Source organism: Paenibacillus sp. J22FR5, from assembly GCF_059691975.1.
This window is the reverse complement of record NZ_JCAUAN010000007.1, coordinates 114,174-171,844: the sequence shown is the minus strand read 5'-3', so window position 1 is coordinate 171,844 and position 57,671 is coordinate 114,174. Positions and strand designations below refer to the sequence as shown.

Genomic DNA, 57,671 nt, shown 5'->3' with positions numbered 1-57,671 from the left:
GTGATCCCTTTTGTATGGAGTCTAGTCACCTCAGTCCGACCAGATGAAGAGATTTTCATGCTGCCGATTCGATGGATTCCTTCCAGCTTGACGATATCGCATTATACGAAGGCTTTCGACTTGGTCCCGTTCGGGTTGTATTTCAAGAATTCGTTTTACTTAGCCTTTATGGGGGTCATGTTCAACTTGCTGTTAGGTTCACTAAGCGGGTATGCATTCGCGAAGCTGCGATTCAGAGGCCGAGATACGATGTTCAAAATATTGCTCGCCGCCATGATGATTCCTGGTGTCGTAACCCTGATTCCGCAGTTTTTCGTGCTGAAGCACATCCCCTTCGTGGGTGGGAATGATTGGCTGGGCGGTGGCGGGAATGGTCTGTTGAATACGTTCTGGGCGGTTATTTTGCCAGGAGCTTCGGGGTCATTTGCGGTGTTTTTCATGAGACAGTTTTTCGTCTCCCTACCTAGTGATTTGCAAGAGGTGTCACGCATTGAAGGGAGCGGTGAGCTCCGCATTTATTGGAACATTTATATGCCGCTAGCGAAGCCGGCTTTAGCTACTCTAGGCATTTTCACCTTTCAAGCAGGCTGGAACAGTTTTCTCGGACCGCTCATTATGTTGAATGATCCCGCTAAGAAAACGATTCAGCTAGGGTTAGCCGCATTTACGTATAACAAACAGGTCGATTTCGGACCGTTGATGGCTGGAGCTTTAATCGCAGTCGTTCCCATTCTGATCCTGTTCCTGCTATTACAGAAGTATTTCGTGCAGGGGATTGCTTTTACGGGGACCAAGGGATAGATCGCACGTCGGACAATAAGGTGAACAGGTTGAACAAACGTTGGAGAATGCGAATAGCCCTAGCGGCTGTCGGGATAGGAATATACATAGTGGCTACCTGGGGAGTGATGAACATGGGGAACGAGCACAAAGCAATAACGGATGCACAAGTAAGTGTGTCTAAGACGGAAACCTGGGCGAAGAGAGCCGATCTCGCACAAGCAGGATTGATGAAGCAGTATTGGAACAGCAAGCGGAACTTATTTGATAATTTATCGCCGTGTAACGATTTATGCAATGAGAAATTTCATTATTGGTGGCAGGCCCATGGCGTAGATACGTTGGTGGATGCTTATGTAAGAACGGGAGATAGCGAAGTAAAAGGCTATTTGGCGAATATGTATCAAGGTATGTTGGATCGCAACGGCGGTGCTTGGCCCAATGATTTCTATGATGATATGGAATGGTTAGCGATAGCGTGGCTTCGAGCTTATGAGGCAACGAAGGAAGAGATGTATAAGCAGGCTGCACTGCTTCTTTGGGCAGATATCAAGACAGGCTGGAACGAGGAGCAGGGCGGAGGTATTGCCTGGCGCAAGCCGCAGCTTGATTACAAGAATACACCGGCGAATGCGCCTGCGGTCATACTGGCAGCGAGATTGTATCAGCAGTTTGGCGATGCAGAAGACTTGACGTGGGCGAAGAAGATCTACGATTGGCAGAAGGCCAACCTTGTAGATCCAGAGACAGGCTTCGTGTGGGATGGGAAAAACCGCGAGGGTGATGGCAAGATTGATAAGAGTTGGGAGTTCTCCTACTGTCAGGGCGTTTATATCGGTGCAGGCGTTGAGTTATACCGGGCAACGGGGGAACGAAGCTATTTGGCTGACGCAGCGCAGACTGCTCACGCTTCGAAGACTAGGCTGACCAGCCCGATCACGGGCATGCTGCCTAGCGAAAGCAATGGGGATGGCGGCTTATTCAAAGGCATCTTTGTCCGCTATTTGGCAGAACTCGTGCTCGTAGACCCGAGTCAGAAGGAGTCCCTAGCGTTATTGGTAACGAATGCGAATAGCCTCTGGTCTTACGGGAGAGATGAGCAGCGCCAGATGTTCAGTAAATCATGGGCAACCTCGCCTGAACCGGCGGAGGATTTGAGCGTTAATTTAAGCGGCGTCATGTTGTTGGAGAGACTAGCTGTATTAGAGAAACAAGGCTTGCTAGTTGTGGAATAGGAGGTGGGGGCAGGAGATTCTGCCCCTGCTTTTTTTCAAAGAAGGAGCTGAGGAATGGATGGATGCGGCAGCGTTTGCGGATCATGTTCAAGCAGCGTTATGGAAGCTGTATTGGGATCCAAGGAGAGGCACGATGCATCAGTGGGATGACAGCAGAACGGTCAACAGACCCGGTGAAAACTACTATTACTGGTGGCAGGCCCACGCGGTGGATGTCTGTATCGATGGCTTAATAAGATCAGGTAAGAAGGAGTATGCGGAGTACTTAGAGCAGTTGTTCCACGGTATTCTCAATTCCAATGGAGGGACGTTTCGCCATGAGTACTACGACGATATGGCATGGATGGCATTAGCTTGGCTTCGGGCTTACGACATAACAGGCGATCGGAAATATCACGAAGCTGTTGCTGATTTGTGGGAGGACATTCAAGGCGGATGGAATGAGCAGATGGGCGGCGGTATTGCTTGGCGAAAGAGTCAGATCGACTACAAAAACACGCCAGCCAATGCGCCAGCGGCTATTCTGGGTGCTCGCTTATTTCAGCGATTTGGCGATAAGACTAACTTGGCCATGGCCCAAAGCATCTATGCTTGGAACAAAGCGACGTTGATGGATCCGAGCGATGGTTTCATCTGGGATGGGATCAATCGTTTGGGTGATGGACAGATCGATAAGGATTGGCAGTTTACGTACTGCCAAGGGGTATTCATGGGCGCAGGCTTAGAATTATATAGCTGCACAGGCGAACCTGCCTATCTAGCGGATGCACGTAGAACAACAGATGCCGTTTTTATACGACTATGCGACACGGTAACAGGGACTCTACCTGATGAAGGGATCGACGATACTGGCTTATTCAAAGGGATATTAATCCGCTACCTCATGCAAATGGCAAAGACTTACCCTGATTTCGACTTGCCGGCTAGGCTTATTATCAACAATGCTTACATGCTAATGAAGCATGGTTTAGACAACAACGGGCGCGTTGGAACGGACTGGCGAAAAGTGCCGCCGGAAGGACCCATTCAGCTGAGCGTGATGCTAAGCGGCGTTATGTTATTGGAGGCGTATGCGGCACTGCTATCTAAAGGAGATAAGTAGATAACCCATAGAAGCTGAAAGGAGGTGAATTCAAGCATTCATGTAAGCGCGTTCAATTCATGCGGGAATAACTTTTATGAGAAAAGGAGTTGTTGGACATGAGTCTAGTCAAAAAAACGACATCCAAATGGGTAAGTATGGGTATGGTGATGGTTCTTTTCCTTACGGTATGGGGGGGCGCCAATCGCGCTTCCGCTTTCACGTCGTCAAATGCGGATACAGCGATGAGCTCGTTCGTGAATACCTTTTATGATGCTTCAGCCAAATACTTCTACACAAACAGTGACCATACGATCCAATCCGCACATGCTTATGGCCCCAATGGCGGACTTTACACGGATTTCTGGTGGGAGGCTCAGCTGTGGGAGACCGTTATGGATGCGTATCAACGCACGGGGAGCAGCACATATCGAACCATGATCGATGATATTTACACAGGCTTCAATGCCAAATACACGAACATGATTGATAATCAATTCAATGATGATCTTGGCTGGTGGGCGCTTGCCTGTCTGCGTGCCTATGAGATTACAGGGACACAAGAATATTTAAACCGCGGCTCTTTTCTCTTCGATCACGTCTATGCTAGCTGGGATACCTCCTATTATGGCGGCGGCATTTGGTGGAGAGCGGATGCGCAGAATCCGGCAACTAGCTCCAATGCTCAGAAAAATATGGCCACCAATGCGCCTATGGTCATGACCGCCATTAAGCTAAAGAATGCCTACAATAACGCAAGCTACTTAACGAAAGCGCAGCAAATCTACAGCTGGATCCAAACGAAGCTAGTCAATGGCAGCAAAGTGAATGATCACATGGAGGGCACTGGAGCCGGGATCGTGAAGGATTGGGATTTTACGTATAATTACGGCACCTACCTTGGTGCAGCTACAGCGTTATACATGGCTACGGGTACAGCTAGTTATTTAACAGATGCGAATAATGCAGCCAATTACGTCATCAACAATATGACATCGGCTACTTCTCTGATGTACGAAGGAGAGAATGATGCTCCAGGTTTCAAAATGGTTTTTGCCCGCAGTCTGAATCAACTCCGCGTACAAGCCAGTCAGTCTCAATATCTCAACTTTCTACAGCAAAACGCCACACAAGCGTGGAACCATAGACGAACATCGGATGGCATTATCGGCAGTGATTGGACGGCACCAACGGGTTCATCCTATGTTCAAAGCTTGGCGGCCGCCGCCGGAGCGTCCATTTTACAATTGACACCAGCGGATAACTACACAGGAAACATCGCTGGCAACGGCGTATACGAAGCTGAAAATGCAAGGCGTACCTTAGTAAGCGGAAGCGGGATGATGAATGAAAGCACGCAGACTGGCTTTAACGGCCGTGGCTATGTGGCAAGTTGGAACACGAGTGGTACGTCCATCGATTTCTATGTGAATCAGAATACCGCCGGCACCAAAACCATTACATTCCGCTATGCGGCAGGAGCTGGGAATGCAAGCCGTTATGTTAACGTCAATGGCGTCGATGTCACAACCAATTTGACCTTTAGCGGCACATCCAATTGGAGTACCTGGAACACTGTTTCCGTGACCGTTTCTTTACTTGCGGGTTCCAACACGATCCGACTTGGGTTTGCCAGTTCGAAAGGGAATGCGAACTATCTGAATGTGGACCGATTGTATGGCTTATAAGAAAAACTCTTGAACATGGAGGTAATTATGAAAAAAGAAACGCGAAATCGAACACATTTTGTACTGCAGGCCTTGCAGGTGTTTCTTATTACGTTGCCATTGATCATGTCAGGAGTTATTTTTCCACAGAAAGCGGCAGCATTAAACAACGGCCTTTCGCTGACCCCTCCAATGGGTTGGAATAGCTGGAACATCTACGGATGTAATGTGGATGAAGATAAAATAAAGCAAGCAGCCGATGCTGCAGTTAGCAGCGGCATGAAAGCGGCAGGCTACACCTACATTGTGATCGATGATTGTTGGCAAACAAGTAGGGCTGCTGATGGCACGATCATTGCGGACCCGGTCAAATTCCCAAGCGGAATTGCCTCACTTGCTAGTTATGTTCACAGCAAAGGCTTGAAATTTGGGATCTATACGGATGCTGGCTACACTACGTGTGCAGGAAGGCCAGGCATGTATGGTCATGAGGTTCAAGACGCTGCTACATTTGCCTCATGGGGTGTGGACTATACCAAGATAGATTGGTGTGATCATGGTACCTTGGATCCACAAACTCGGTATAGCATCATCCGAGATGCCTTAGCTAATTCTGGAAGGCCTATGTTGTTCAGCATTTGTAATTGGGGAGTGAATAAACCTTGGGTATGGGGATCTTCTACAGGTAACATGTGGCGAACGACGGATGATATATTCGATTTCTGGGATAGAGTCACATGGATTATTGACCAGAATGCTCCTCTAGCTAACTTCGCTGGCCCAACTTTAGGCTGGAACGATGCAGATATGCTAATGGTAGGCAACTACGGAACGGGCGCTGTGTTTGGAGGCGGGATGACAGACACCGAATACCGTTCGCATATGTCCATGTGGGCCATCATGGCATCACCGCTCATTGCTGGCAATAACTTAGCATCCATGAATCAAGCTACGCAAGATACGTTGATGAATGCAGAAGTGATTGCCGTGGATCAAGATGCGTTGGGCAAACAGGGCGTATTGGTCAGTGATGTTGGAGGGCTTCAGATTTATTCCAAGTTATTGCAGACTTCGGGGACCAGAGCCCTTGTCTTGTTAAATCGTACGAATGCAGCTTCGAATATGTCAGTGAATTTTGCAAGCCTTGGATTGAGCTCCACAGTAGCAATTAGAGATTTGTGGGCCAAAACGAATGTGGGATTTTTTACAACTAGTTATACGACAAACGTGCCCTCACACGGATCGGTTATGTTGAAGCTCACGGGTTCGGAGGCAGCAACGGGGGCGATTGTTTCGGGAAAAACCTTCCGAATATCCCCGAAATCAGACGGCTTGTCGTTAGCTGTTGATGGCGCCTCGACTTCGAACGGAGCGAATATTCTTCAATGGGATAAGGGGATTGTGCAGAATGACAAATGGGTAATTACTGCTACAGATAGCGGATACTATAAAATTATGAATGTAAAAAGCGGGAAGGCGCTATCTGTCGAAAATGCATCTCTAAGCGATGGTGCGAAGGTTATTCAATGGGATTATGGCACGACTGGCAACGATCAATGGCAAATTCAAGGGCTTGCTCAAGGCTATTATAAAATCACGAACAGACTTTCCGGCAAATCGCTAAATGTCGCCAATAACTCGTTGATTAGCGGAGGTACATTTATTCAATGGCCATATGCTGCAGCAGATAACATGGCCTTCCAGCTTATCGAAACGGATATCACCTATGAAGCAGAAGCGGCTTCCCTTCATTCCCTTTCTACGGAATCTACGAATGGCGGATTCACTGGAAATGGCTATGTGGCAGGCTGGAATTCGAGCGGCCAATGGGTAGACTTTAACGTAGTGGCGAATGCAGCTGGCAATTACAACTTGACCTTCCGTTATGCTGGTGGGGCAGGAACGGCAGGGCGTTATCTCTATGTAAACGGCGTAGGAGTCGTCAACAATGTGTCGTTTGGCGGTACGGGGAGTTGGACTTCTTATAATTCCGTTATGGTCCCGAATGTCCACTTGAATAGCGGCAGCAATACGATTTCTCTGATTTTCGATGCTACGAAGGGCAGCACCAATTATTTGAATCTGGACAACATGAAGGTACAGTAATGATATAAGGTGAACGGCAACAAGCCCGGGGGAACCTGTCCTCGGGCTTGTTCTTTCAATCCATCGAGATTACCCCAATTCAGATGTTGGCGGAATGAATCCGAAAATGATGACTGCGCTAGATGAAAGTTGTCATTTCCGAGTGAACGGCTGCCTGAAGACACGGAGACGACATGTCAAAAAACAACTAAAAATAATGTCGTGATTTGTCGATAATGATCTTAAAGTCCTAGGAGGATGGGGATTTTTTTTCATGATTTACTTAAGGGGGATACAAAGTGGGGGTAAAGTATTTTTGGAAATCGGGATTGTATACGCTGCTTCTTACATTCGGTTTCACCTGTTCCACCGTATGGGCGGATGAGCTTAACACCGTTGGCCTACAGGTTGATGGGATGAATCTGCAGTCTGAAGTGCCGCCGCAAATTAAAGACGGAAGGACGCTGCTGCCGATTAGAGCGATGTCAGAAACGCAGGGCGCACAAGTTGCTTGGGACAGTGATACTCAAACCGTCTTTGTCACGTTGGATGGCCATGTCGTAAAGCTGAAGTTGGGGAATCCTAAAGCGGTTATCGACGGCAAAGAGGTCGAATTGGATGTACCGGCTCAAATAATAGACGGCAGCACGATGGTTCCGCTTCGTTTCGTCAGTGAAGCGCTCGGCTCCAAGGTGACATGGAACAATGAAGAGAAGAAGGCTGAGGTAGTTTCTGCTTCCCGGCTCGTGCAGCTAACCGATGTCAACGGAAAGGTCGAGGTTTTTGAAAAAGGGAATTGGCGAGCTGCAGAGCAGCAGGAACTGCTTGAAAGAGGGGCGCAGATCCGCACCAGCGACAATGGGCAAGTTACCTTGCTTACACCGGAAGGTTCTGCAATAAAGCTTGAATCCAATTCAGAAACGAAAATTTCCCAATTGGATAAAGATAAGCTAACTGGCGAGCGTAAAGTCACTTTTGATATCCTAAAGGGAACAGCTTTTACACAGGTAGCCAACCAGAAAGCGGGTTCGGAATTTAAAATCGTCAGCCAAGGAACGCAATTTATTGCACCGGATAGTACATTTCGAATTCAATCGAATGGAAGTACCGCCGAACTTTCTGTACTTGCAGGTACAGTTGTTATGCAGAATGCTTCACATCCAAAACCGATAGCTGTACCAACCAATACATACGTACTGGGAATTCAACCAAATCAAGCTCCTCCATCTCCAGTGTTTATACCAGACGATAAGGTGAAGGAATTCAACAATCAGAAGGATTGGATGAATGAGCAGGTTAAAAGGGTTCAAAACGAGCTTTTGAAAAAACAGGAAAACCTAATCAATTTTGCTGCTGAAGTTCCTGAATCACAAGTTGAAGCTCAGCAGTCCATTTTGAACCAACTCAGCAGTTTGCAGGATTATGGAACTAGTCAGCAGGAGCTGCTGAGGCAGTTGAAACCACGTATGAATTTTGAACTTCCTCAAGAGATGAACGACAAAATTATCCAATCGCAGGGAGCTATCAATCAATTTCTACAAAATCGGCCGGATAATTTCAAAGAGCTTACCGATCAACAGAAAAAAGAGTTTGCGACCAAGCAAGTTTTGTTCGTGGATCAATTTATTAATAATGCGAAATTTGCTGATAATATCAACGACAATTTATTGAAGCAGGCTCAAAAGCTGCAAGGCGATTTCATTCAAAATAATCAGATTGGTCATGACGAAATTAAAAAAGCTGGACCTCAGCAAATACAGGGAGTAGAGTACAGATCGATCGATCTGCCTGCTAATGTGCAGCTCCCTCCGGGATTTGTGCTGCCGCAGGGCATTCAGATGAGAATCGATATGAACCTGCCGGATCACGTAGTGTTGCCTCCGGGCACCATAGTTCCTGAAAATATGAAGCTCCCTCAAGGCACCTCGCTGCCGCATGATGTTAAGTTGCCGGATCATTTTGAGTTGCCCAATAACGTCATCTTGAATCCTGGCTTTGAGTTGAATATTAAATATAAACTACCGACCGGGATTCAACTGCCCGTAGGTTTTGAACTTCCTGATGGTATGGAGTTGCCTAAGGATGTTAAATTGCCTCCGGCTATGCAGATTCCTCCCGGTACGAAGCTGCCCGAGGGAATCCAGCTTTCGCCTGGAATTAATCTTCCTCAAGGAATTGAAATTCCAAAGGGCGCCTTCATTCCAGACGGATTAAATCTTCCGAAGGACGTTAAGTTAGGCGAAGGGATTAAGTTAGGTGAATTTGTGCATTTTCCAAAAGACTTTAAGCTCGATACCAATCTTATTCCGTCGAATATGGAATTGAAGGATGGCGTGATCGTGCCGAAGGACTTTAAGGGGAAGATAGAACATGATGATCAGGGGCATGTCATAGTAATCGATAAAGACGGAAACAAAAAAAATATTAACGATATTGGCCTGCCGCCATTGCCTCCGGGTGTTAACAGACAGTTTGATCAGAATCACCCTCCGATGAAATGTGCAGAACCTAGCAAATGTCAAGACCAAGGAAAGAATTTTCCAGAGAAAGGGGATCAGTTGCAGCTAGATCCTCAACTAGGCCCGCAAACAGGCCGACCAACTGGACCACCAACTGGACCGCCAACCGTACCACCAACTGGACCGCCAACCGGACCACCAACTGGACCACCAACCGTACCGCCAACTGGACCGCCAACCGTACCGCCAACTGGACCGCCAACTGGACCGCCAACCGGACCACCAACTGGCCCGCCAACCGGACCACCAACTGGCCCGCCAACCGGACCACCAACTGGCCCGCCAACCGTATCACCAACTGGCCCGCAACCGGGACAACAACCAGGTCCAGGCTCCAAATAAATATGTTGTATAGGTAACATTATTAAAAATTACTCATGTTTTTTTACTAATGTCCTTAAACACATATAAAACACACCAGGTGCCTCCGCGGCGTGAAAGTTGCGGGGGCATTTTATGGTTGATAAAGAGAAGTGATTAGGGCTGCCTTGCTGGAAAGTAATTCCTAGTTTTGAGTGTGTGAGTAGTGCCAAAAAATACGCTAGCCAAATAATGTCAGATGCTTTAAGCTTGACTCATTGATGAGATGAGGAGGGCAATTAAGGATGGACATTAAATTAATTAAAGCGTTGTGGGGCATGGAAGGTTCGCTAGAGTCCCAGTTCGAGCGAATTGCAGCGGCAGGCTATGAGGGAATCGAAGCGCCCATGCCGCACTCATCTGATGAGGAGCTGTTCCGCAAGCTATTGGAATTGTATAAACTGGACTATATTGCTATGGTGTTTACGAATGGGCCAGATCATCTTGTGTCATTTCGCGAACAAGTGGCGCGTGCGGTTTCATTTCGTCCCATCAGCATTACTTCACACAGCGGCAAGGATTCTATGCCTTTCGAGCAACAGGTGGCCTTCTTTCGTGAAGCAGTAAATATTGAGAAGCAATGGGGAATTCCTATTGGTCATGAGACACATCGCGGCCGTACCTTATTTAATCCTTGGGATGCAGGACGGATACTAGATGCCGTGCCAGAGATCAACTTAACAGTTGATTACAGCCACTGGTGCTGCGTATGCGAGTCTACGTTAGAGGATCAAGAGGATAATTTGTTCAAAACCTACTCACGTGTACAGCATATTCACGGCCGCGTGGGTTACGCAGAGGGACCGCAGGTACCAGATCCAAGAGCGCCAGAGTACGCGCATGAATTACAGCGGCATCTGGGCTGGTGGGATAGCATTATCCAAGCGCAGAAAGAACTAGGCCAAACAACGATCACCTTTACGCCAGAGTTTGGACCTCCTGGTTATTTGCACACCTTGCCGTACACGAATCAACCTGTTGCAGATTTATGGGAAGTCTGCCTTTGGATGGGAGAACATTTCAAAGGACAATATAAGAGTATCTAATTCTATTACTCTCTATTGAAGGTAAACATCATGCTAAGGAAAATACAGAAAATGCCTGCCTCAAGACTCATTGTTGTCGCTTATATAATCGGCATGCTTCTCATTGCCGTCCTTCTTAAACTACCTATCAGCCTAAAGCCGGGCGCCACGATCTCATTCGTGGACGCCCTCTTTACATCGGTCAGTGCTGTCAGCGTGACAGGCCTGACGACTGTTGGCATCAAAGATACGCTAAGCGGCTTCGGAATTGGTGTGCTAATCATTGCTTTTCAATTCGGTGGCATCGGGGTAATGACGCTGGGGAGCTTTTATTGGCTATTGTTTGGGCAGGAAATCGGGCTGCTGCAGCGTAAGATGATTATGATTGACCAGAATCGCAACAATCTATCTGGATTGGTACAGTTAATGAAGCTAGTGCTGGGCTTTACGCTGATCTTAGAGGCGATTAGTACAGCAGCGTTTGGCTTGTATTTCTATTTTACCGGCGAGTACGGGTCGATTTGGCGCGCTCTGTATTATGGGATGTTTCATACCATTTCGGCATTTACGAATGCTGGTTTTGATCTGTTCGGCAATTCATTGCTCGATTATTCGGAGGACTATTTCGTACAGGCACCTACCATGTTCTTGATTGTATTAGGCGGGATCGGATTTCCAGTACTGGCTGAGTTGCGAGAGTATTTGCGGGGCGGACATAAGAATTTCCGATTCTCCCTGTATACCAAGCTGACACTCGTGACAACATCGGTGTTGCTGCTGTTCGGCGCGATCGGCTTCTGGTTGACGGAGCGGACACATGCGCTAACAGGGATGAGCTGGCATGGGAAAATACTCAGCGCACTCTTCACGTCCGTCACTTCTCGCAGCGCTGGGCTTACAACCATTGATATGTCCACAATCACAGAGGCAAGCTTACTGCTCGTATCCATACTGATGTTTATTGGGGCAAGCCCATCCAGTATGGGAGGCGGTGTCCGAACAACGACCATAGCCGTTATCGTGCTGTCCCTAGTTTCTTATGCTCGCGGGGAGAAGGAGCCGAAGGTCTTTGGCCGGATGATTAGCCAAGAGGACTCGCTCAAAAGCTTTGTGTTTTTCCTCACTGGCATTGCACTGCTCCTCGCAGGGATTTTCATGCTGCTGCTGGCAGAGCCGAACCGCCGGGGAGTGTCCGCCATCCTGTTCGAGGTCGCCTCGGCCTTCGGAACGTGCGGTTTATCCACGGGCATCACCGCTGAGCTAGGTAGTGTTAGCAAAATCGCACTCATCGTACTCATGTTTATTGGACGCATCGGACTGTTTCTGTTCTATACCCTATTTACCAATGGGAAGAAAAAACCTCTCATCCGGTATCCGGAGGAGAAGCTCATCATTGGGTGAGCAGCCATACATATGAATTTTGAGAGAAGGACTAACATGCTAGGAGATGGTCCGCATCATGAAGGCTTGTTTGGCGCAGCTGTGCGAGCTTGTTACGAAGCAGGCAAAGCTTCAGGGCTTAGATCACATCACTTCCTTGTACTCGTCAGAAGGCTGTGTCAGAAACATCGCGATGGAAAATTTTTGAATACCATAAGTTGTAAAATGATATAATAAACACAAAATGCAACCTAGGATCATCCTATGGTTGTTTTTCTTTTGAGATCTGGGGGATTTTGACTGTTGAAGTCGAATTCACAAAACATTTACCCAGGAAAGTGAAACGTGATTGATTTTCATGCGTATCAGATAAGGGAGTTCACTAAAACAGGTAAGCGAAGGGAGGTGACCTCGTTGACAGTTAGTTTGGTCAAAGGTCAAAAAATCGATTTAACAAAAGGTAACGCAGGTCTTTCTAAAGTTGTGGTTGGGTTAGGTTGGGATCCTGCTGTTGTAGAGAAGAAGGGTTTCTTCGGTTCGAAGAAAACGGCAGTTGAAATTGATTGTGACGCGTCCGTTATCTTATTGGATGAAAAGGGAAGAATAACTAATCAGAAACATGTGGTTTATTTTGCTAATCTACAAAGCCCTGATGGCTCGGTCGTTCACTCTGGTGATAACCGTACGGGGGATGGCGATGGCGACGATGAAACGGTTTCCGTTAATTTAGGACAAGTTCCCGCTGATGTGAGCAAAATTGTGTTCGTCGTAAATATTTATGACTGTGTGAATAGAAAGCAAGATTTCGGGCTTATTCAATCGGCTTATATTCGTGTATTGAATGGTGCTAATCAACAGGAGTTGGTGAAGTTTAATCTAACCGACAACTATTCAGGCAAATCCTCCCTCATTGTTGGTGAAATTTACCGACACAGCGGCGAGTGGAAATTTAGCGCGATTGGTGAAGGCAGCACAGATACAACCATTGGACAATTGGTTAAAAGATATCAGTAATGGCACAGCCAAATCCTATATAAAGAGAGGTATTTCTTATGTCAATTTCATTATCTAAAGGTCAGAAAGTTGATTTGACGAAAACAAATCCAGGCTTAACGAAAGTTATCGTTGGCTTGGGTTGGGACACGAACAAATACGATGGCGGCAAGGATTTCGATTTGGATGCCTCCATTTTTGCAGCGAATGCGGCTGGTAAAGTCGGCAATGAATCGGATTTCATTTTCTACAACAATCGTCAAAATGCGAACGGTTCGATCGTACACAAAGGTGACAATCGTACAGGTGCTGGCGATGGCGACGATGAAGTCATCTCCATTGATCTTAGTGCGGTACCGGCTGAAACGGAGAAAATTGCTTTCTGTATTACAATTCATGAGGCGGAAGCAAGATCGCAAAATTTCGGACAAGTTTCCAACGCATACGTACGTGTCCTGAACGAGGGCTCTGGCTCTGAGATCATTCGTTTCGATCTTGGCGAAGATTTCTCCATTGAAACAGGCGTTGTGATCGGTGAGCTTTACCGTCATAGCGGCGAATGGAAATTTAGCGCAATTGGCAGCGGATATAAAGACGGTTTAGCTGGTTTGGCACGCGACTACGGTTTGCAAACTTCCTAAGATTGAAGTCTTACTAAATAGGGTGGTGTATTGGAGCATCTAATGCATCACCCTCCCTACTCTTTGAATCGATTCGACCTGAGAAATGGTGTTCACACGACAATATTTGTTGCGTTTTGAATTGGAAATCAATGAACCGAGTAGATGTTCGTACTAATCGGTGAATGAGATAGATGGGGCAGCTTAAGGTATTATGAAGAGTCATACTAACAGGGGGTCCACCTTAATGTCAGATTTTTTTCAAAGTTTTATTGATAATTTTCTTAACTTTTTTAGCTGGGACGTGCTTTCCGCTACCCTTACTGATCCAGTAAACTGGGGAATTATCGGTACACTCGTCCTCCTAGAGGGATTGCTTTCCGCAGATAATGCGTTAGTACTTGCAGTGATGGTAAAGCATTTACCGAAGGAACAGCAGAAGAAAGCTTTATTTTACGGTTTGCTGGGTGCTTACATATTTAGGTTTATCGCGATCGGTGTAGGTACATTCCTAGTACAGATTACCTGGATTAAAGTTCTTGGCGGTGCGTATCTTCTCTGGATCGCTTACAGCAATCTCTTCATGAAGAAGCATGGGGAAGATGGCGAAGTTCAAAACAAAGGTCTTTCTTTCTGGCGCACGGTTATTGCGGTAGAAATCATGGATATCGCGTTCAGTGTCGATAGCGTCCTTGCGGCATTCGGTGTGAGTGATAAGGTTTGGGTATTGTTCATGGGTGGTATCTTAGGTGTTCTAATGATGAGAGGCGTGGCGCAAGTCTTCTTAAAGCTCATTGACAAGATACCGGAATTGGAGAAAACAGCGTTTATCTTAATCATTGTCATCGGTCTTAAAATGATTGCTGGCGCATTCGGTTTCCACATCTCTCACGTAGTCTTCTTCTCCGTCATTATTGCCTTGTTCGGAGGAACCATTATTCTTAGCATGTTTCGCAAAAAGGACAAGTCTACATCTGTGAAAGAATCATAATGTTGATCTAAGAACAATCCCTCCGCCTAGGAGGGATTGTTCTTTCAAGTAAAAAGGGAGGAATCGGCATGCGATATTTCAATTATTTAACAGCGGATGAAGAGAAAGCTTTATTTTACTTACCGCCGAATTCCTTCCATAATCATTCGCACAAAGACATTTTAGCTCATTCTATTGGTGCTGCCCTGTATATGCCAGCGACTCGTCGCACATTTGCAGAAGACATTGCTTTTGGTAAAATCGAGGGTTTAGTATCAGTTGTCCTTGATCTGGAGGATGCTGTTGGTGATAACGAAGTGCATGCTTCGGAGGAATCACTCCTTGGTCAATTGAACCAGATCGCCCATTGGATAGATGTCGGTATTTTGAACACAGATAATTTGCCGCTTATCTTCGTTCGCGTGAGAAGCGTGAATCAGTTGAATTATTTGCTGGAGAGGTTGGAAGATAACATAACCCTGCTGACTGGCATTGTGTTTCCCAAATTCACAGCGGATAATGGTGAGGCCTACTTTCAAATTTTAGAAAATTATAATGATGAGAAGATGGATACTGCACCAACTTTGTACGGAATGCCGATTTTGGAGTCAGGTTCGATTATTTATAAGGAAAGCCGCACTTCTACCTTGCTTGCCATTAACGACATCATAACGAAGTTTAAGTCTTTGGTATTGAATATTCGAATCGGCGCCACGGACTTCTCAAGCTTATTTGGGCTCCGACGAAGTCCTGATAGAACCATTTATGACATTGCTCCCATTCGGGATTGTGTCGCTGATATTATTAATATTTTTGGGCGTATGGAGGCATCCAACGTGATTTCTGGACCTGTGTGGGAATATTTCGGGGCGAAAGGGCTCATTCACGAAGTGATGCTGGATAAGGAAAATGGCATGATCGGCAAAACCATTATACATCCTACTCACATTAAGCCGGTTCAATCGATCTATGCGGTCACACATGAAGAATATACGGATGCTACGAGTATTCTGACCAACAATCATGGGGACCTCGGCGTAATGAAGAGTGCCTATGGCAACAAAATGAATGAAATCAAACCCCATTACAATTGGGCGAAGCGTATTATTTTACGATCACAAATTTACGGGGTGCTGCATGAACAACAATCATTTGATGGATTATTCCTCCGACCTGACCGAGCGTACGTATAAAATCGCAGGCGATTTAGAACTGCAGGTCAATGTGACCTCCAATCCCTATAACATCTCGCTCGATGCACTGTTCACAATGGCGGCGAGAATTAATAAGAAGCGTTCCTTTTTGTTCGTGAGCAAGGTGCTCGGTAAACATATCCCGGTGAATCCGTACACTTCGTTGCTAAGTGGAACAGCCTTGGCGCTACTTCTGCAGCAAGCGTTGCAGGGAACGAAGTTGGATGAAAAGGTGCAACTCGCAGTTGAGGGACTTGTGCATCCTGAGAAAGCGGAAGCCGCTTATCGGGCTGTTATGTCCGAGCGGTTAGAACTGCAACAACCGATCGCTTTCATCGGTTTTGCTGAGACAGCAACGGCGATTGGCCATGCGGTGTATGAAGCTTTTGGACAAGGTAGTCGGTATTTGCACACAACACGTGAAGTGATTGAAGAATCACCGATCATCCTTCAGTTCGAAGAGGAGCATTCGCATGCCGTGGCGCACTTTGGCTACTCAGATGACCCTGCTCTACTGGCAGAGCCAGAGATCCTCGTGCTCGTGGATGATGAAATAACGACAGGCAAAACGTCGCTCAATATTATTCGTGACCTACAAGGAAAATACCCGAAGAAAATTTACTATGTCTTGGCTCTACTCGACTGGCGTACAGAAGAAAATCGTGCACAATTTACTCAGCTTGAGCAGGAGTTGAACGTCACGATTCACGTCATTTCCCTTATTCAAGGGGAGACGAAGGTAGTAGGCTCTAGCGAGAGCTTGACCCCGCAAGCAACTAACTCCACGAAAATGGAGCCTAATGGACGCCTGCAGATCTCCTATGTTGACGGTCTCTTCTCCCATGCAGCTCATGCAGCTGGTCGACCTTATTTGCTCCATAGCGGTAGATTTGGTCTTACACCAGTCAGCAGTGAACACTTGGATCATTCGATCACGCAAACGGCATCTAGGCTAAAGGGCATGCGTAGGGGAGCGAATACCCTTTGCGTAGGCACAGGAGAGTTTATGTATATCCCGATGCGCATAGCGGCGGAGATGGGAGCGGGTGTGTCGTATCAATCGACGACGCGTAGTCCGATTCATGTCATCGACCGTGAAGGTTATGCGGTCCAATCTGGCGATGCCTATCCCTCACCAGAGGATGAGCAAGTTATTCATTTCTTCTACAATATCCCGTACGGTAAGTACCAGGAGATTTTTCTCTTTCTGGAAAGAGAAGCATTGCCTGAAGCGATGGAGCCAATCCTTCAAATTCTGCAAACGAGGGGGCTGGATACTCTTCATATCGTCTTCTTCTCACCTCAAACGGTCGATTGGAAGGAGGGGATGGTATGGAAGCTTGGCGAACGAAAGCCAAAGCAATAAATGAGCCCCAACCGATGGGGAGCTATCCACCGAGCGATGTGACATTCCTGTTGAAAGATATCAGCGAGGTCCAGCTGGAAATCGCTTTGGATGCCAGAGAACGAGCCATCCAGTCAGGCACGCACTATTCGGAAATGCTGCCACAAGAACATCTGCCTTCATCGGCTTATTTGAACCTATATCAAGAATCGCTAGAGCTGTCTGCGGAGAAGGTTGCGCTATCGGTCGGTGCGGTTGCTGAGCTCATTCGAGCCAAGAAAGGACCGAAAACCCTTCTCGTCTCCTTAGCTAGAGCGGGAACGCCAGTTGGTATTTTGATTAAACGTTATCTTCAGGCTATCCATCACCTTGATTTCCCGCATTATAGTATCTCAATTATTCGGGGTAAGGGGATTGATGAGAACGCTCTTCTATATATGCTGCAGAAGCATCCCGGCGTGAGATTGCAATTCATTGATGGATGGACAGGTAAAGGAGCCATCCGGAAGGTGCTGACCCAAGCTTGTCTCTTAATGGAAAAGCAATATGGGATCATCCTGGACGATGATCTAGCCGTGCTCGCCGACCCGGGTCATTGTACGAACATGTTCGGCACTCGTGAGGACTTTCTCATTCCGAGCGCATGCTTGAACTCGACGGTTTCTGGTTTAATGAGCCGAACAGTGCTGCGCGATGATTTGATTGGACCTCATGATTTCCACGGCTCCAAATATTACAGGGAATGGCTTGATCAGGATCAATCTAACCATTTCATCGATACGATCGTGCCCTACTTCAGTGAGGTTGCCAATGGAGCACAGGCGGTTGCCGAGGACATCCTGTTGCATCCTCCTGAGATTTCCTGGCATGGCTTGCGAGATATTCAAGCGATTCAAACAACGTACCAGATTGCCGATATCAATTTGATTAAGCCTGGGGTCGGAGAAACGACCCGCGTTCTGCTTAGGCGAGTGCCGTGGCGGATCTTGGTAGACCGCATGGATAATCCCCATATCCGGCATATCTTGCTTTTAGCTGAGGCACGCGGTGTACCTGTTGAGGTGTATCCCGGTCTCACCTATTCATGTTGTGGTCTCATACAATCCGTGAAAGGGGATGCCGAATGATTTATGCCAGTGATTTAGATCAGACCTTGATCTATTCCCAACCTGCTGAGCGTGCGGAGCATTGGGGAGATCGTATTCTGATCGCCGAGCTTATTGACGGTAAGATAAGATCGTATATGTCCGCGAGCACGTATCAACGCCTGCAAGAGCTGATGAATGAGCTCATTTTCATTCCGGTTACGACACGAACAATTGCACAATACGAGCGGATTCACTTGATTAGTCAAATTTTGAAGCCTAAATATGCCGTGACAAGCAATGGGGGAAATATGCTGATCGATGGCAAGGTGGATACGGAATGGCGAGATCTGATCAGGGCCCGCGTTAGTGAGACAAGTTCCCCTGTAGAGGACGTTCTCCCTGTGATGAACGCTGTACTTCGTCAAGACTGGGTGCTCAGCTCAAGCTGGTGCGATGAACTATTCTACTCCCATATCGTCGAACGCGACCGGATGCCCCTGCAGGAGATAGCTGATCTGACTGCTCAGCTACATAGCATGGGCTGGCGCACATCTGTGCAGGGAAGAAAGGTGTACATCGTCCCGCAAGCCGTGAGTAAGGGCGGAGCAGTTGCCCATTTGAAGGAGGTCATTGGCGGACGAAAGGTCATCGCTTCCGGGGATTCGCTGCTGGATCAAAGCTTGTTAGACATCGCTGATTATGCCATCGCTCCAGGTCACGGAGAGTTATTCCGCCAAGAACAGATGGGGCAGTCTGGGAACTACAGATTTACCGAAGAATCTGGGATTTTCGCTGCGGATGACATTACATCTTTCGTTCAGTCCACTCACACAGAGCACAAGAAGCTGCTCATAAAGGAGCCTTCATGAAAAAAGTATGGTTTAACCGCTGGTTTTCTGTCGCTTATCATTACATGAACAGCATCCGTCATAATGAGGATGGGGCTCAGTTTAAGATGTATGCTACACATCCGGATCGAACTCACATGGCGCTGCAAGCGGCGGATTTTGCGGATACCGAGCCTGTTCTCGGCGACGATGATTATATGGAGTTCGCTTTGAACTTTTGCAAACAGCACGGCATCGATGTCTTTATCCCTAGATTGCATATGTACGCCATAGCCAAGCATATCGATGAGTTTGAGAAAATAGGTACACGTGTCACCGTTTGTCGTGATCTCGAGCTTCTAGAAAATCTCATGGAAAAGCAAAAGTTCTATGAATCCATTCGGCCCAAGGGGATCGTCGCCATTCCCGACTATCATGTAGTGAATACAGCAGCGGAATTTATCCAAGCGCATGACGCGTTGACAGCTGCTGGCCATGGCGTTTGTATGAAGCCTACGAATGGTGAAGGTGGAACTGGTTTTCGGATCATCAGCGATAAGCGGAATGTGTTGAGTGACATGTTCGGAACCGTGACACCGTATCTCAGCAAAGATCAGGTGGTTCAGAATTTATCGACGGTCGAGCGTTTTGAGGATCTCATGGTCATGGAATTACTAAATGGCTATGAATACAGCATCGATTGTTTGGCTTCCGCAGCCGGCGAGCTGCTTGCCGCAGTCCCACGCCGTAAGGCGGATGGTCGCTTGAGGCTGTTAGAGGAAGTACCTGAGCTGATTGAGCTTGCTAATCAAGTAGCGGCCATGTATCGCATTCCTTTTAATTATAATATTCAGGTCAAATACAATCAGGGTGTTCCGAAGCTGCTGGAGATTAATCCGCGAATGTCAGGTGGTTTACATGTGACCTGTTTATCGGGCATTAACTTCCCTTATCTAGCCGTGAAATCGCTCCTGGGTGAAAAGTTTGACGTCCAGAAACCGACCTTCGGCTTATTGGCGAGTCATATCGAGCAATACGTAATTATGAATCTCGGTGAATAATAAGTAGCGCGCATCATATCTTTGATAATAGATGATCATTCGTATCAAACAGTCAAAGAGGGTGCGCTGCATGATCGTAGGCGGGATTATCTTGTTCGGAATTATCGTAACGTTAATTGTGATAGCGAGCGCAGAGAAAGCAGAATATGTGTCCAATTTTATCGATAAATAGACATCTTTGAAGCCTGAAAAGGTTTCTTTTTTTTGCTTTGATTTGGTAGAATAGGAGATAGGTAGTTTCACAAGTGAAGGAGATTTAACATGCTGCAATTAAGTGATAGTCAACTTGCAACAATGTGGAGTCAAGGAGATGCGAAAGCGTTTAATCGACTTCTGGAGCTGTATAAGGACAAAATTTATCGATTAGCTTTTCGCATGCTTCGTAATAAATCGGATTCCGAAGACGTTGTTCAGGAGACTTTTTTGCGGGCACATTTGAATTCACATCGATTTGACGCTACCAAAAACTTCTCCAGCTGGATCTTTAGCATTGGCAAAAATGTGACCATTGATTTGATGCGGAAGAAGAAAAAAGAGCTCTCGATGGATACGAATTCGTTTCCTTCTCAGGACGAACGTCCCCTGTATGAGAAGCTGGTTAGTCATGAGAAAACGCCTGAGCTTCAGCTCATCGAGCAGGAAACGTATATTCAGGTTGAGCAAATGATTCAGGATTTACCTGATAAATACAAAGAACTCATTGTGTATAAATATTATTTGGATATGTCGTTAGAAGACATCAGCAGGGAAGTTAATTTACCTGTTTCCACCATCAAAACGAGGCTTTTTCGTGGCCGGAATTTTATCAAAAGAAAATGGGGATCCTTATTCTTCATGCTGCATAGCTTAACATCTGTTATCATTTTTTAGCGGTAAGCCGATAAGGCTTATTTTTTTGCCTATGACCCTATAATAAAGGAGCTTCACATGAGTAATCCTAAATTAGATGCACCCAAAATGCCCAAAGAATTGCCCATCATTTCCTTGCAAGAGAGGGAACTTGAGCCTGAAGATAGCTTCCATACTGGCCTTATTAGTGACTGTGTGATCGATAATCAATCCGCCTATAAGGTCGCGTTTGATAAAGTCATTTTCCGCAATGTCACCTTTACCCGCATCTCGATGAAAGAAATTGAGCTGACGGATGTTATTTTTGACAGATGCGACTTATCGAACGTCGACTTTACAGAAGCAACAATTCATCGAACCGAATTTCGGAATTGTAAAATTATTGGCATGGATCTTTCGGGGGCGACGCTGCGTAATATCCTCTTTCAAGATTGCCTAGGAGATTTTGCAACGTTTCGGATGGCTAATCTCAAACAGATCTCGTTCCATACCTGTTCCTTGTCTAGCTCTGATTTCTATGAAGCGACTTTACAAAAGGTTGAATACGATAAGTGCCAGTTGGACCAAGCACAATTTACAGGTACCAAGTTGGAGGGGATCGACCTAAGTACATGTGAATTTACCACCTTAGGCGTAAGCATTGAGGATTTGCGAGGATGTATCATTTCTAGAGGGCAAGCCTCGGTATTTGTTAGTCATTTTGGGATAAAATTAAAAGAATAAAGGCTGGGTGAATGGAGGGTTAGACAGTGAAGCTAGGATTTGATATTGATGATACCCTCATTAATCTGAGAGAGCATGCGTTTCACATTTACAATCAGAAGCTGCAGCAGAATATTGGGCTAGAGGTATTCCAAGCTCTGCCTACGATGGAAATTCACAGTGCATTTGGATTATCCAAAGAGGAAGGAGGGAAGCTCTGGCACAGCCTGCGTGATGAGATTTATTATTCCGACTGTGCGACATTCCCCCATGCGCGTGAGGTTTTGAACCAGCTGGTGGAGCAAGGCCATGAGGTATATTACATTACCGCGAGAGCGAAGGAACACACAGAGCGCACGCGGCAATGGCTGCTGGACAACGGATTCCCCGTGGCAGACGGACATTTCTACTGCGGGATGAGTGATTCCGAGAAAGTACATATTATCGAAGCACTAAAGCTAGATTATTATTTCGATGATAAACCGAAAGTTCTAGAAACGCTGTTTCACTTACCAGTCCGCATTTGTGTGAAAGACAGATCATATAATCGACATCTGGATCTTCCGCGGATTACGTCTTGGGATGAGCTTGGCGAGCTTATGAAGGGTTAAAAAAGAGGAAAAGGCGCTCTCCTCGTTAGAGAACGATGTGAGCACCTGGCTGGAGGGAGAGAAGATTTTCCTCTCCCTCGGCTTCAAGCTGTTGGCATAGCTGATCGGTATCGCGTTTCGGAGCATGAACGAGCAGAGTGAAGTTGCTTTGCATAGATCGGGCCATCCGGCGTACATCCGGAAGTCCTTGATGAATTTTGTAGCGGATGGCGCGTATGCGGCATCCGCTTTCTGCATCCTGCAGGGCCAGTAGTTGTTGCGCAATGGTTCCTTTTCAACATGCCCCGTGATCAAGATGCCATTGTTCGGTCTGCGACGGAGCATTTCGTAATACCACAGTGCTTTCGGCGATTGCATCATGCCATCCGTCGTGAACCAAATGGCCGCGCGCGAACACGCGATGTCCTCCTGGAGGAGACTTATACGCTCATTATCGCTATGGATGATTTCAAAGCGTTGACTGGCCAAGGCTTTGGCTAATCGGGCTGCCATGCCGCTCTTGAGCCAGCTCGGATGCTGAAGCATGAGTTTCATCGCTTCGATGAGCTCGTGCTCAACCCGTATTGACGTTTCGGGGTAGCGCTGCTCCATCATAAGTAGAAGTTCTTGCCCTCGGCCGCAAACAGGAACTGGTAGCAGCAGCAGGCCATTTGCAGTTAGAATGTCATCTGCTTCCGCGAAGAGGTTCTTTAACTTTGCTTCCTGTTCTTCTGTATCTGTACTGTAGGCAGCATCCACTATGGCGCCATCCAAAGCCAGCTCGTGGTTGATAAGCTGCGGCGAATCTGTCCCTAACAGAATCGAGTCCTCGCTGTAATCTCCCGAGTAGAAAATCCGCTTTCCTTCCAGCTCCAGCATGACCCAGATCGATCTCAGCATATGTCCGCTTCGTCCCCAACAGGCTTTCAAAGTTGGGGAAATCACGAACCAATGCTTCGGGGCGGTGCAGCTTCTTCAATGAAAGCGTACCTGACGGAAGCAAGATGGGATTCCTCGTAAGGCAACTCTCCTCCTTGTTGACTGACATATCGAGGTATGGCCTATTCTTAATACAGCGGGTACTGGGACAGAATACATAGTGGAAGCGTCCTTCAAAACAGATAGTCAATCAACAGCATCTTTCAAACATGATGAATTAATTACGTATCTACAGAGTAAAGGTTGATTTTTGGCACAAGATTCTTTAAAGACGCAACTGATTATGGATCGTTATTAATATCAAAAACGGATGTGAGGAGATGTTATTCAGATGTTCCGAATTAATAAAGTGTCTAAATTAATCCTAGCTTCAATAGCAGCAGCGGTGCTGCTAACAGGTGGAGTTCTCTCACCAAAACAAGCTTTTGCTGCTAACGATACGCCTAACTATGAGGTTAAATTTAACTTAGATCCTAGTATCGTGGTGGATTCTAGCCACAACCTTATTAGTAGTGTGCGTAGTCAATTTTCTACAGGTTCCTCGTACAAAAGCTATCGCGTTCAATACATGGATACACCAACGAAAACAATGGATGCGCAAAGCTGGAGTGATCGTATTCGTAAAAAAAGTAGTGACAGCACCCATCAGCTGCAATTCAAAAAAAGATACCCCATCACAAATGGCGATATTAATAGTGCATTAACAACAGCTGCGAACGATGGCTTGAATAGCTCAGCATCATGGTTTAAATTCCAGGTGGATTGGACCTTCAGTAAACAAACATTAAGTGTACAGTATGAAAAAGATGTGACCGTTTCTGGTTATAGTGGTAGTGGATTAAACGTACCTAGCCTGGCAACTTCCCAATCTGTCTCCATTTCCAATGCTCCTAGCCAGTTTAAAAACTGGACCAGCTCAGGCTGGGGTACCACCCAATTAAACAATTCTGTTATTTATGGCCCTATCGATTTCAAAAGATATGAAGGCACGATCGACGATTTGGAATTAGATATCGAAGTGTGGACCATTCTGAATGCAGCAAAAACAGGAACAGAGGACATCGTTGAAGCCTCATTTAAGGCGGATACACGAAGTGAAGCAACAAGTGCACGAACGGATTTGATGAATATACTTAATACCAAGGGCTGGTTAGTGCAGTCTGATGTGCTAAAAACAAGCTTAATCATGGAGCGATATGCACCAACTGCACCAATAGCGGACACCACAGCACCTTCCGTTCCTACCTTAAATATGACCTGGAAGTAACAAATGGAGGCCTTTCTACATCTACTTACTCTCGCAAGGTCCAGACGGCAGCTCAGACAGCTTCAACGTCGCAGTTGATTCAGGTAGCAACTATCAAGTAACAACAGGCAGCGCAGGTAACTGGGCATGGAAAAAGCCGAGCAGCTCGATCTCACTTTCAACAGGCACACATAACCAAAACAAGCAGTACGCCAAGCGGACTGGGAGGAACAGCACTCGTTCCTTCTACACACTAATAAAGACAAAGATTCAAGTACAAAAACTTTCAAAACCATCCCAGCGATGGCGATGAAAGTTTTTTCTATTCGTGTCGCGGTCCTATCGTGGGAGTGACCAAACGGCACAGATCCAAATGCTACAGCCTAGTCGTCATAGCGCCAATCGCCAGAGATCCAAGCGCTACAACCCCAATCGTCATAGCCGCAAACGTTATAGTTCCAAACGCCACAGCACCAAACGCTAGTGCCTCCAAGCGCATAGCTCCAATCCATATAGTAGCCCAAATCTACATAACCACTTACGCCACATTCACTAAGCATAACAACCCTATATCTTTAGCGCCGCATCTATACCCACTATCCCCTTAGCTCAGAAAAGTGAAAGCAGTTTGTTCTATTGAAATTGAACTTGAGCTATATTGACTCAACTTTACTTAAATTGAATTGAATAGAGGTGAAGTGAAGTGAAGTGATGGAAGTAAAGTAAGTGTCTAAAAGTTATGTGTGAAGGGGATAGGCAGATTTAAGTAATTGAGCTTAGGATCTTAGACGGATGGAAGTATAGCACTAACGGCTGCTTTTCATATAGCAATGAGTGTCCATTGTAGAAGAATATAGGCAAAGTTTAATCAAATGATCGAAAACGGGAATGTTGGACGCAGTGAGATTAATTCGATAGCAGAATTCGTCTAAATAGCTTTGAAGATGATGGGCGCCGATACCATGAAAGGTTGAATTAATCCATGTACTCGCTTGTTTAGCAACTTCGAGTAGGGGGCGTTGTCGTTTCGATGTGTAAAAGCCAGTAACCATGTGAATTTTATCCACGGGCAGGTCCGATATGTTGCTGCTGAAAGGTTGACGTGTCGAATTTCGTGATGTGTTTGCTCTTAGGGTGTGAGGGGACAACATGCTTAATTTTGAAATAAGTTGGATCACCTGAATCATCATTGAGCGAGGAGCCTACGAGTAGGAGATGTTCTTGAGGATGTTTGTGGACAGACGGATTGAAAGGTTTTCCATAAATAGCCGAGTTAATTTGAACGGTTCCTGTCAAGGGACATAGGCTATCTGCTTGATGGATGGAAGTACGGATTTTATGTAAAATTAGCCAAGCTGTTTTGTAAGTAACATTAATAAGTCGTGAAAGCTCCACTGCGGTTGTGCCAATATGAGTACGCGAAATCAGAAAAATTGCAAGTAACCATTTGCGAATTTCAGTTCGGGAGCCTTCCATAATCGTCCCTGAAAGTAATGACACTTGATGACGACAATGGGAACATTCATACAAGGGTAAACGTCGAGTTGTTGTTATATAGGCATGGCGATGCTCACATCGTGGACAACGGAAGCCTTCAGGCCATTTGGTTTGGAACATAAAGTCGATGCAAATATTTTCTGAGGAAAAATACGTTTGAAATTGCTCAAATGACAAGCTAGTAGTATCCATGTAAAATCTCCTCGAGTAAAGTTATTTGGAAACATTTGTTCCTATTTCATTATACCAAACATATGATCTGTTTTCAATTAATTGGGAGAACAATTAAGGGGTATTGTTGGTTTTTTTATCTGAGCGAAGGGGATAGTGCTGATAGTGAGGGGTGTTAAGGGGATAGTGTGGTGGGAGATGGTCAGGTAGTCATGTAGTCAGGTAGTGAAAATGGTAACGTAGGTGAAAGTTCGCAGGTGATCCAAGTAGGCAGGAAGTGAATGAAGTGACGGGAAGGAATCCATCGTCTTTTTCATATCATGTCCGCATAAGGTAGTACTAATGAATTGTGGTACATAAGCTGGACTTGGGCAGGGAGAAAGGGGGAAGAGAATGCTACAGAGGCGACGATGGAGGAGCAGGCCAACTGTGAAAACAAGCCGTAAAAAGGTACTTTGGATTGGTCTGCTCATCTTTGTCTTGTTTTGCATACAATTTTTCATTTTTGTGGAAAGAAATCTTAGACCGCCTTTAATGAATTTGGCCAAGGTAAGAGTGAAACAAATTGCAACGCAGGCGATTAATAGTGCAATTGCCGATCATGTTGCTGGAGGAACGAATGCAGAGCAATTAATTGATTGGAAGATGGATAATAACAATAAGATAACGGGGTTCATGTTAAATTATAATGAACATATGAGGATTACTTCGGAAGCAATTAAAACCGTGCAGGGTGAATTAAATAATTTGCAAAGTATTTCGGATCATATCCCCATCGGGCAAGCGATGAATAGTGCTATTTTAGCTTCTTTTGGGCCGGATATACCAATAAGATTGCTTCCTGTTGGAAGTGTTAAGGTAGATTTGAATACACGTACTCAAAATGTCGGAATAAATATGGTTATGTTCGAAGTATATGTACATATCATTGCGGAAGTTTCTGTTATTATCCCATTTGATACGGATACGGAAATCGTTGAAACGGAAATTCCCATTTCCTATTCACTTGTCGTGGGGGATGTACCTACTTACTACTATGATAATAAGGGCAATCCTGTAGGGAGTTCGAAGGATGCTAGTCCGCCTAGTATTACATTACCAACTGTACCGAACGCAGGTGTTAAGAATGATACTTCTAAACAAGGCGTTTCTAAACAATAAGCGCTCAGAAATAAAACCCACCCAGAAGGGTGGGTTATTTCTTCGTATTCTTTTTATTCTGATCTTCACGTTCCCATCTACGCAAAGAAGGATAGGGATCGTAACTCCACTCCGTAGAACCATTATCTCGGTAAAGTCCAAAATGGAGATGAGGCGGGAATTTACCAGATGTACCTGGCTTCCCGTAGCCTGAGCTACCTACCCAACCAAGGGTTTGTCCGGGTTTAACAATGTCGTTTATTTTGACGCTTTTTTGAAACCCTGATAGGTGCGCGTAATAGTGATAAATGTTGTTTAAATCTCGAATACCAATTCGCCAGCCACCGTAGGGATTCCATCCTTTAATCTCAACAATGCCATAGCAAGTACTTCTAACGGGAACGCCGTAGCTAGCGAACAGGTCAGTTCCTTCATGGGTTCTGTGCCCACCCCAGCCGCGACTGTCTCCCCAGGTGCTGCGATAGGAGTAATCGGCTGTAATAGGGAGCGGGAATGCATGGTCATTGGCTTCTAATGTACCTAAAGACTCATAGATAGCAGCGAATTGTCGAATACGGTCTACGCTTCGAGCATTTTGATAATAATTCCAAAGGTTGATTTGTAAATTTTCTACTTTAGTTCCGTTCTTGCTTAAGACTGCGGCCATTGCAGCTAGTACATCCAAATCATTAGATCGATCTGCGACCCCATCTCCTGATCCATCGCGGCCTAAACCGCGAAAAAAGGCGATACTTTTCAGATTTGAGTCTTGTGGATCTGGGTTAAGTATTCCCGCCCACAATAGCTCTGGGATATAAATATTCGTAATGTCTTGCTGAACCGTTCTTTTTTTGACGGTGTTCATGGTTTTCTCATATTGATCTACAGCAGCGAGGTACGTCCAGGGAATCCCTGAGAGTAAGCCTACTTTTTCAAAAAGCTCCTTTCGCTCCGCTGGTGTATGCTTCTTGACTGAAGGACCTTGTGATGGAGTAGTTTGGTCATTTGCCATAGCATGTGATACATCAAGATGTGAAAAAGGCGCTGGAGTGACTGTTGATAGGAGGAGGCTAAGGACGAGAACCTTTGACCAAAATGCTCTGCTTTGCATCTCTATCATCCTTCCTGAAATGTTAGTTCTTAGGATGTACGTATCTTTGCTTGTTTATCCTTCCATCTTTCGTTGTGGGGTGATTTTTGCTATGATGCCAGTAAGAGGTGGAAAATGTGGCTTTTAACCATAGGGAAGAGCATGTAGATGATCATATGTTGCTAGTTCAAGCCAATTTGGATGATATGAATCCCGAGTGGATTACGTATATCATGGATAAGCTTTTTGATGCGGGTGCAAACGACGTATATGTGGTACCCATTATTATGAAGCGAGGACGCCCAGGTATGATGCTGAATGTGCTTGTGGATGAGGAGCGATTATCTCAGATCGAGGAGATTATTTTTAGTGAATCAACCACACTGGGCATTCGCTATTTGCATGCTTCTTGTCATCGACTGGCAAGAGAATTTGAGTGCGTGGAGACGTCTTGGGGACCTTTGACTGTAAAAGTTGGTTATCATGCGGGGAAATTAGTGCAATACGCACCTGAGTTTAAGGAATGTGAGCAAGTGGCAAGAACGCATGAAGTGCCTTTGAAGATGGTCTACGAGGAAGTTAGATTATTATTTCTGCAGCAGATTAGACAAAAAAACGCTCTTCCTGAATGATGGAAGGGCGTTTTTATTGGTTAAAGACTATTGAGGTGTGCCAGGATTGGCATCTTCATGATGCGTGTGAGTATGCGAATGACCTTGATGATGGTCGTGATCGTGGCTGTGCGAATGATCATGATGGTGGTGATGGTCATCGTGTGTATGCGTATGCTCATGAGTGTGTTCATGCGCCAAATGTTCATGAGTTATTTGCCATTTCCCGATAAAGGGATCGATTTTACCAACCACAACACGTAGTACATTAGGTTGCTTCGGTAGGTCTCTTGTGCCTGCACCATACCCAATGCTGTCCACGACCATCGGTGGGAAGCTTTTAGAGAATTCATCTACAATCCCAGAAATAATCCCTGCACCAGTAGGCGTAGTCATTTCCAAGCTATAGTGAGTTGAAGCGATAGGTAAGCCCCGCATCATTTCAAGTGTAGCTGGAGCCGGTACCGGGTATATTCCATGATCGATATGGATGGTTCCAGAACCTAATGGGACAGGTGATGAGAAAATACGCTCGATTTGTAGAGAGTCGATGGCTAAAGCGGCACCTACGATGTCAACGATGGAATCAATCGCACCGACTTCATGGAAATGTACTTTTTCAATAGGGATACCATGAATTTTGGCTTCTGCAATCGCTATTTTTTCGAAAATAGCTAAGCTTAGTGCAGTTACCCGATCATTAAATTCGGCTTTCTGGATGACTTGGACAATTTCTGAGTAATGTCTGTGGTGCTTAGGAGGATGCTCTGGGTCGAGTATGACATCCAGCTTTAGAGCGGATATACCGCGTTTCACAACGCGTTTCCATTCTAAGCTGTAAGGCTCTAGCTTGATTTTGGAAAGCTCGTCCTCGATATAAGCTCGATCTGCTCCCGCATCCACCAGAGCGCCTAAAGTCATATCACCGCTTATGCCAGAAAAGCAGTCCAAATATAAAATGCGCATGGTCGTATTTCACGCTCTTTTCGACATATTTTTGTTGATGAGTCCAGCATAGTAACCTGCGCCAAAGCCATTATCAATGTTGACGACGGAAATGCCGGGGGAACAGCTGTTTAGCATGGACAGCAGTGGTGCAATACCTGCAAGATTTGCACCATAACCGATACTCGTCGGCACAGCCACGATCGGTTTAGACACGAGCCCGCCGACTACGCTGGCGAGTGCACCCTCCATGCCGGCAACGACCACAATCGCGTTCGCACCGCGAATGAGCTCAAGCCGGCGGAAGAGCCGATGAATGCCAGCGACACCCACGTCGAACACGCGTTCAACGTGGCTGCCTAGGCATTCTGCGGTAAGGGCCGCCTCCTCCGCCACGGGGAGGTCGGAGGTGCCTGCGCACACGACGGCGATGTAGCCGTCGTGGACTTTGAGCAGCGGGCGCTTAAACCAAGTGAGCGCCCGTGCGGTTTCGTGGTAGGTGACACCTGCCACGTTGGCAATGACATGAGCGGCTTTGGCCGCGTCGACTCGCGTGGCTAGCACGCGGTCGGTGTGCTCCATCAGCCGCCGGAATATCGCCTCGATCTGCTCGGGCGTCTTACCTTCCCCGAAAATGACCTCGGGGAAGCCCGTACGCTTCTCGCGATCGATGTCGAGCTGCGCAAATCCAAGATCAAGGTTGGCGGGACCTGCGCCGCCATCCTTGATGATTTGCTTCTTGGCTTCTTCGACGTCCAAGTCGCCCGCTTGGACGAGTTTTAGGATCTTCTCTAAGTCCATCATAAGGAAGCTTCTTTCACCTTATCTTTCGTCTCTTGCGACAGAACTTCATTCATACTGCCAGTCCGGTAGCCTTGTAAGTCTAACGTGACATACGTAAAGCCAAGCTTGCTGAATTTCTCATAAATCGCATCACGGTGTTCAACGACCTTGTGAATTTCATCCGGCATGACTTCAATTCGAGCAATCTTCTCGTGGTGACGAACACGAACTTGATATAAACCAAGCTGGGACAAGAAGTATTCGCCTTCGTCCAATTGGTCGATTTTCCACTTCTCAATTTGAGTCCCGTACGGAATACGTGAAGACAAACATGCGAAAGAAGGTTTGTTCCATGTGCTCAGATCCAATTCTTTGGAAAGCGCTCGGATCTCATCTTTGGTTAAGCCGGCTTCTTGCAAAGTACTGCGGACGCCTTGTTCATTTTTCGCCTGAAGACCTGGTCTATAATCACCTAGATCATCCACATTGGAACCGTCTAAGATATACGGATAGCCTAGCTCTTTGGCGATATCCTGCAAATGTGAGTAAAGTCCGGTCTTGCAGTGGTAACAACGGTCAGGATTATTGGCAACGAAATTCGCGTTCTCTAATTCCTTTACCTCTGTTTTGTGCAAGCGGACGCCGAATTGTTCAGCTAGTTGTGCTGCGGCATCGAACTCCCTCGTGGGAAACGTTTCAGATGCTGCGGTTACGGCAAGCACTTGGTCACCAAGCTCTTGCTGTGCACGTTTGAGGACGAATGTACTGTCAACGCCTCCGGAGAAGGCTACGATTACACGGCCCATATTTCTTAAAATTTCGCCAAGCTTGCGATCTTTCTCGCGTGTCACTTCAGTTATGCTCATGTTTCAATCCTCCCATACAGCCTTTATGTAGTAAGCTGAGCTGTTTTGGTCCATCTGGATAAGTGTATCACAACTGACCCCCAAAGTGGATTGTTTTGTCAGTCATTCATGTTATAATAACATCATTGAGAAACCAAATAAAAAGGCGGGAAAGACAGTGCCTAAAAAAGTATTAGAGAGAAAACCAGACTGGTTAAAGATTAATCTTAAAACCGATGAGAATTTTAAAGAAATAAAATCCATGATGCGCTCCAAAACCTTGCATACGGTTTGTGAAGAGGCCAAATGTCCGAATATCCATGAATGTTGGGCAAATCGGACAGCGACTTTTATGATATTAGGCGATATTTGTACGCGTGCTTGCCGTTTTTGTGCGGTCAAAACAGGTCTTCCAACGGAGCTTGATCTGGAAGAGCCAGAACGTGTTGCTGACGCGGCCTTGCAAATGGGACTTCGCCACTGCGTTGTTACATCCGTAGCACGTGATGATCTGACGGATGGCGGTGCCATGATCTTCGCGGAGACGATCAAAGCGATCCGACGCAAGCTGCCGATGTGCACAGTTGAGGTGCTTATTCCTGACTTCTTGGGTCGAGAAGAGTCACTAGCTACTGTCCTTGCAGCGAAGCCTGATATTCTCAATCACAATATGGAAACGGTTGAGCGGATGTCAGATCGTGTCCGTTCCAAAGCGAAATACCGTCGTTCGCTGGAGTTGCTTCAACGTTCGAAACGAATCGCTCCGAGCATTCCTACGAAATCCAGTGTCATGATAGGTGTAGGGGAAGAATGGGACGAGTTGCTCCAAACGATGGAGGACTTGCGTGAGGTAGACTGTGATATTATGACGATCGGTCAATATTTACAGCCATCGACAACGCATTTATCTGTATCCAAGTATTATACGCCTGAGCAGTTTGCTGAATTGAAGGCCGAAGGCATGAAGCGCGGCTTCAAGCACGTGGAATCAGGGCCTTTGGTGCGCAGCTCTTACCATGCCCACGAACAGGTGCAAGCGGCGTCTAACGTTTAGAATAAGGAACGGATCATAGAAAGGAGAGCTTCCTACTACCATGATTCATATTGCAAATAAAACATACGAGCTCGTTACCGATCATAAAAATGGTTGGAATTTTGAAGTGTTCAAAGAACGCTTTAGTGAAGTGCTGGAGCGGTACGATTATATTGTAGGCGATTGGGGATACAGTCAATTAAGACTGAGAGGGTTTTTCAAAGAAATCCACCCAAAGGCGACCAAAGAATCTTCTATCGCGGCTCTTCAAGATTACTTGAATGAGTATTGTAACTTTGGTTGTGCGTATTTCATTATTGAGAAAGTAAATGCGCCGAAACAGCAGTCTCCAGCAGACGTAATCAGTTCAACTACTGTCTAATCGCTATAACACAAAAACGCCATCTGAACTCCAAATTAGTGGAGAGCGGATGGCGTTTTGTCATGCAGGCACAGTCAGTTTGTTTAGTAGTCTATTTAACTTCAAGCCCAACGAATGCTTCACGAACACGATTCCAAAAAGGGAATGGGCGAAACCGGGCAAATTTCACTTTCACATTGGACGCTACACGACAGCGAATGGATACGACATCTTCACGCTGCATATATAAGTGATCCAACGACAGCAGCATATTCTGCTGTGCTTTCGGATAAATGTCACAGTGGTGATGCTTCGGCAAAATCATCGATGAACCAAGCGTACGGTAGACGCGATTGTTAATCGACGCGATCTCCGCAATTTGAATGGCTTCTAGCGATGGATGGACCATGGCGCCGCCTAAGCTCTTGTTGTAAGCAGTACTGCCTGCGGGGGACGAGATGCAAATGCCGTCACCTCGGAACATTTCGAACATTTCATCGTTGACGTGAAGTCTTGCGACTAGTGAAACTTCGATGCCTCGAATCGTAAACTCGTTAAGTGCGAGATGCGTTTCAACACCCTTGTCCGTCGTAATTTCGATCTCGACAACAGGGTATCGTACGATTTGCAGCTCCTCAGGTGTTGCCACACTGAACATAAGAGATGCTAGATGATCCAGCTCATAAGGCTTCCAATCGGCAAAAAAGCCAAGATGCCCCGTGTGGATCCCTACGAATGCGATGTGATCTAACTGATCGACATATTTATGGAAAGCCTGAAGCATTGTACCGTCTCCGCCAATCGACAACACGATATCGGGTTGTTCTTCATCCCGTGGCATTCCTTGCTTAGCGGCGAGAGTGTGGAACCGTTCGGTCAGCTCCTTGGAGATGTCATCGCCTCGTTCAATGACGTTATATTTCAATCTTGTACCTCCTAAGAGTTTTCGTAGAAAACGTGTGCTGAGTTTGGTCAGGAATCGTCTTCTTTTAATAATTAGAGCAGTACGAATCAATTTCTTGAAGAATGGAGTCGGGCGTGTGCCGAAATTCTGCTGCAATCCGATAGCTATCATTGCTAAAATGCGTAACCCTTATAATTTCACCATAAACAGTAATCGGTTGAGAGAAATTTGGAAGTATGAAGCTGAATTCCAGAATCAATGGATAGAAGAGTCGGTTTGATGTGACAAATGACAGACCGCCAGCACTGATATCAAGGAGCTGTCCGGTAAAAGCGACACCCTTTTGTGCAGTTAAGCTTCGTATGCCAGCGACACGGAGTGTAATGGGTGTACGCAGCGTAAGCTTAGCGCGAGGATATCGTCGGTTTTGATGCTGAAACACGTCTTCTGGAAGGGATAATGTCAGGTAACAGATCGTCTTTTTGAGTTCAAGCCCAATCAAATCGACATAAGCGTAATATAAAACAGCGCCATCTTTAAACGAAAATTCAATGAATGAAACATGCTCGAGTTTGTCGAAAGGAAATAAGCCTAACTGTTCGAGACAAACCGTCATCGAATCTTCGCTTATTTTGTCGATAGCAAAGTTATCTTCAAAGCAGAAAGGTTGGCCATCTTTACATTCACCTACAATGATTATATGACAATCCCGATTAGGCGATAAGCTTGCCAATTCTAGTACCTTATTCCAATCCATAGCATCACCAAGTAGTTAGATTTACATTCACATCTGCCTGTACATCCTGTAAATTCTCTTTCTCATTCTAATTTATCTATGTCAATAAGAAAAGCCCCAAACGGGGCTTTATCTCAGGTTATACGTTTTTATTGTTAAGACAATGTACTCGTGACTAACGAAAGTTCAAAGGAATGAGCAAAGTTGGTTGAGATCGGCCGAACACGAATCGAGAAGTGGGGGCCATGGATGAGATGCGATGGAATCGTAGCTTGGAAGTGCTGCGATTGCTCAATAAGTTCCCCGACCGGAGCCATCAGGATGATTTTCTGCTCCCATGTTTCGCCATTTTCTGCATAATAAATGACTTCTACTGCCGTATCTTGCGGCCAAATCGGTCCGAAGTGGATTAGCGCCGTAATTCCTTTAGTTGAGGGGGGAATCTCATCTAAAGGAACGTCGGAAGTTGATTTATCCGAGTGGTCATCTATGCTCATGATTTTGACTTGATGCCAGTTGTTACGAATGAATTGTTTGTAATCGGCAACTTTGGTAGCTACATCGTAGTTGTCGGCTACAAATAGGCGGGCACGTTTGGCCGTTGGTAAATACGTAAGATTCGTATAGTCCTGCACCATCCGGTGTGTATTGTACACCGGGGTGAGCGATTGGACGGAACGCTTCATGCGCACAATCCATTGATGAGGTAGATCACCTTGATTGTAGTAGAGGGGAATAATCTCATTCTCCAAAAGGTGATAAATCGCTTTCGTATTTTCTTTTTCCTGTGCGGCCCAGTCTGCTGCTCCAGTGGATCCGATCGCCCAACCATTCGTGCCATTGTAACCTTCCTCCCACCAACCGTCGAGCACACTGAAGTTGAGCACGCCATTCATGGCCGCCTTCTGGCCGCTGGTTCCGCTAGCCTCAAGGGGTCTGCGGGGATTGTTTAACCACACGTCAACGCCTTGAACGAGATAGCGTGCCATGTTGATATCATAATTCTCGAGAATAACGATTTTACCGAGAAATTCTTTCAACTGTGATATTCGGTAAATTTCTCGAATGAGATCTTGACCCGGGTAATCAGCCGGGTGGGCTTTACCTGCAAATATAAATTGCACGGGTCTTTCAGGATCATTGATTAATTTCTTGAGCCGATATAAATCATTGAAAATAAGATTGGCCCGTTTGTAGGTGGCAAAGCGTCTTGCGAAACCGATGGTTAAGGCCTTGGGATTCAAATAGTTTCGTACTTCTTCGATCCGTTCCTCGGATTCTCCATTGCGTTTACGCTGCTCCATGAGGCTTGTGCGAGCATAATGTACCAAATCCTCTTTCAAATGCTGATGCACCTTCCAAATCGATTCATCGGGAATAACCTCGATTTGTGCCCATTGATGCTGGTTAGATTGGTCTTCTCGCCAAGTACCCGGAAGGAATCGATCGAAAAGCTCCTTCCACGCTTGCGCGGTCCATGTATCCAAATGAACCCCATTCGTAATGGATCCGATAGGCACCTCACTCGCGTCGATATGGCCGTGAAACTCTTTGAACATTTCGCGTGAAACCTGACCATGTAATTTGCTGACTCCATTACGAAGCCCTGCTGTATTCATCGCTAAATGTGTCATATTGAATTGACCGGACTTATGATCAAGTCCTAACGAAATAATGCTTTGTTTATGGTTAGGCAGCTCGCTAAACAGGTGTCCGAGATAGTGTTCCACCATCCCGACAGAGAAGGTATCATGACCCGCGGGAACAGGTGTATGGGTCGTAAATACAGTGGCAGAGCGGACGGTCTCAACCGCAACGTGAAAAGAAAGGCCCAAGTGAAGCAGTTCCTTCAAACGCTCTAACGTAAGGAAAGCCGCGTGACCTTCATTGATATGGTACACATTTGGGTAAATGCCAAGTGCTCGGAGTGTTTTGATGCCACCAATCCCTAGCACCATCTCCTGGGCGATACGCATATCTTGATTGCCCCCGTACAGCTGTGCGGTTAGCGCTTTATCTGCCTCATTGTTTGCTTCATGATCGGTATCCAGTAGAAAGACCAGGTTTCGTCCTACTCGCACAGCCCAAACTAACAGGGTAATGTTACGACCGGATATGTCCAAGGAGACCGTAAGTTGTTGATCATTTTGCAACACAGGACGAATCGGTAATTGATTAAAATCATAGGGGAACAATTCACTTTGCTGACTGCCGCTAGCATCAATTTTTTGCGTAAAATAGCCTTTTTTATAGAGGAGTCCAACGCCTGCAAGAGGTATGCCGAGGTCACTGGACGACTTGATATGATCACCAGCTAGGATGCCGAGCCCGCCCGAATAAATTGGGAGCGATTCATGAAATCCAAATTCTGCGGAGAAATAAGCAATCTGCACATAACCTTCGTCTGCATGATTATTTTGGTACCACGCAGGCTCATTCATATACGTATCGAATCTCGTCATGACTTGGAGATAGCGCTCTACAAATTCACTGTTCTGACTTAGTGCTTTCAGTTGTGTTGCGTCTAGCTCATGAAGCAGGCGAACGGGATTATAACCGAGAGATTTCCATAGATCAGGGCTCATGCTTTCAAAAAGCTGCAGGGCATCATGGTTCCAGCTGAACCATAAATTGAATGCCAGTTCGTTTAAACGTTCTATCGTTGGAGGTAGACCTTTCGCCTCTAGGGGGACGGCTGCTATCATATCTGAATATTCTCTCCCTTTATAAACATGATCGTAGTTACCCATATTATCTTGTTCCACCAACCTTTTCATACACCAGTTTAAGTAAGGAATATGCGAGGAATAGACTCATGATGACAGCAAAAGAACCAACAAAGACCATCGCACTTATCGGGAAAATAAGCTTTAGATAGCTCATAACGGGTGATGTTACCTCATAGTGAGGCATGAATACAGCCTGAGGGCTCCGAAATTGCTGCATAGGCTCCCAAATCAGGAGAACAATAGCAGCAGAGAGAAATCCATGAAGAAGGCGGGAAAAGAGAAAAGGGAGGTAGCGCATATTCGTGTGGCTTAACAAGCTGACAATTTGAGCATGAACGGACATACCGCCCCAAGAGAGGATGAAGGCGCCAATGGCGACTTTACTGGAGAGAGCAAGATCAGCGGGAGCACCTCCAGCAGCTTTAGCGCCAAGTGTTACTTCGAAGAGCCCATTCATAACGGCTTGCGATAGCTCATGCGGTAATCCTGTGATGCTTAAAAGGGAAGTGATCAGAATATAGAACACATTCATCACGTGGGCAGATGTTAGAACCTCGAGAACGACGGAGAAGAAGACAACAAGTCCACCTACGACGAAAATTAATCGTATGGATTGCAAAATGGACTGGCTTAACAACGTTCCTAGAGGCCTGCCATCACGAATTCTAGCCTGATGCATCGTTTCAAAGGCTTGCTTCCATACGAGGCCCTTGTCCTTAAGCGGCTGAGGCGTAGGCACACTCTTCCTGCCGTGAAACCGCATAAGCAGACCAATCAGGAACGAACCTCCATAATGGGCAATGGCTAGGATCATGGCTAATGAAGCGTCATGAAAAAAGCCGATGGAAACGGCTCCGATCAGAAATATCGGGTCCGAACTTGTTGTGAAGGCAACAAGCCGTTCGCCTTCTTCACGATTAACCAGCTTCTGGTCCCATAGCTGTGCAGTTAGTTTGGCGGCAACGGGATAGCCGGCAGCGAAGCCCATGGCCATAACGAATCCACCGATACCTGGAATTCGGAAGACCGGACGCATCATGGGGTCAAGCAGTCTTCCGAAGAAGTGAACAATCCCAAAGCCGAGCAAAATTTCGGATATAACGAAGAAAGGAAATAAGGCCGGGAAGAGCACGTCCCACCAAATGGAAACGCCGCGAATAGCTGATTGAAACCCGACATGCGGGAACAGAACTAAGCATACAATAATGGCAATAATTACGAACGACATAAGAAACGTAGGGGTGAAGTTTGGTTTGGGCATTGACGATAGATACCTCCTCATACTCAACTATATGAATCTGCTTGGACATACATGCCGTCCCGAATTTCTTAAAATAGTAGGTTGTATATGTTTCACATATTACATTTGCTATATTTCTAGATAAACGCCCACGTCCAAGTAGGACTGGTAGCCGTTTATTTTGGTCCTTAGTACTGTTCAGTCCCTGTTTTTATGGTAAAATAGAACTAGTAATACTTAAATCCTATACTCGGGAGTGATTCAAATGACAGGTGTCATTGCCGGATTAGTTGTCTGTATGTTCGTGTTTGTCATTCGAGAAACGCTCATGCACGCAGGGGATGAGGATTTAGAGAACTATTGAATACGAATTGCGAGGTTTAATGGCATGGCAGGAAACGAGAACAGAACGTTATACGAATTAATGGGAGGAGCGGAAACGCTTAGCCGTTTGGTAGAAGTATTCTATTCGAAAGTGCAGCAAGAACCATTACTTTCGCCGCTTTTTCCCGCTAATATAGGTCCGGTTATAGAGAAACAAAAGCTGTTTTTAACTCAATTTTTCGGTGGACCAACCTTATACTCTGATAGCCATGGGCATCCCATGATGCGAGCTCGGCATTTACCTTTCCCAATTACGAAGGAGCGAGCGGATGCATGGTTGGGTTGTATGACTGAAGCTATGCTAGAAGTTGGCTTGCCTGAGGATTTGAAGGCATTTCTAATAGATCGACTGCGGGGCTCTGCCTATCATTTCGTGAACACACCTGAGGAAGAATAGTCCGTTCTTCCTGTTATATAATTCTGGGAAAAGGCGGGATATCAAGTGGTCGAACCTTTATATGAGATTTCAGTGACTTGCTCCTTCTGTACGAATTCCTTCAAAACGATGAAGGTTCGACCAAGCTTCAAAAAAGCGAGTAAGTCAGATACGGACTTCTGCCTTCATTACAAGGATATTAATCCTGACTTCTATGTCGTTCGGATTTGTCCATTTTGCGGATATGCACATTCTGAAAATTTTTCGGATAAATGGACTTCTGCACAGAGGGAAGTTTTTTATGAAAAGGTATCCCAGAACTGGTCCATGCGTGATTTTTGCCGGGAAAGAACATGGGATGATGCGCTTCAAAGCTATAAGCTGGCACTTCTGAGTGCTCAGATCAAAAATGAGAAGTCACGCGTTGTTGCAGGTCTGCTGCATCACTTGGCTTGGCTGTATCGAATCAAAGGGAATTGGGAGCAGGAAGAACGCTTCCTTACATTCGCCTTAGATGCCTATGTGAACGTCTTTGAAACCGAAGGTATGGATTTGAATAACGCGAGGCTGATGTATTTATTGGGAGAACTGAACCGGAGATTAAAACGATTCCCTGATGCCGTTAAATGGTTTTCACGTATCATCAACGATCGTAAGATTATGGATGCGGGGATGATTAGAGCAAGTCGTGAGCAATGGATTACAACGCGAGAAGATATGCTGGCTATGCGCTTAGAGCTGCCAGATGAAATGAAACAAGCTACCTAAATGACGATATGGAACAAATTTAAAATGAACGCTTACCATCATGCGGTGTACAACCGAGAATGGTTAAGCGTTCATTTTTTGTTGACTTACCAGTGGATGTGTATAAAGGGTAGAACGGTTTTTACCCGTATGCTTGGATTGATAAAGTGCTTGATCGGCCTCTGAAATAAGCGTTCTAAGATCAGTATGCGAGTTTGCGGCAATTGAAATCCCAATTGAAATAGAGATTGGAGCCGCTTCTAAACCGTTCTTCTTATAAAGAAATAGATCCGCAATCGTTGTACATAAAGTTTGGCCGTAACTAAGAATTCGGTCAGGGTCAGTCTCTGAACAGAGTAGTATAAACTCTTCTCCCCCATATCTGGCTAGGTAATCTTGCTCATCAATAAAGTGACGTAGAACGGAGCTTACTTCCTGAAGCAGTTGATCGCCTTCCAAATGTCCAAATCGGTCGTTGAATAGCTTGAAATTATCGAGATCAATCATCATGATGGATACTTTGCGCTTATGAAGTGCGCCCTGGGCGATTGGCATAAAGCTTCTTAAATTAGGCAGTTTCGTCAAACCATCTTGGTTCGCTTGCAGTTCAAGTTTGCGTTGTAAGCGCCAATTGTTGTTCTCGTCATTTACCATGATGATGATCATGAAGAGCGTAGCAAATGTGATCGCAAACATAAACAATTGATCCAGCGTATACGACCAAGAAAAGCTGCTTGTTAGGAAGCTATGTGTTACAAGACGTAGAATGAATACGAAAATACATATTTGGAGGGCATGTCGAATAGGAATGTCCATGAAGCCGTTCCGATACTCATTGTTATGGAAAAAGGAACTAATGAAGGCCGGGGCAATGAGGTCTTGTGCGATGGTGAACCAGGCTTGACTTTCAAGTGAAACGAGACTAGAACCTGCAGGCAGCAGCGTGGAGAAGAGCGCAACAGGCAATCCGTATCGTAATCCGGCCATGAAGATAGGCAACGAGCGAAGATCAATTAATCCGAAAGTCTCCGGTAGTGGAACCAGCATCATGATGATGCTGGCCAGACCTGTTAGCAATGATGCGAAAACGTGTTCGTGCGAATCGATCAACATCTTGCTATGAACTTTCAACGCCAAGTAATTTAAGGTCACTAAGGTACATGCGCTTGTCAAAGGAATGAGGTACTCATTCATAAAGGTTCGTTTGCTCCTTGCAATGAACTACGAATTATATTTGTTTCGTACCGCGGTGTCCGCTAATAAATAATCCCGATCTGTATCCACAAGCGTCAGCTTATTATGACAACAAGGGAAGACGAGCAGTTTCTTTTTACCTTCATGTATGGAGGTGAGTTCTTGAATTTTGAGCGGCAGCAAGACATTAGCGCTCAGACAGAATGGACATTGGGCCACATAAACGTCCTTCATAATGATGTCGTAAGGCCATGTGTTAGCAAAAGGAATCAAAGTCTACTTCGTTTCCGGTTCGCTGTTTTCCGAAGTGGAATTTTTAGCGAGCTCTGCTAATTTCTGAAGTAAAATATGTTGTGGCATATGCATGAGATGTTCTAAAGGTACTTTAAGCTGCTCGGCTAACTTGACAGCCGTTTCAGGAGATATTTGTAACGGTTTCATAGTTGAAAAATCACCCATTCTGTTCCAATTTAGTCCGAAGGAACTATACATAATTGAATCACACTTTTTAACTAGAAGCAATGAGGAAGATGTGATAGTTGGCGATTGGCTTACGGATATGATTTAATAAAAAGTGGAAAGGAAAGGTGATCGCATTGTTAACATTACCTCTTAATCAAACATGGAATCTTGAATCTTTTTTCCCTGGAGGAAGTGATTCTCCTGCATTCGCTGCATACCTGAAGAAGCTTCAGGAATCGATTGCATCTTTTCAAGAGCAAGTACGTCATACGGCTTCGCCACAACGTGTAGAGGATACCGCAGCACTAGCCGAGCTGATTGAATTGCTACAGCACAATGTGATGCATATTCATGAGGCAGATTCTTTCGTAGGTTGTTTGCAAGCGGATAACCAGAAGGATAAGAAAGCACCTGTGCTTAGTGGACAAGTCAAAAGCTTATATGCCGAGCATCTATCCTCACTCACACATTTTGATCAAATTTTGACCGGGATTCCGGATGAGGTTTGGGCAGCTTTGCTCTTGCAAGAGCCTTTTGGGGCTATTGCCTTTTCACTGGATGAACGACGCTCATTAGCCAAGGAAAAGTTACCGCCAGAGCAAGAAGCTTTAATTAATGATTTGGCTGTAGACGGCTATCATGGGTGGAGCGACTTGTATAATTCGACCGTAGGTCAATTTAGTATGTCGGTTGAAGTCGATGGCAAGCAGGTCGATTTATCAGCAGGTCAGGCGTTTAACAAGCTGCATACGGAAAATCGGGAAGAACGATTAGAACTTTTTGACAAATGGGAACAAGCATGGACGGATAAAGAAGAGTACTGTGCAGAAGCACTTAATCACTTGGCGGGCTTCCGTCTTCAGGTTTATAAAGCAAGAGGCTGGAAAAGCATACATAAAGAACCGCTAGCGATCAATCGTATGGAAGAAAAAACATTGAACGTGATGTGGGATGTCATTGACCGGAATAAAGGTCTTTTCGTGGAGTATCTAAATCGCAAAGCGAAGTTGCTTGGTGTTGATAAGCTTGCTTGGGTCGACGTGGACGCGCCACTTGGCGATTCCTCCAAGAAAATTTCCTACGACGAGGGTGCGAGTCTAATCATTGATCAATTCAAGCGTTTTAGTCCGAAGCTTGCCGCCTTCTCCGAGGAAGCCTTCGAGAAACGCTGGATTGAAGCAGAAGATCGCCCGGGTAAGCGCCCTGGGGGCTTCTGTACCTCGTTCCCGCTAGCGGGCGAGACACGTATCTTCATGACGTATGGCGGAACGCTGAATAACGTCTCTACGCTCGCTCATGAGCTTGGACATGGCTATCATCAGCATGTGATGACGGATATGCCGGCACTCGCGCAGGAATACGCGATGAATGTGGCAGAAACCGCGTCTACCTTCGCTGAAATGATCGTGGCGGATGCTGTGGTGAAGAGTGCATCCACGGACGATGAGCGCATTGTTTTGCTCGAGGATAAAATCCAGCGGGCTATCGCATTCTTCATGAATATTCATGCACGATTTATTTTTGAGACGAACTTCTATGCAGAACGCAGTCAAGGCTTAGTCAGTGTTGAACGCTTGAATGAGCTTATGGTCGATGCGCAAAAGCTTGCTTATAAGGATGCCTTAAGCAGCTATCATCCGCATTTTTGGGCTGCGAAGCTTCATTTCTATGCGACGGATGTGCCTTTCTACAATTTCCCGTACACGTTCGGGTACATGTTCAGTGCAGGCATTTATGCAAGAGCTGTACAGGAAGGTGCAACCTTTGAAGATAAGTACATCTCACTGCTTAGAGATACAGGCAGCATGAATGTGGAAGAGCTCGCGCAAAAGCATCTTGGTGTTGATCTTACAGAGCCGGATTTCTGGCAAAGTGCCGTCGACATGGCAGCGCAAGACGTAAAGCAGTTCATGGAGCTCACGGAAGCGAAGGTTCGCGTGTAGAAGAGAAACGGAGTAGGCAGCGCTCATGCCTGCAATACACGCCAGCATCGCCTGAAACTGCGATCCTGAACGCACAAAACCCCTTGAGACATAGTCTCAAGGGGTTTTGTTTTAGCTGCAATTCAAATCTTACAGCTTGAAGATCTGAATTGTCTGCTGCAACTGGGTTACAACGCGCGTCATTTCTTCCGCTTGGGAAACGATACCTTGTACAGTTGAAATTTGTTCATTCATGGAAGCGGACACTTCTTGCGTACCAGCCGCGGACTCTTCGGTGATCGCTGAAATATTTTCCATGGCTGCGGCAATTTGACCAGAGCTTTGCAGCATGCTTTCGCTTTCTTCGGCGAAGCGAGTAATCTCTTCCGAAATAAATCCAACGCTGCCGACAATCTCAGCAAAGACGATTTCGGTTTGATCGATTAGGACGGTTTGTTTCTTAACGACGTCCTCATTGACTTGAATGCTGCGAATCGCATCCTGAATGCCTTGCTCAATGCTCTTAACGAAGCCAAATACCTCACGCGTAAGGGAAGTGGACTCTTCAGCAAGCTTACGCACTTCCTGTGCTACGATCGCAAAGCCTCGGCCATGCTCACCAGCTCTAGCAGCTTCAATGGATGCGTTGAGAGACAATAGGTTCGTTTGCTCAGCAATTTCAGAAATGGAGCGAGTAACGTTCGTAATACCAGCAGCTTGACGAGCCAGCATGTCAATGGTATCGGATACTTGTCTTGTCACTTCAACATTTCGTTTCATACCGACGCCTTGGCTTTCGACTGATGTGCGTCCTTTTTCAACCAGAGTCATCATTTGGTCAGATCTGTTTTTCATTTCTTGGGCAGATCCGGCATAGTTCACGATTTTCACTTCAATATCTTTGGAGGTAATGGATACGCCTGAAATCTCCTCGGAGATTTGTCCCGCACCAGCTGCGAGCTCATGGGCCGAAATACTCACTTGCTCTAGGACCGTGCGGAAGCTTTCATTTTTAACATAGATATCACGGCTTGTCTGAAATACTTGTTTCGAAATAGAACCTGTATCGCGCAAAATGTCACGCAGCTTGTCAATCATTTTGTTAAAGGATTGACCTAGTTGACCAAGCGAATCGTCAGTCGTGATCGCTACCTTCTGAGAGAAGTCACCTTTGGAAATGTTAAGGGCAATGCGGGAGATACCATCGATGGGCTCTGTCAGTTGACCTTCAAACCAACGGATGAAAGGGTAGCTTCCAGCAAGGATAATAATCAGGAAGATAATGCCAAGTAAGCGGTTCCAGTCTGAGGCAAAAGTGACAATCATCATGAAAAGTGAATTTAAGCCAATTAGTGCAAAACAACCAAGTTGTAGTTTCTTTCTAAACGATAAGGATGATAATTGTTCCAATCCGACCGACTCCTCTGCAAAATTTGTTTACTTATGGAGAAAATAAATAGGTATATTTGAAAATTATATCATTGAACATGGAAACATTCTACAGTTTTTCGACAACAATCGTTCGGTATTTACAATAAAACTGGGATTTATATTAGCGAATATAAAGAATATGGTGAATTATTAAAATATTGGAAATAAACTGTTGAATTATGTAAATTCTATAGGTATAATAGGTCTACAGTCACAAATTTAACATAATTAGTAAATAAACATAATTAAAGGAGGAATAATTAAAAATTGGAACAGATGACACTCGCTAGACAAATTGATGTGGTATTTCGAAAGATTAAGGAGGAACTTTCTCATGTGAACTCAGGTACGGTATTTGTTCACATCCGCAACAATGAGATTGGCAAATTCGGTATTAAACACCTACCGTTTGAAAGCTCGGAGGGCATATTGCCTGCTGCTCCTAACGCGGGGCTAACAGAGCTGCAATTTCAATCTTTTCGTCAAATGGCGATCGAATCGTTGAAGCGCAAGAAGAGTTGGACACATGGGGAAATATTGTTCGATTTTACGGTAAGAAAGAACGTTATTTCAATTAGTATCCTGTTTGAAAGCAATTATAATATGGCCACATACGCACGAACGATTTAGCACTTATACCTATTCTATTTCATACAAACAGCCCCGATCACAATTGTGATTGGGGCTGTTTGCCTAGCAAGATGCGACCCTTGCCAAAAGGGATACACATCGGTGTTCCAAAGATCGGATCCGACGTTACTTGGCAATCCATATCAAACACATCACGCAGCAGCTGAGTATTTACAATGTCCTCAGGCTTTCCTTCGGCGTAAACGGAACCCTTTTTGATGCTGACAATATGATGTGCGTAGCGACAAGCGAGGTTGATGTCATGCAAGACCATAACGATTGTGCGTTGTTCACGCTCGTTCAGCTCAAATAATAAGTCCAGCACCTCAATCTGATGCGTGAGATCTAGATAGGTAGTTGGTTCATCAAGCAGCAAAGTCGGGGTGTCCTGAGCTAATGTCATGGCAATCCATGCGCGCTGGCGCTGTCCTCCCGAGAGCGAGTCGACCGTGCGATCGACAAACTCAAGCATGTTCGTAAGCTCAAGAGCCCGCATGACCTTGCTCTCATCCTCAGAGGACCATTGCTGCAGCCAACTTTGGTAGGGATAACGGCCTTGTTTGACAAGCTGTCTGACTGTGAGTCCTTCTGGCGCAGACGGACCTTGGGGCAGGATCGCCATTCGTCTTGCGACCTCTTTGGTAGAGAGCTTTGCAATCTCATGGCTATCCAGCAGAATGCTTCCAGAAGCAGGCTTCATGAGACGCGCAAGAGAGCGCAGCAGGGTGGATTTCCCACAGCCATTGCTGCCGATAAATACCGTTATTTTACCCTTAGGAATCCGCAGATTTAGGCTTTGAAAAATCGTTGTATCTCCATATGTCAATTGAAGCGCTTGGGCTTCGAGTGCCTGGTTTGAGGTTGTCATGTAGCTTATTCTCCTTTTGGGGAATGCTGGATTATCTGCGATTTCTACTGCGATATAGCACGTAGATGAAGATAGGTGCGCCGATAGCTGCGGTAAAGACGCCTGCTGGAATATCGAGTGGCTTGAATAGGAAACGGCCAGCTAAGTCTGCAAGCAGCAGAAGTAGGGAGCCAGTAAGCGCAGATACCGGAATTAGGGCGCCGAAGCTAGGACCGACAAGTCTGCGTGAGATGTGCGGGGCCATGAGTCCAATGAAGTTGATGGCACCGCCAAATGCGACGGCAACTCCCGACAAGGCCACGCTTAGCATAATCAATAGGAAACGTTGACGTTGAACACGGCTTCCTACACTCATCGCGATATCCTCCCCTAAGGATTGGACCGTAATATGCCGCGCATAGATGAAGATGATTGGGATTAAAACAATAACCCAAGGTAACAAGGGGTAAACGGCTTTTGACCACGAAACCCCATAAATGCTCCCAGTCATAAAAGTAAGGGACTGATTAGCGAGTACGATGGGGCCAGTCAGCATTAAGAGATACGAGATTGCGCTCATCGCAGCTGTGAGGCCCGTTCCTATAAGGACGAGTCGCAGCGGCGTAATCCCATTTTTCCAAGAAAAAATGTACACCAACAAGGTTGCAAGAAATGCCCCTAGAATAGCGGCGACTGGGAGCCAATGAATGCTAAGTTTATCCGAGAAAAAGAAGAAAAAAGAAACAGCTCCTAACGTTGCCCCGCCTGTTGTGCCAATCGTGTCCGGTGAGGTTAGCGGATTGCGTATGATCCCTTGTAGAATGGCACCAGAGACGCCTAATGATGCGCCGATCAGGACAGCCACGATGACACGAGGTAAACGCAGTGTTCGAACGATCATCGTACTGGGATCTGTTCCATAGCCGAATACAGCACGTACCACATCCAAAGGTTTAATCGTAATACTGCCGACACCGGTACTCACAATCATCATTAGGATGACGGCTAGGAGAAGAGCTAGTGTGATGATGATGGCTTTTTGGCTAAGTAAAAAAGAATAACTTTTGCTTCGAATCGTAACATATCGCTTGGAAGCACTCATTTGAGGAGCCCCCCTTTGCGAGCAATATAAATAAAGAAAGGAACGCCGAGAATAGCGGTCATGACGCCAACATGAACTTCCTTCGGCATAATAATGAAGCGAGCACCAATATCTGCGCCAACCAAGAGGATACCGCCTAGTACAGCACAATAGGGAATGACCCATCGATAGTCAATGCCTACAAGGAAGCGGACGATATGAGGAATCATGAGGCCGACGAAAACAATCGGACCCGCAACAGCGACAGAGCCGCCAGCAAGAATAACAATAATGAGAGCGGTGATTACTTTTATGTAAACGGTTTGTTGTCCAAGCCCTTTGGCAATATCGTCACCCATCGCTAAGATATTAATATGTGGGGATAAAAGGATGGCACCGACCCATGCAAGCAGCATATACGGATAAACGGATTGCAGCATAGCCATGGTACGTCCCTCTACAGAACCCACAAGCCAGTACAAAACTTGTTCAAAGGCTTTGCCATTGCCAAGAAGAATACCTTGTGTAAGCGAAGCGAAGAATGCTGTCATCGCAGCGCCTGCGAGTGTGATTTTCATCGGTGTTAAGCCGTCGCGCCCTAGTGATCCGAGTCCATAGACCAATGCTGCACTTATTGCGGCGCCGAGAAAAGCAATCCATGTAAATTGCGTAAGGCTGGACACATTGAAAAATCCAACAGCGATAACGATGGCAAATGCGGCTCCGGAGTTAATCCCAAAAATACTCGGCGAAGCAAGTGGATTTCGAGTCATCGCTTGCATAAGTGCCCCAGCGACAGCCAAACTGCCGCCAACAAGTGCAGCTATCAAAGCTCGCGGTATACGTACAGTTCGGATGATAATTGATTCATTCGTTGGTTGATCAGAAGGATCAAAGGAAGTGATGATTTGATCCCAAGAATACGAATGAAGGCCGAAGCGGACACTGCTGATCATTAACCCAAGGAGAACACAGACGGCTGCTAGTAATCCAATACTTTTATTGACATGTGAAAAACGTTCTTTCATAGATGTATTCATGAAGAGTACCTGCTTCCTTCTTACCTTCCTGCTTCGTTTATTTTAATGACTACGGTAGTCGAAGTCAACGAATATGAGAATCATTATCAAAGAAGTTGACAAATCAGGATGCACTCTAGTAGTATGTGATAGAGAATGAGAATCGTTATCACAATTAAAGTCGACCAAGGGGGAACACGTTCAACATGTTTAGTAAAAAACGTCCTACATTAGGAAGAGCTTGGGCTCTTATTGCATGTTTATTTGTATTGAGTATCGTTGTAACAGCTTGTGGAGAGAAGTCAGAAACAAAGTCGTCTGCCTCAGCAGCACCGCAAGAAACAGCGAAATCGGATGCACCGCGTACCATTAAGCACGCCATGGGAGAAACAGCGGTACCTGCGAATCCCAAAAGAGTTGTTATTTTGACGAATGAAGGAACAGAAGCTTTACTTGCACTTGGGGTTAAGCCGGTTGGGGCTGTTGAATCTTTCTACGGCAATCCTTGGTTTGAGCATTTTAAAGCGGATATGCAAGGTGTTACTACAGTAGGTGTTGAGGGACAACCGAATTTGGAAGTCATCGCATCACTTAAGCCGGATTTAATTATTGGTAATAAGCTTCGTCAAGAGAAAGTATACGAGCAATTAAAAGCGATTGCGCCGACTGTTTTTTCAGAAACGCTGCGTGGTGAATGGAAGAATAACTTCAGTCTGTATGCTGATACACTGAATAAGAAAGCCGAAGGCGATAAAGTTATCGGGAGTTTTGATAAACGAATTGAAGATTTCAAGTCCAAAGCAGGCGATAAGCTGAAGGAGAAAGTGGCTGTTGTCCGTTTTATGGGCGGTAAAACAAGATTCTACTTCGGTGATATGTTCTCAGGCGTTATTTTCAAACAACTTGGTTTCGCTCGTTCGGATGCCAAAAGTGATGAGAAATCGTTCGAAGATATTACTAAGGAACGATTAACTGAGCTGGATGCCGCTGATCGCGTATTCTACTTTACGTATGAAATCGGCGATGGCAAGGGGAATAAACAAGAGCAAGAATGGATGAATGACCCGCTTTGGAAAAATCTTAAAGTGGTGAAAGAAAATAAATTAGTAAAAGTAAATGATGCAACTTGGAATACAGGCGGCGGGGTTAGATCGGCTAACATCATGCTGGATGATTTATACAAGATCTACGACATTAAATGAGAAGAAAAAAAGGGCTTTCTCCGAGTATACCCGGAAGAAGGCCCTTTTGTTGCTTAAGTATTTTTGGATCGAAATTATCTGCTGAATTTATTGCTTGTACCAGCAAGTTGTTGTTCAGCAATTTGAACGAGACGACGAGTGATGTTACCCCCGATAGATCCTGTGTCATAAGACGTCATATAACCATAGTAGCCATCTTGAGGAATTTGGATGCCCAATTCTTGAGCAACTTCAAACTTCAATTGGTCTAGGGCCGATGAAGCTTGAGGAACTATTAAGGAGTTACTGCTGCGAGATTGTCCTGTAGCCATCTGATATCACCTCCAGTAATAGGTAGTATGAACTGTTTTGTAAATATTACTCATTTTTCAATTAGAAATTTAAATTTTTTTATAAAGCGTAAAAGCAGGAATGTTTCCACTTTGTTATAATGGTGAAATGGAAGTCGGGAAAGTGGTGAGAAAGCATGTTTGAACTAGCGATTAAGGGCTGGTCCCTAGATAAAGATTTACAAATCATTCAAGCAGACGTTCATATGTCTGTGGAAGATAGTTTGATCATTGAAGAACCCCTATGCATCGATGTTGGCTTGCCTGCCTTATTGTATAGCGCATTGCACGACACAGCACCTAACCGTTTTGCCCCTGCCGATCAGTGGGAGCGGATGCCGTTCTTTGTTTGCGGCTGCGGTGACCCAGAGTGTAGAGGCTTCTCATTCGTTGTGCGTCATCTGGCGGAGGAACAGCTTGAGCTCTCTTCTGTAGAAGAGCGAACGAACGGCACGTACCGCGAGCTTGAGACGCATGTCATTCCTAGCCGAGAATATCGCAAGCAAGTTGTAGACATTGGTGAAACGTATCTTGGTTTTATCGCCGATTTGGATTACCGTCCGTATTTTCAGGATACGGTGAAGGTCGTCGAAGAGTTGGTAGAGCAATTACATCTTAAATTACGGAGTGAATAATATGGCTGCAGCGAAATTTTACGTGGTTTGGGTAGGGCACAAGCCAGGCGTTTACCGTTCATGGGCAGAATGCCAAGCTCAGACTAATGGGTATCCACAAGCGAAATTCAAGTCTTATGAATCCGAAAGTGAGGCGCGTCAAGCACTTGAGAAGGGCTGGCAGAAATCACTTAATTTCGCTGGTAAAGGCACAGGAGGTTCAGCAGCTGGCAAAAAAACAGCGACTCCTGAGTCAGCGCCTGAGGTGGATTATGATAGTATTTCTGTGGACGTAGGCTGCTCAGGAAACCCAGGAATCGTTGAGTATAAGGGCGTGGATACGCGGACTGGGGAAATCATTTTCTACCAAGGGCCCATCACGAAAGGAACGAATAATTTAGGCGAATTTCTAGCGATTGTTCATGGACTTGCTTACCTACAGAAAAAAGGAAGTAAACAAACGATTTACACCGATTCGGTCACAGCCTTGAGTTGGATTCGTAAGAAGGAAGTATCTACTAATTTAGTTCGAGATGCGTCCACAGCAGAAATATGGACCTTAGTGGATCGCGCCTTGAAATGGCTGCATACCAATACCTACAGCAATAAAATCGTCAAATGGGATACGAAAAAATGGGGCGAGATCAAGGCTGATTTTGGCCGGAAGTAAAAGAATACCTTTCTCTAGTAATAAAAGTTCAAAATATCGTAATTATATTGACGGTTGTCCCCTCCAATGCTAATATAATGTAATTCCTATTGGTTAACTCGGTATAATATTCCGATTAATATAGTGGGAAATATAGAGAGTATGATCGGGAGGGAAATTCATTCATGAAAAGAACCAAATTACTTAGCGTTTTCATCAGTTTAGCTTTAGTAGGAAGTGTACTAGCAGCTTGCGGATCCAAAGATAGCAGCAGCGGGCAAGCATCACCTGCAGCAAGTACAAGCACAAGTGCCTCTAACTTATCTGGTAAGAAAATTGCACTTATTATGCAATTCAATACAGGAACTTTTTCTTCACAGTATGTTGAAGGTGTCAAAGAACAAGTAGAAAAACTAGGCGGTAAAGTTACGGTTTTCGTAGCTGATACAGACTTGGCGAAAATGGCGTCTAACTTAGATGCAGCGATCAACCAGAAATTCGATGGTATTCTCGTCGATCATGGTACAGCTGAAGCCCTTGAAGCTGGTGTGAAGAAAGCGATCGAGAAGAAGATCCCAGTTGTCAGCTTTGACTCCATCCTCACAGTTCCAGGTGTAACTTCCTTGGAGCAGGGCGATCAGAAAATGGCTGATGCAACACTTGAACAACTGGCTAAAGATGCTGGCGGTAAAGGTAACATCGTTAAAGTATGGGTAGCTGGCTTCGCACCAATGGAGCGCAGACAACTGGCTTACCAAGCTTTCCAAAAGAAATATCCTGACATTAAAGAAATTGCCGCTTTCGGAACAGCGAAAGATCCGGCCTTAGATACTCAAACACAAATGGAAGCCATCTTGAAGAAGTATCCGAACAAAGGTGATATCACGGCTGTTTGGACAGCATGGGACGAGTTCGCGAAAGGCGCTTCACGCGCGATTCAGCAAGCTGGACGAACAGAAATCAAGGTTTACGGCATTGACTTAAGTGACGAAGATTTACAGCTTCTGCAAGATCCGAAAAGCCCTTGGGTAGCTTCCTCTGCGGTAGATCCGAAAGATATCGGTCGTGTACAAGTACGTTACTTGTATCAAAAGCTGCATGGCGATCAAACGCCTGATAAAGTTGTCCTTGAGCCGGTTTATGTATCCAGAGATCAACTTCCGAAGGACAAGCAAATCAACACAACACAGCTTAGCGAGTACGTAAAAGGCTGGGGCGGAAGCCAACAAGGCTATACAGATTGGCTAAAAGCAGCAGAAAAAAAATAAGGTTGTCCTTTGCAGTCCCATCGCTAATATGCGGTGGGACTTTCAGATTGATAAGCGAGGTGGAAAAAGATGCCGAAGGAAAAGGCTTCCTTACCTTCATTATTGCAAATGAGGGGTATAACGAAATCCTTCCCGGGTGTACAGGCGCTGCAGGAGGTTGACTTTGACCTAGATGCGGGAGAAATCCATGCCTTGCTAGGGGCTAATGGTGCTGGTAAAAGCACCTTGATGAAGATTTTATCCGGTGCCTATACCCATGATGCTGGAATGCTTTCCATCAACAATCAACCACTCCACATCCGAACGCCTAAGGATGCCATGGCGCAAGGTGTATATTGCGTATATCAAGAAGTCGATACGGCCTTGGTACCTGAGTTGACGGTAACGGAAAATGTCATGATGGATAAGCTAGTCCAAGGGGAAGCTTGGGTAAATTGGCGAAAGCTGCACCGGGAAGCCGAAGCGATCCTAGCAAAAATAGGCGCGAGCTTCTCAGTACGGAGCAAGCTGGATGAGCTGAGCATCTCGCAGAAGCAGCTCGTGTTGATTGCTCGTGCGATGGCGCATAAAGCGAAGATCATTATTTTCGATGAGCCGACGGCGCCGCTCAGCTTGGAAGAGTCCGAGCGGCTGTTCCGCATTATGGACAGCCTGAAGCAAGAGGGAGTGGGAATTATCTTCATCTCCCACCGCTTGCAAGAAGTGTTCCGTGTCGCGGACCGGATCACGATCATGCGCGATGGCCGCCACGTGCTCACGCAGGCGGCTGCAACCATGGACATCGCCAGCGTGATCGAGGCGATGCTGGGCAAAACCTTCACCGAGGAGTTCCCGAAGGCCAATGTGCCCATTGGCGGTACCCTCCTCGAGGTGAAAGGGCTGCGCCGCGGTACCAAGGTGCGCGGCGTCTCCTTCGAACTCCGCCGAGGTGAAATCCTTGGCGTCGTCGGGTTGGTCGGCGCCGGCAAAACGGAGCTCAGCCGGCTGATCTTTGGTGCCGACGCCGCGGACGGCGGCGAGGTGTGGCTGGACGGGCGCAAGCTCGCGCTGCGCCAGCCGGAGGATGCCGTGCGTGCAGGCATCGCGCTCGTGCCCGAGGAGCGCCGTAAGCAGGGCGTCCTCGTGGAAGAGACGGTGAAGCGCAATCTGTCGCTGCCGATTTTGCGCAAGCTGAGTACGCTGGGCTTTGTGAAGCGCAGCGAGGAAAGTGCCCACGCCGTGAAAATGGTAGGTCAGCTCGGCGTACAGCCAAGCGATCCCAACCGCACGGTGAAGCACCTGAGCGGCGGGAATCAGCAGAAGGTGGCTGTAGGGAAATGGCTTCCGACAAACGCTGACGTGTACATGTTTGATGAGCCGACCAAAGGGGTCGACGTCGGCGCGAAAAGCGATATTTTCCGCTTAATTGGTCAATTGGCATCGGAAGGCAAAGGGATTATTTATTTATCCTGTGAACTGAATGAAATTATTGGAATTGCCGATCGCATCATCGTGATGAGCTATGGGTCTGTGGTGAAGGAGCTGTCCCGCGCGGAAGCGACGCAGGATCTCATTTTGACGTATGCGAGCGCGGGGGAGGCTGAATAAGTTGAATAGCTTGAAGGAAAAAAGCTTGGATTTTTCATTTAAATATGGTGCCCTGTTCATCATTGCACTTGTTCTTATCGTATTTTCCATCATCAATGAGAACTTTATGACGTATGACAATATCGCGGATATTTTACGTTCCATCTCGATTGTCATGTTTGTTGCGATCGGCGTGACGTTATCTCAAATTGTGGACGGCTTTGATTTGTCCGTTGGTTCGACGGTTTCCTTATCTACGGTTGCTGCGGCAGCCATGATGGTCTGGTATGAACAACCGCTCATTCTCGTTATTCTTGTTCCGCTTGTTATTGGAGCAGTCATCGGTTTCATAAATTCCTTGCTCATTGTTAAAGTCCGTATTCCGGATTTGCTAGCAACGTTGGCAGTTATGTATATTATCGGCGGTGTCCAAAAGACATATACCAAAGGCTTTTCCATCTATAATAATATGAGATTTCAGGACGGAACTGTGGCTCCAGGGAAGTTTTCACCAGAGTTTCTTTGGATCGGTCAAGGCAAACTATTAGGTATTCCTGTTCCTGTTATTCTTATGATTGTGGCCGTTATTGCGGTTCATGTGTTCCTAACTTATACACGTTGGGGACGCCAGTTGTATATTACGGGAGGCAATCGCGAAGCAGCTCGTTTATCTGGAATTTCTGTGAACAAAATCCGCTTAGCGGCTTATGTGCTTTCTGGTATTTTCGCAGCCTTCGGGGGCATCCTGTATGCATCTCGTGTTGGTTCCGGGCAAATTGATGCGGGGGCGCCACTGCTGATGGAAGCTGTTGCTTCGGTATTCGTTGGGTACTCCGTATTGGGTGCGGGGAAACCGAATGTCATTGGTACGTTCTTCGGTGCTGTACTGATCGGCGTATTGCTCAATGGACTCACTATGCTCAATGTTCCTTATTTCGGGTTCGACATTGTAAAAGGCAGCGTGCTCGTATTGGCGCTAGCCATTACTTTCGTTCATTTGAATCGGCGTAAAGCTTAAAATGCTAAATTGTAGGTTGTTTCCTAGCACATTGGCGCTGTATCACACTAAAGTGAGAAATTTTACGAGAAGTGTGGTATGATAGTTTCATTGTTTTTATAACAGAAATGAATTCTAGGAGGAATAAAGAATGGCACATCCAAAACAGCGCAGTGACATGATCAAAAAAGGTTTCGACCGCGCTCCTCACCGTAGCTTGCTACGTGCAGCCGGCGTTAAAGAGGAAGATTTCGGCAAGCCGTTTATTGCGGTTTGTAACTCTTATATAGACATTATTCCTGGACATGTTCACTTGCAAGAATTCGGTAAGCTTGTAAAAGAAGCCATTCGTGAAGCAGGCGGGGTTCCCTTCGAGTTCAACACAATCGGGGTTGACGATGGTATTGCGATGGGGCATATCGGGATGCGTTATTCCTTGCCAAGCCGTGAGATTATCGCGGATTCCTTGGAAACGGTTGTTAACGCACACTGGTTTGATGGTATGGTCTGTATTCCTAACTGTGATAAAATTACACCGGGTATGATCATGGGTGCCCTTCGCGTTAACATCCCGACGATGTTAGTAAGCGGTGGACCGATGAAAGCTGGTAAAGATAAAAACGGTAAATCCATTTCCCTTTCTTCCGTATTCGAAGGCGTTGGTGCTTTCCAAGCGGGTAAATTGGATGAAGCGGGTCTGGAAGAGCTAGAACAATACGGTTGTCCGACATGTGGATCATGCTCTGGTATGTTCACAGCGAACTCCATGAACTGTCTTGCTGAAGGTCTGGGACTAGCAATGCCAGGTAACGGTACGATTCTTGCCGTTGCTGAAGAGCGTAAGCAATTCGTTAAAGATTGTGCGAAACAGCTGATGGTTCTTATTGAGAAAGACATTAAACCGCGTGATATCGTGACGATTGATGCGATTGATAACGCATTTGCTTTGGATATGGCGATGGGTGGTTCTACGAACACAGTTCTTCACACATTGGCTATCGCTGCAGAAGCAGGCATCGAGTATCCGATCGCTCGTATTAACGAAGTGGCTGAGCGGGTTCCTCACCTTGCGAAAATCGCTCCAGCTTCCGATTACCACATTGAAGATGTGCATTTGGCAGGCGGTGTGAGTGCGGTAATCAATGAGTTGCTCAAAAAACCAGGTGCTTTCAACGGTGACTGTCTATCCGTTACGGCACAAACACTTCGCGAGAACGTGGCTGGTCGTGAGATTCAGAACACAGACGTTATCCGTCCTTTGACGAACCCGCACAGTGAGCGCGGCGGACTTGCTGTACTATTCGGCAACCTAGCTCCTGAAGGTAGTATCGTTAAAGTCGGTGCAGTCGATAAATCCGTTGGTGGACGTCACGTTGGCCCAGCGATCTGCTTTGACTCCCAAGACGAAGCTTTGTATGGTATCGCCAATGGCAAAGTAAAAGAAGGACACGTTGTTGTCATTCGTTATGAAGGACCTAAGGGTGGACCTGGTATGCCAGAAATGTTGGCACCAACTTCCCAAATCGTAGGTATGGGTCTTGGCGCGAAAGTAGCCTTGATCACCGACGGACGTTTCTCCGGCGCATCCCGCGGGATCTCGCTTGGACATATGTCCCCAGAAGCTGCTGAGGGTGGACCGCTTGCTTTCGTACATGACGGCGACATCATCGACGTAGATATGGACGGACGCAAAATCGAATTGCAAATCAGCGATGAAGAGTTTGCAAAACGCCGTGAGACTTGGGCAGGATTCCAACAGAAAATTACTACTGGTTACTTGGCTCGTTATACCAAAATGGTGACGAACGCAAGTGCTGGCGCTATTTTGAAAATCTAATTTAGATTGAGTAAAGCCCTACCCTTCACAACTGAATTGTTGATGGGGGTGGGGCTTTTTTGCGTGCAGAAATGCCTATAGTCTGTACAATCCTAGGCGCATATGGCTCATTATGATAGAAAGAAATGCATAAACACCAACGAACCTGTCAGAACAGTTATGGCGACGACAATTGATAGCGTTAAAACAAAACGGGCCTTGAAGATCGAAAGCATCATCAGTGTGCTCTTCACGTCGATCATGGGGCCGAAGACGAGAAAGGCGAGTAAGGAGCCAGGTGAGAATGATTTGGCGAAGGAGACTGCTACGAAGGCATCTGTTGTAGAGCACAAGGAGAGCAGGTAGGCGAAGCCCATCATGAACACGTGGGAGATGAAGACACCTTGCCCGATTGAACTCAAGCTGTCCTGCGCTACGAATGTTTGAATCAACGCTGTCAGCAACGCACCTAACATTAAATACTTGCTCATCTCGAA

The 57,671-nt window shown here is 45.9% G+C and carries 56 protein-coding genes (2 of these 56 cut by a window edge); 36 read left to right on the top strand and 20 right to left on the bottom strand.

From position 1 onward, the window contains the following. The 20 genes from AC58P7_RS12815 to AC58P7_RS12720 form a co-directional block, all read left to right on the top strand. On the top strand, nucleotides 1–801 hold the 3' portion of the coding sequence (locus AC58P7_RS12815) for a carbohydrate ABC transporter permease (protein ID WP_497343345.1). 66 nt of this gene lie to the left of the window's left edge; the window shows 801 of its 867 coding nt (coding positions 67–867); the start codon falls outside the window, past its left edge; its stop codon occupies nucleotides 799–801. 113 nt (nucleotides 802–914) lie between these two features. Further along, nucleotides 915–2,015 carry a glycoside hydrolase family 76 protein gene (locus tag AC58P7_RS12810; RefSeq protein ID WP_497343343.1) on the top strand — a complete coding sequence of 367 codons (1,101 nt, stop codon included), beginning with the start codon at nucleotides 915–917 and terminating at the stop codon, nucleotides 2,013–2,015. Nucleotides 2,016–2,073: 58 nt separating this feature from the next. Then, nucleotides 2,074–3,117, top strand: coding sequence for a glycoside hydrolase family 76 protein (locus AC58P7_RS12805; protein ID WP_497343341.1), 1,044 nt, complete (start codon nucleotides 2,074–2,076; stop codon nucleotides 3,115–3,117). A gap of 98 nt (nucleotides 3,118–3,215) precedes the next feature. Continuing rightward, the gene (locus tag AC58P7_RS12800) at nucleotides 3,216–4,784 is read left to right on the top strand and encodes a glycoside hydrolase family 76 protein (protein WP_497343339.1); all 1,569 of its coding nucleotides are present in this window, start codon (nucleotides 3,216–3,218) and stop codon (nucleotides 4,782–4,784) included. A 27-nt stretch (nucleotides 4,785–4,811) separates the two neighbouring features. Next, a complete protein-coding gene (locus tag AC58P7_RS12795; RefSeq protein ID WP_497343337.1) occupies nucleotides 4,812–6,869 on the top strand; it encodes an RICIN domain-containing protein in 2,058 nt (685 codons plus the stop codon). Nucleotides 6,870–7,147: 278 nt separating this feature from the next. Beyond that, nucleotides 7,148–9,709, top strand: a complete 2,562-nt coding sequence (locus AC58P7_RS12790; RefSeq protein WP_497343335.1) for a stalk domain-containing protein — start codon at nucleotides 7,148–7,150, stop codon at nucleotides 9,707–9,709. A gap of 263 nt (nucleotides 9,710–9,972) precedes the next feature. Continuing rightward, the gene (locus AC58P7_RS12785) at nucleotides 9,973–10,773 is read left to right on the top strand and encodes a sugar phosphate isomerase/epimerase family protein (RefSeq protein ID WP_497343334.1); all 801 of its coding nucleotides are present in this window, start codon (nucleotides 9,973–9,975) and stop codon (nucleotides 10,771–10,773) included. Between the two features lie 30 nt (nucleotides 10,774–10,803). Then, nucleotides 10,804–12,153, top strand: coding sequence for a TrkH family potassium uptake protein (locus AC58P7_RS12780; RefSeq protein WP_497343332.1), 1,350 nt, complete (start codon nucleotides 10,804–10,806; stop codon nucleotides 12,151–12,153). A gap of 58 nt (nucleotides 12,154–12,211) precedes the next feature. Then, nucleotides 12,212–12,340 (top strand): hypothetical protein, encoded by a 129-nt coding sequence (locus AC58P7_RS12775; protein ID WP_497343330.1) that lies wholly within the window; start codon nucleotides 12,212–12,214, stop codon nucleotides 12,338–12,340. A 206-nt stretch (nucleotides 12,341–12,546) separates the two neighbouring features. Then, on the top strand, nucleotides 12,547–13,146 hold the full coding sequence (locus AC58P7_RS12770) for a TerD family protein (RefSeq protein ID WP_497343328.1): 600 nt from the start codon (nucleotides 12,547–12,549) through the stop codon (nucleotides 13,144–13,146). Nucleotides 13,147–13,184: 38 nt separating this feature from the next. After that, nucleotides 13,185–13,766, top strand: coding sequence for a TerD family protein (locus tag AC58P7_RS12765; protein WP_497343326.1), 582 nt, complete (start codon nucleotides 13,185–13,187; stop codon nucleotides 13,764–13,766). Nucleotides 13,767–13,992: 226 nt separating this feature from the next. Beyond that, nucleotides 13,993–14,736, top strand: a complete 744-nt coding sequence (locus tag AC58P7_RS12760; protein WP_497343324.1) for a TerC family protein — start codon at nucleotides 13,993–13,995, stop codon at nucleotides 14,734–14,736. A gap of 68 nt (nucleotides 14,737–14,804) precedes the next feature. Next, nucleotides 14,805–15,908 (top strand): HpcH/HpaI aldolase/citrate lyase family protein, encoded by a 1,104-nt coding sequence (locus AC58P7_RS12755; protein WP_497343322.1) that lies wholly within the window; start codon nucleotides 14,805–14,807, stop codon nucleotides 15,906–15,908. Then, entirely contained in the window at nucleotides 15,853–17,274 is a 1,422-nt protein-coding gene (locus tag AC58P7_RS12750) for a phosphoribosyltransferase family protein (RefSeq protein ID WP_497343320.1), read from the top strand. Before AC58P7_RS12755 ends, AC58P7_RS12750 begins: the two co-directional genes overlap by 56 nt. After that, nucleotides 17,241–18,380: a cysteine protease StiP family protein gene (locus tag AC58P7_RS12745; protein WP_497343318.1), complete on the top strand. Its 1,140-nt coding sequence runs from the start codon at nucleotides 17,241–17,243 to the stop codon at nucleotides 18,378–18,380. Before AC58P7_RS12750 ends, AC58P7_RS12745 begins: the two co-directional genes overlap by 34 nt. Continuing rightward, nucleotides 18,377–19,210, top strand: coding sequence for an HAD family hydrolase (locus tag AC58P7_RS12740; RefSeq protein ID WP_497343316.1), 834 nt, complete (start codon nucleotides 18,377–18,379; stop codon nucleotides 19,208–19,210). Before AC58P7_RS12745 ends, AC58P7_RS12740 begins: the two co-directional genes overlap by 4 nt. Next, nucleotides 19,207–20,229 carry an ATP-grasp domain-containing protein gene (locus AC58P7_RS12735; RefSeq protein WP_497343314.1) on the top strand — a complete coding sequence of 341 codons (1,023 nt, stop codon included), beginning with the start codon at nucleotides 19,207–19,209 and terminating at the stop codon, nucleotides 20,227–20,229. Before AC58P7_RS12740 ends, AC58P7_RS12735 begins: the two co-directional genes overlap by 4 nt. Before the next feature lie 261 nt (nucleotides 20,230–20,490). Continuing rightward, nucleotides 20,491–21,099 carry a sigma-70 family RNA polymerase sigma factor gene (locus AC58P7_RS12730; RefSeq protein ID WP_497343312.1) on the top strand — a complete coding sequence of 203 codons (609 nt, stop codon included), beginning with the start codon at nucleotides 20,491–20,493 and terminating at the stop codon, nucleotides 21,097–21,099. A gap of 57 nt (nucleotides 21,100–21,156) precedes the next feature. Next, nucleotides 21,157–21,801: a pentapeptide repeat-containing protein gene (locus AC58P7_RS12725; RefSeq protein ID WP_497343311.1), complete on the top strand. Its 645-nt coding sequence runs from the start codon at nucleotides 21,157–21,159 to the stop codon at nucleotides 21,799–21,801. 26 nt (nucleotides 21,802–21,827) lie between these two features. After that, nucleotides 21,828–22,391, top strand: a complete 564-nt coding sequence (locus tag AC58P7_RS12720; protein WP_497343309.1) for a 5' nucleotidase, NT5C type — start codon at nucleotides 21,828–21,830, stop codon at nucleotides 22,389–22,391. Here the strand turns inward: AC58P7_RS12720 and AC58P7_RS12715 are convergent. After that, nucleotides 22,320–23,270, bottom strand: coding sequence for a hypothetical protein (locus AC58P7_RS12715; protein WP_497343307.1), 951 nt, complete (start codon nucleotides 23,268–23,270; stop codon nucleotides 22,320–22,322). The genes AC58P7_RS12720 and AC58P7_RS12715 overlap by 72 nt on opposite strands. 370 nt (nucleotides 23,271–23,640) lie before the next feature. Between AC58P7_RS12715 and AC58P7_RS12710 the strand changes: the two genes are divergently transcribed. After that, on the top strand, nucleotides 23,641–24,576 hold the full coding sequence (locus tag AC58P7_RS12710) for a hypothetical protein (protein WP_497343305.1): 936 nt from the start codon (nucleotides 23,641–23,643) through the stop codon (nucleotides 24,574–24,576). Between the two features lie 362 nt (nucleotides 24,577–24,938). On the opposite strand, the gene AC58P7_RS12705 is transcribed toward AC58P7_RS12710, so the two are convergent. Together AC58P7_RS12705 and AC58P7_RS12700 are read right to left on the bottom strand one after the other, a co-directional pair. Next, nucleotides 24,939–25,115, bottom strand: coding sequence for a hypothetical protein (locus AC58P7_RS12705; RefSeq protein WP_497343303.1), 177 nt, complete (start codon nucleotides 25,113–25,115; stop codon nucleotides 24,939–24,941). Between the two features lie 499 nt (nucleotides 25,116–25,614). Continuing rightward, nucleotides 25,615–26,244, bottom strand: coding sequence for a transposase (locus AC58P7_RS12700; protein ID WP_497343301.1), 630 nt, complete (start codon nucleotides 26,242–26,244; stop codon nucleotides 25,615–25,617). A gap of 372 nt (nucleotides 26,245–26,616) precedes the next feature. Here AC58P7_RS12700 and yunB point away from each other — a divergent pair, with 372 nt between their 5' ends. Then, nucleotides 26,617–27,384 (top strand): sporulation protein YunB, encoded by a 768-nt coding sequence (gene yunB / locus AC58P7_RS12695; protein ID WP_497343299.1) that lies wholly within the window; start codon nucleotides 26,617–26,619, stop codon nucleotides 27,382–27,384. Between the two features lie 34 nt (nucleotides 27,385–27,418). On the opposite strand, the gene AC58P7_RS12690 is transcribed toward yunB, so the two are convergent. Then, nucleotides 27,419–28,474 carry a M23 family metallopeptidase gene (locus tag AC58P7_RS12690; RefSeq protein WP_497343297.1) on the bottom strand — a complete coding sequence of 352 codons (1,056 nt, stop codon included), beginning with the start codon at nucleotides 28,472–28,474 and terminating at the stop codon, nucleotides 27,419–27,421. Nucleotides 28,475–28,590: 116 nt separating this feature from the next. Between AC58P7_RS12690 and larC2 the strand changes: the two genes are divergently transcribed. After that, the gene (gene larC2, locus AC58P7_RS12685) at nucleotides 28,591–29,085 is read left to right on the top strand and encodes a nickel pincer cofactor biosynthesis protein LarC2 (RefSeq protein WP_497343295.1); all 495 of its coding nucleotides are present in this window, start codon (nucleotides 28,591–28,593) and stop codon (nucleotides 29,083–29,085) included. Nucleotides 29,086–29,112: 27 nt separating this feature from the next. Here the strand turns inward: larC2 and larC are convergent, their stop codons facing one another. Genes larC through larE form a run of 3 tightly spaced genes read right to left on the bottom strand, consistent with a single transcriptional unit; the run spans nucleotide 29,113 to nucleotide 31,658 of the window. After that, entirely contained in the window at nucleotides 29,113–30,030 is a 918-nt protein-coding gene (gene larC / locus AC58P7_RS12680; RefSeq protein WP_497343293.1) for a nickel pincer cofactor biosynthesis protein LarC, read from the bottom strand. A 9-nt stretch (nucleotides 30,031–30,039) separates the two neighbouring features. After that, nucleotides 30,040–30,813, bottom strand: a complete 774-nt coding sequence (larB, locus tag AC58P7_RS12675; protein ID WP_497343291.1) for a nickel pincer cofactor biosynthesis protein LarB — start codon at nucleotides 30,811–30,813, stop codon at nucleotides 30,040–30,042. Next, entirely contained in the window at nucleotides 30,810–31,658 is an 849-nt protein-coding gene (gene larE / locus AC58P7_RS12670) for an ATP-dependent sacrificial sulfur transferase LarE (protein WP_497343289.1), read from the bottom strand. The genes larB and larE overlap by 4 nt, the downstream gene beginning before the upstream one ends. Nucleotides 31,659–31,743: 85 nt before the next feature. Between larE and lipA the strand changes: the two genes are divergently transcribed. Further along, on the top strand, nucleotides 31,744–32,691 hold the full coding sequence (lipA, locus tag AC58P7_RS12665) for a lipoyl synthase (protein WP_497343287.1): 948 nt from the start codon (nucleotides 31,744–31,746) through the stop codon (nucleotides 32,689–32,691). 40 nt (nucleotides 32,692–32,731) lie between these two features. Then, the gene (locus AC58P7_RS12660; RefSeq protein ID WP_497343286.1) at nucleotides 32,732–33,052 is read left to right on the top strand and encodes a YutD family protein; all 321 of its coding nucleotides are present in this window, start codon (nucleotides 32,732–32,734) and stop codon (nucleotides 33,050–33,052) included. A gap of 91 nt (nucleotides 33,053–33,143) precedes the next feature. Here the strand turns inward: AC58P7_RS12660 and AC58P7_RS12655 are convergent, their stop codons facing one another. From AC58P7_RS12655 to ylbJ, 4 genes are all read right to left on the bottom strand, one after another. Further along, nucleotides 33,144–33,956 carry an NAD kinase gene (locus AC58P7_RS12655; RefSeq protein ID WP_497343284.1) on the bottom strand — a complete coding sequence of 271 codons (813 nt, stop codon included), beginning with the start codon at nucleotides 33,954–33,956 and terminating at the stop codon, nucleotides 33,144–33,146. Between the two features lie 64 nt (nucleotides 33,957–34,020). Further along, nucleotides 34,021–34,692 (bottom strand): flagellar brake protein, encoded by a 672-nt coding sequence (locus AC58P7_RS12650; RefSeq protein ID WP_497343282.1) that lies wholly within the window; start codon nucleotides 34,690–34,692, stop codon nucleotides 34,021–34,023. 134 nt (nucleotides 34,693–34,826) lie between these two features. After that, nucleotides 34,827–37,448: an alpha-glucan family phosphorylase gene (gene glgP / locus AC58P7_RS12645; protein WP_497343280.1), complete on the bottom strand. Its 2,622-nt coding sequence runs from the start codon at nucleotides 37,446–37,448 to the stop codon at nucleotides 34,827–34,829. Next, on the bottom strand, nucleotides 37,423–38,661 hold the full coding sequence (gene ylbJ / locus AC58P7_RS12640) for a sporulation integral membrane protein YlbJ (RefSeq protein ID WP_497343278.1): 1,239 nt from the start codon (nucleotides 38,659–38,661) through the stop codon (nucleotides 37,423–37,425). The genes glgP and ylbJ overlap by 26 nt, the downstream gene beginning before the upstream one ends. A gap of 367 nt (nucleotides 38,662–39,028) precedes the next feature. On the opposite strand from ylbJ, the gene AC58P7_RS12635 reads away from it, so the two are divergent. Both AC58P7_RS12635 and AC58P7_RS12630 read left to right on the top strand, forming a co-directional pair. Continuing rightward, nucleotides 39,029–39,421, top strand: a complete 393-nt coding sequence (locus tag AC58P7_RS12635; protein WP_497343276.1) for a globin domain-containing protein — start codon at nucleotides 39,029–39,031, stop codon at nucleotides 39,419–39,421. 45 nt (nucleotides 39,422–39,466) lie between these two features. Continuing rightward, nucleotides 39,467–40,168 carry a DUF2225 domain-containing protein gene (locus AC58P7_RS12630; protein ID WP_497343274.1) on the top strand — a complete coding sequence of 234 codons (702 nt, stop codon included), beginning with the start codon at nucleotides 39,467–39,469 and terminating at the stop codon, nucleotides 40,166–40,168. 63 nt (nucleotides 40,169–40,231) lie between these two features. Here the strand turns inward: AC58P7_RS12630 and AC58P7_RS12625 are convergent, their stop codons facing one another. Genes AC58P7_RS12625 through AC58P7_RS12615 form a run of 3 tightly spaced genes read right to left on the bottom strand, consistent with a single transcriptional unit; the run spans nucleotide 40,232 to nucleotide 41,782 of the window. After that, nucleotides 40,232–41,341 (bottom strand): GGDEF domain-containing protein, encoded by a 1,110-nt coding sequence (locus AC58P7_RS12625; RefSeq protein WP_497343272.1) that lies wholly within the window; start codon nucleotides 41,339–41,341, stop codon nucleotides 40,232–40,234. Nucleotides 41,342–41,368: 27 nt separating this feature from the next. Further along, the gene (locus tag AC58P7_RS12620) at nucleotides 41,369–41,614 is read right to left on the bottom strand and encodes a hypothetical protein (RefSeq protein ID WP_497343270.1); all 246 of its coding nucleotides are present in this window, start codon (nucleotides 41,612–41,614) and stop codon (nucleotides 41,369–41,371) included. 3 nt (nucleotides 41,615–41,617) lie between these two features. After that, on the bottom strand, nucleotides 41,618–41,782 hold the full coding sequence (locus AC58P7_RS12615) for a YycC family protein (protein WP_065850735.1): 165 nt from the start codon (nucleotides 41,780–41,782) through the stop codon (nucleotides 41,618–41,620). Nucleotides 41,783–41,928: 146 nt separating this feature from the next. On the opposite strand from AC58P7_RS12615, the gene AC58P7_RS12610 reads away from it, so the two are divergent. After that, a complete protein-coding gene (locus AC58P7_RS12610; protein WP_497343268.1) occupies nucleotides 41,929–43,746 on the top strand; it encodes a M3 family oligoendopeptidase in 1,818 nt (605 codons plus the stop codon). Between the two features lie 129 nt (nucleotides 43,747–43,875). Here AC58P7_RS12610 and AC58P7_RS12605 read toward each other — a convergent pair whose 3' ends face one another. After that, nucleotides 43,876–45,135, bottom strand: coding sequence for a methyl-accepting chemotaxis protein (locus AC58P7_RS12605; protein WP_497343266.1), 1,260 nt, complete (start codon nucleotides 45,133–45,135; stop codon nucleotides 43,876–43,878). 297 nt (nucleotides 45,136–45,432) lie between these two features. Between AC58P7_RS12605 and AC58P7_RS12600 the strand changes: the two genes are divergently transcribed. Next, the gene (locus AC58P7_RS12600; RefSeq protein ID WP_497343437.1) at nucleotides 45,433–45,786 is read left to right on the top strand and encodes an O-methyltransferase; all 354 of its coding nucleotides are present in this window, start codon (nucleotides 45,433–45,435) and stop codon (nucleotides 45,784–45,786) included. Between the two features lie 37 nt (nucleotides 45,787–45,823). Here AC58P7_RS12600 and AC58P7_RS12595 read toward each other — a convergent pair whose 3' ends face one another. The 3 genes from AC58P7_RS12595 to AC58P7_RS12585 are packed head-to-tail and all read right to left on the bottom strand — an operon-like array spanning nucleotide 45,824 to nucleotide 48,742. Next, a complete protein-coding gene (locus AC58P7_RS12595; protein ID WP_497343264.1) occupies nucleotides 45,824–46,654 on the bottom strand; it encodes an ABC transporter ATP-binding protein in 831 nt (276 codons plus the stop codon). A gap of 31 nt (nucleotides 46,655–46,685) precedes the next feature. Continuing rightward, nucleotides 46,686–47,735, bottom strand: coding sequence for a FecCD family ABC transporter permease (locus tag AC58P7_RS12590; protein ID WP_497343262.1), 1,050 nt, complete (start codon nucleotides 47,733–47,735; stop codon nucleotides 46,686–46,688). After that, a complete protein-coding gene (locus AC58P7_RS12585) occupies nucleotides 47,732–48,742 on the bottom strand; it encodes a FecCD family ABC transporter permease (protein WP_497343260.1) in 1,011 nt (336 codons plus the stop codon). The genes AC58P7_RS12590 and AC58P7_RS12585 overlap by 4 nt, the downstream gene beginning before the upstream one ends. Before the next feature lie 197 nt (nucleotides 48,743–48,939). Between AC58P7_RS12585 and AC58P7_RS12580 the strand changes: the two genes are divergently transcribed. Then, on the top strand, nucleotides 48,940–49,935 hold the full coding sequence (locus tag AC58P7_RS12580) for an ABC transporter substrate-binding protein (RefSeq protein ID WP_497343258.1): 996 nt from the start codon (nucleotides 48,940–48,942) through the stop codon (nucleotides 49,933–49,935). Between the two features lie 74 nt (nucleotides 49,936–50,009). Here the strand turns inward: AC58P7_RS12580 and AC58P7_RS12575 are convergent, their stop codons facing one another. Further along, nucleotides 50,010–50,246 carry an alpha/beta-type small acid-soluble spore protein gene (locus AC58P7_RS12575; RefSeq protein WP_497343257.1) on the bottom strand — a complete coding sequence of 79 codons (237 nt, stop codon included), beginning with the start codon at nucleotides 50,244–50,246 and terminating at the stop codon, nucleotides 50,010–50,012. Between the two features lie 155 nt (nucleotides 50,247–50,401). Here AC58P7_RS12575 and AC58P7_RS12570 point away from each other — a divergent pair, with 155 nt between their 5' ends. The 6 genes from AC58P7_RS12570 to ilvD all read left to right on the top strand — a co-directional run bounded on the left by AC58P7_RS12570 (nucleotide 50,402) and on the right by ilvD (nucleotide 57,195). Then, nucleotides 50,402–50,899: a hypothetical protein gene (locus tag AC58P7_RS12570; protein ID WP_497343255.1), complete on the top strand. Its 498-nt coding sequence runs from the start codon at nucleotides 50,402–50,404 to the stop codon at nucleotides 50,897–50,899. A 1-nt stretch (nucleotide 50,900) separates the two neighbouring features. Next, nucleotides 50,901–51,548 carry a ribonuclease H gene (gene rnhA, locus AC58P7_RS12565; RefSeq protein WP_497343253.1) on the top strand — a complete coding sequence of 216 codons (648 nt, stop codon included), beginning with the start codon at nucleotides 50,901–50,903 and terminating at the stop codon, nucleotides 51,546–51,548. A gap of 164 nt (nucleotides 51,549–51,712) precedes the next feature. Next, nucleotides 51,713–52,795: a sugar ABC transporter substrate-binding protein gene (locus tag AC58P7_RS12560; protein ID WP_497343251.1), complete on the top strand. Its 1,083-nt coding sequence runs from the start codon at nucleotides 51,713–51,715 to the stop codon at nucleotides 52,793–52,795. 69 nt (nucleotides 52,796–52,864) lie between these two features. Beyond that, on the top strand, nucleotides 52,865–54,382 hold the full coding sequence (locus AC58P7_RS12555) for a sugar ABC transporter ATP-binding protein (RefSeq protein WP_497343249.1): 1,518 nt from the start codon (nucleotides 52,865–52,867) through the stop codon (nucleotides 54,380–54,382). 10 nt (nucleotides 54,383–54,392) lie between these two features. Continuing rightward, entirely contained in the window at nucleotides 54,393–55,379 is a 987-nt protein-coding gene (locus AC58P7_RS12550) for an ABC transporter permease (protein WP_497343435.1), read from the top strand. A gap of 130 nt (nucleotides 55,380–55,509) precedes the next feature. Next, a complete protein-coding gene (gene ilvD / locus AC58P7_RS12545) occupies nucleotides 55,510–57,195 on the top strand; it encodes a dihydroxy-acid dehydratase (protein WP_497343247.1) in 1,686 nt (561 codons plus the stop codon). Nucleotides 57,196–57,305: 110 nt separating this feature from the next. On the opposite strand, the gene AC58P7_RS12540 is transcribed toward ilvD, so the two are convergent. After that, nucleotides 57,306–57,671, bottom strand: the 3' portion of a protein-coding gene (locus AC58P7_RS12540) for a permease (RefSeq protein WP_497343245.1). Its footprint extends 636 nt past the window's final position; only the last 366 of its 1,002 coding nucleotides appear in the window; its start codon lies off the right edge, out of view; it ends in the stop codon at nucleotides 57,306–57,308.

What these genes read in the sequence shown, in the direction of transcription:
- AC58P7_RS12810 (WP_497343343.1), top strand. Translation starts at nt 915, where the DNA reads ATGGGGAACGAGCACAAAGCAATAACGGATGCACAAGTAAGTGTGTCT.
- AC58P7_RS12805 (WP_497343341.1), top strand. Translation starts at nt 2,074, where the DNA reads ATGGATGCGGCAGCGTTTGCGGATCATGTTCAAGCAGCGTTATGGAAG.
- AC58P7_RS12800 (WP_497343339.1), top strand. Translation starts at nt 3,216, where the DNA reads ATGAGTCTAGTCAAAAAAACGACATCCAAATGGGTAAGTATGGGTATG.
- AC58P7_RS12795 (WP_497343337.1), top strand. Translation starts at nt 4,812, where the DNA reads ATGAAAAAAGAAACGCGAAATCGAACACATTTTGTACTGCAGGCCTTG.
- AC58P7_RS12785 (WP_497343334.1), top strand. Translation starts at nt 9,973, where the DNA reads ATGGACATTAAATTAATTAAAGCGTTGTGGGGCATGGAAGGTTCGCTA.
- AC58P7_RS12780 (WP_497343332.1), top strand. Translation starts at nt 10,804, where the DNA reads ATGCTAAGGAAAATACAGAAAATGCCTGCCTCAAGACTCATTGTTGTC.
- AC58P7_RS12775 (WP_497343330.1), top strand. Translation starts at nt 12,212, where the DNA reads ATGAAGGCTTGTTTGGCGCAGCTGTGCGAGCTTGTTACGAAGCAGGCA.
- AC58P7_RS12765 (WP_497343326.1), top strand. Translation starts at nt 13,185, where the DNA reads ATGTCAATTTCATTATCTAAAGGTCAGAAAGTTGATTTGACGAAAACA.
- AC58P7_RS12760 (WP_497343324.1), top strand. Translation starts at nt 13,993, where the DNA reads ATGTCAGATTTTTTTCAAAGTTTTATTGATAATTTTCTTAACTTTTTT.
- AC58P7_RS12755 (WP_497343322.1), top strand. Translation starts at nt 14,805, where the DNA reads ATGCGATATTTCAATTATTTAACAGCGGATGAAGAGAAAGCTTTATTT.
- AC58P7_RS12750 (WP_497343320.1), top strand. Translation starts at nt 15,853, where the DNA reads ATGAACAACAATCATTTGATGGATTATTCCTCCGACCTGACCGAGCGT.
- AC58P7_RS12745 (WP_497343318.1), top strand. Translation starts at nt 17,241, where the DNA reads ATGGAAGCTTGGCGAACGAAAGCCAAAGCAATAAATGAGCCCCAACCG.
- AC58P7_RS12740 (WP_497343316.1), top strand. Translation starts at nt 18,377, where the DNA reads ATGATTTATGCCAGTGATTTAGATCAGACCTTGATCTATTCCCAACCT.
- AC58P7_RS12735 (WP_497343314.1), top strand. Translation starts at nt 19,207, where the DNA reads ATGAAAAAAGTATGGTTTAACCGCTGGTTTTCTGTCGCTTATCATTAC.
- AC58P7_RS12730 (WP_497343312.1), top strand. Translation starts at nt 20,491, where the DNA reads ATGCTGCAATTAAGTGATAGTCAACTTGCAACAATGTGGAGTCAAGGA.
- AC58P7_RS12725 (WP_497343311.1), top strand. Translation starts at nt 21,157, where the DNA reads ATGAGTAATCCTAAATTAGATGCACCCAAAATGCCCAAAGAATTGCCC.
- AC58P7_RS12715 (WP_497343307.1), bottom strand. Translation starts at nt 23,270, where the DNA reads ATGCTGAGATCGATCTGGGTCATGCTGGAGCTGGAAGGAAAGCGGATT.
- AC58P7_RS12710 (WP_497343305.1), top strand. Translation starts at nt 23,641, where the DNA reads ATGTTCCGAATTAATAAAGTGTCTAAATTAATCCTAGCTTCAATAGCA.
- AC58P7_RS12705 (WP_497343303.1), bottom strand. Translation starts at nt 25,115, where the DNA reads ATGCTTAGTGAATGTGGCGTAAGTGGTTATGTAGATTTGGGCTACTAT.
- AC58P7_RS12700 (WP_497343301.1), bottom strand. Translation starts at nt 26,244, where the DNA reads ATGGATACTACTAGCTTGTCATTTGAGCAATTTCAAACGTATTTTTCC.
- yunB (WP_497343299.1), top strand. Translation starts at nt 26,617, where the DNA reads ATGCTACAGAGGCGACGATGGAGGAGCAGGCCAACTGTGAAAACAAGC.
- AC58P7_RS12690 (WP_497343297.1), bottom strand. Translation starts at nt 28,474, where the DNA reads ATGCAAAGCAGAGCATTTTGGTCAAAGGTTCTCGTCCTTAGCCTCCTC.
- larC (WP_497343293.1), bottom strand. Translation starts at nt 30,030, where the DNA reads ATGCGCATTTTATATTTGGACTGCTTTTCTGGCATAAGCGGTGATATG.
- larB (WP_497343291.1), bottom strand. Translation starts at nt 30,813, where the DNA reads ATGATGGACTTAGAGAAGATCCTAAAACTCGTCCAAGCGGGCGACTTG.
- larE (WP_497343289.1), bottom strand. Translation starts at nt 31,658, where the DNA reads ATGAGCATAACTGAAGTGACACGCGAGAAAGATCGCAAGCTTGGCGAA.
- AC58P7_RS12660 (WP_497343286.1), top strand. Translation starts at nt 32,732, where the DNA reads ATGATTCATATTGCAAATAAAACATACGAGCTCGTTACCGATCATAAA.
- AC58P7_RS12650 (WP_497343282.1), bottom strand. Translation starts at nt 34,692, where the DNA reads ATGGATTGGAATAAGGTACTAGAATTGGCAAGCTTATCGCCTAATCGG.
- glgP (WP_497343280.1), bottom strand. Translation starts at nt 37,448, where the DNA reads ATGAAAAGGTTGGTGGAACAAGATAATATGGGTAACTACGATCATGTT.
- ylbJ (WP_497343278.1), bottom strand. Translation starts at nt 38,661, where the DNA reads ATGCCCAAACCAAACTTCACCCCTACGTTTCTTATGTCGTTCGTAATT.
- AC58P7_RS12635 (WP_497343276.1), top strand. Translation starts at nt 39,029, where the DNA reads ATGGCAGGAAACGAGAACAGAACGTTATACGAATTAATGGGAGGAGCG.
- AC58P7_RS12625 (WP_497343272.1), bottom strand. Translation starts at nt 41,341, where the DNA reads ATGAATGAGTACCTCATTCCTTTGACAAGCGCATGTACCTTAGTGACC.
- AC58P7_RS12615 (WP_065850735.1), bottom strand. Translation starts at nt 41,782, where the DNA reads ATGAAACCGTTACAAATATCTCCTGAAACGGCTGTCAAGTTAGCCGAG.
- AC58P7_RS12600 (WP_497343437.1), top strand. Translation starts at nt 45,433, where the DNA reads ATGACACTCGCTAGACAAATTGATGTGGTATTTCGAAAGATTAAGGAG.
- AC58P7_RS12595 (WP_497343264.1), bottom strand. Translation starts at nt 46,654, where the DNA reads ATGACAACCTCAAACCAGGCACTCGAAGCCCAAGCGCTTCAATTGACA.
- AC58P7_RS12590 (WP_497343262.1), bottom strand. Translation starts at nt 47,735, where the DNA reads ATGAGTGCTTCCAAGCGATATGTTACGATTCGAAGCAAAAGTTATTCT.
- AC58P7_RS12585 (WP_497343260.1), bottom strand. Translation starts at nt 48,742, where the DNA reads ATGAAAGAACGTTTTTCACATGTCAATAAAAGTATTGGATTACTAGCA.
- AC58P7_RS12580 (WP_497343258.1), top strand. Translation starts at nt 48,940, where the DNA reads ATGTTTAGTAAAAAACGTCCTACATTAGGAAGAGCTTGGGCTCTTATT.
- AC58P7_RS12575 (WP_497343257.1), bottom strand. Translation starts at nt 50,246, where the DNA reads ATGGCTACAGGACAATCTCGCAGCAGTAACTCCTTAATAGTTCCTCAA.
- AC58P7_RS12570 (WP_497343255.1), top strand. Translation starts at nt 50,402, where the DNA reads ATGTTTGAACTAGCGATTAAGGGCTGGTCCCTAGATAAAGATTTACAA.
- rnhA (WP_497343253.1), top strand. Translation starts at nt 50,901, where the DNA reads ATGGCTGCAGCGAAATTTTACGTGGTTTGGGTAGGGCACAAGCCAGGC.
- AC58P7_RS12560 (WP_497343251.1), top strand. Translation starts at nt 51,713, where the DNA reads ATGAAAAGAACCAAATTACTTAGCGTTTTCATCAGTTTAGCTTTAGTA.
- AC58P7_RS12555 (WP_497343249.1), top strand. Translation starts at nt 52,865, where the DNA reads ATGCCGAAGGAAAAGGCTTCCTTACCTTCATTATTGCAAATGAGGGGT.
- ilvD (WP_497343247.1), top strand. Translation starts at nt 55,510, where the DNA reads ATGGCACATCCAAAACAGCGCAGTGACATGATCAAAAAAGGTTTCGAC.